Origin of the sequence: Halorubrum trueperi, assembly GCF_042662525.1 — an archaeon.
GTDB classification, from domain to species: domain Archaea; phylum Halobacteriota; class Halobacteria; order Halobacteriales; family Haloferacaceae; genus Halorubrum; species Halorubrum trueperi.
Map to the genome: position 1 here is coordinate 461,513 of NZ_JBHSXI010000012.1, position 55,228 is coordinate 516,740.

Annotated in this window: 52 protein-coding genes, 1 tRNA gene and 1 pseudogene; 23 read left to right on the forward strand and 31 right to left on the reverse strand. The window is 67.2% G+C overall.

Features of this window, described 5'->3' with window-relative positions:
• Positions 1 to 135: 135 nt before the first annotated feature.
• The 3 genes from ACFQEY_RS12775 to ACFQEY_RS12785 all read right to left on the reverse strand — a co-directional run bounded on the left by ACFQEY_RS12775 (position 136) and on the right by ACFQEY_RS12785 (position 3,505).
• Entirely contained in the window at positions 136 to 285 is a 150-nt protein-coding gene (locus ACFQEY_RS12775; RefSeq protein ID WP_379769123.1) for a hypothetical protein, read from the reverse strand.
• A gap of 115 nt (positions 286 to 400) precedes the next feature.
• A complete protein-coding gene (locus tag ACFQEY_RS12780) occupies positions 401 to 2,758 on the reverse strand; it encodes an ATP-dependent DNA helicase (RefSeq protein ID WP_379769125.1) in 2,358 nt (785 codons plus the stop codon).
• Between the two features lie 90 nt (positions 2,759 to 2,848).
• Positions 2,849 to 3,505 (reverse strand): HAD family hydrolase, encoded by a 657-nt coding sequence (locus tag ACFQEY_RS12785; protein ID WP_379769127.1) that lies wholly within the window; start codon positions 3,503 to 3,505, stop codon positions 2,849 to 2,851.
• Between the two features lie 136 nt (positions 3,506 to 3,641).
• On the opposite strand from ACFQEY_RS12785, the gene ACFQEY_RS12790 reads away from it, so the two are divergent.
• Positions 3,642 to 4,094, forward strand: coding sequence for a TIGR00725 family protein (locus ACFQEY_RS12790; RefSeq protein ID WP_379769130.1), 453 nt, complete (start codon positions 3,642 to 3,644; stop codon positions 4,092 to 4,094).
• A 137-nt stretch (positions 4,095 to 4,231) separates the two neighbouring features.
• Here ACFQEY_RS12790 and ACFQEY_RS12795 read toward each other — a convergent pair whose 3' ends face one another.
• From ACFQEY_RS12795 to ACFQEY_RS12805, 3 genes are all read right to left on the reverse strand, one after another.
• The gene (locus ACFQEY_RS12795) at positions 4,232 to 5,086 is read right to left on the reverse strand and encodes a DUF8173 domain-containing protein (RefSeq protein WP_379769132.1); all 855 of its coding nucleotides are present in this window, start codon (positions 5,084 to 5,086) and stop codon (positions 4,232 to 4,234) included.
• Between the two features lie 357 nt (positions 5,087 to 5,443).
• Entirely contained in the window at positions 5,444 to 6,484 is a 1,041-nt protein-coding gene (locus tag ACFQEY_RS12800) for a sensor histidine kinase (RefSeq protein WP_379769134.1), read from the reverse strand.
• Positions 6,485 to 6,877: 393 nt separating this feature from the next.
• A tRNA-Gly gene (locus tag ACFQEY_RS12805) sits at positions 6,878 to 6,948 on the reverse strand.
• 211 nt (positions 6,949 to 7,159) lie between these two features.
• Between ACFQEY_RS12805 and ACFQEY_RS12810 the strand changes: the two genes are divergently transcribed.
• Positions 7,160 to 7,684, forward strand: a complete 525-nt coding sequence (locus ACFQEY_RS12810; RefSeq protein ID WP_379769136.1) for a DoxX family protein — start codon at positions 7,160 to 7,162, stop codon at positions 7,682 to 7,684.
• A gap of 13 nt (positions 7,685 to 7,697) precedes the next feature.
• Complete coding sequence (locus ACFQEY_RS12815; RefSeq protein WP_379769138.1) at positions 7,698 to 7,982, forward strand: hypothetical protein; 285 nt, start codon at positions 7,698 to 7,700, stop codon at positions 7,980 to 7,982.
• Positions 7,983 to 8,146: 164 nt separating this feature from the next.
• Here the strand turns inward: ACFQEY_RS12815 and ACFQEY_RS12820 are convergent, their stop codons facing one another.
• The 3 genes from ACFQEY_RS12820 to ACFQEY_RS12830 are packed head-to-tail and all read right to left on the reverse strand — an operon-like array spanning position 8,147 to position 12,827.
• Entirely contained in the window at positions 8,147 to 8,851 is a 705-nt protein-coding gene (locus tag ACFQEY_RS12820) for a class I SAM-dependent methyltransferase (protein ID WP_379769140.1), read from the reverse strand.
• Positions 8,852 to 8,880: 29 nt separating this feature from the next.
• Positions 8,881 to 11,037 carry a type II secretion system F family protein gene (locus ACFQEY_RS12825; protein WP_379769143.1) on the reverse strand — a complete coding sequence of 719 codons (2,157 nt, stop codon included), beginning with the start codon at positions 11,035 to 11,037 and terminating at the stop codon, positions 8,881 to 8,883.
• Positions 11,034 to 12,827 (reverse strand): type II/IV secretion system ATPase subunit, encoded by a 1,794-nt coding sequence (locus ACFQEY_RS12830; protein ID WP_379769146.1) that lies wholly within the window; start codon positions 12,825 to 12,827, stop codon positions 11,034 to 11,036. The genes ACFQEY_RS12825 and ACFQEY_RS12830 overlap by 4 nt, the downstream gene beginning before the upstream one ends.
• Positions 12,828 to 13,037: 210 nt before the next feature.
• Here ACFQEY_RS12830 and ACFQEY_RS12835 point away from each other — a divergent pair, with 210 nt between their 5' ends.
• Together ACFQEY_RS12835 and ACFQEY_RS12840 are read left to right on the forward strand one after the other, a co-directional pair.
• Entirely contained in the window at positions 13,038 to 13,499 is a 462-nt protein-coding gene (locus ACFQEY_RS12835; RefSeq protein ID WP_379769148.1) for a DUF5793 family protein, read from the forward strand.
• A gap of 176 nt (positions 13,500 to 13,675) precedes the next feature.
• Complete coding sequence (locus tag ACFQEY_RS12840) at positions 13,676 to 14,047, forward strand: HalOD1 output domain-containing protein (RefSeq protein WP_379769150.1); 372 nt, start codon at positions 13,676 to 13,678, stop codon at positions 14,045 to 14,047.
• 108 nt (positions 14,048 to 14,155) lie between these two features.
• Here ACFQEY_RS12840 and ACFQEY_RS12845 read toward each other — a convergent pair whose 3' ends face one another.
• Positions 14,156 to 14,881 (reverse strand): helix-turn-helix domain-containing protein, encoded by a 726-nt coding sequence (locus tag ACFQEY_RS12845; RefSeq protein ID WP_379769152.1) that lies wholly within the window; start codon positions 14,879 to 14,881, stop codon positions 14,156 to 14,158.
• A gap of 516 nt (positions 14,882 to 15,397) precedes the next feature.
• Here ACFQEY_RS12845 and ACFQEY_RS12850 point away from each other — a divergent pair.
• Positions 15,398 to 16,339 (forward strand): transcriptional regulator TbsP domain-containing protein, encoded by a 942-nt coding sequence (locus ACFQEY_RS12850; protein WP_379769155.1) that lies wholly within the window; start codon positions 15,398 to 15,400, stop codon positions 16,337 to 16,339.
• A gap of 120 nt (positions 16,340 to 16,459) precedes the next feature.
• On the opposite strand, the gene ACFQEY_RS12855 is transcribed toward ACFQEY_RS12850, so the two are convergent.
• Positions 16,460 to 17,980: an aldehyde dehydrogenase family protein gene (locus ACFQEY_RS12855; RefSeq protein ID WP_379769158.1), complete on the reverse strand. Its 1,521-nt coding sequence runs from the start codon at positions 17,978 to 17,980 to the stop codon at positions 16,460 to 16,462.
• A gap of 68 nt (positions 17,981 to 18,048) precedes the next feature.
• Positions 18,049 to 18,873 carry an RIO1 family regulatory kinase/ATPase domain-containing protein gene (locus tag ACFQEY_RS12860; protein ID WP_379769160.1) on the reverse strand — a complete coding sequence of 275 codons (825 nt, stop codon included), beginning with the start codon at positions 18,871 to 18,873 and terminating at the stop codon, positions 18,049 to 18,051.
• Between the two features lie 183 nt (positions 18,874 to 19,056).
• On the opposite strand from ACFQEY_RS12860, the gene ACFQEY_RS12865 reads away from it, so the two are divergent.
• Positions 19,057 to 20,205 carry an acyl-CoA dehydrogenase family protein gene (locus tag ACFQEY_RS12865; RefSeq protein WP_379769162.1) on the forward strand — a complete coding sequence of 383 codons (1,149 nt, stop codon included), beginning with the start codon at positions 19,057 to 19,059 and terminating at the stop codon, positions 20,203 to 20,205.
• Between the two features lie 15 nt (positions 20,206 to 20,220).
• Here ACFQEY_RS12865 and ACFQEY_RS12870 read toward each other — a convergent pair whose 3' ends face one another.
• From ACFQEY_RS12870 to ACFQEY_RS12890, 5 genes are all read right to left on the reverse strand, one after another.
• Complete coding sequence (locus tag ACFQEY_RS12870) at positions 20,221 to 20,916, reverse strand: NfeD family protein (RefSeq protein ID WP_379769164.1); 696 nt, start codon at positions 20,914 to 20,916, stop codon at positions 20,221 to 20,223.
• Between the two features lie 101 nt (positions 20,917 to 21,017).
• The gene (locus ACFQEY_RS12875; protein ID WP_379769166.1) at positions 21,018 to 21,263 is read right to left on the reverse strand and encodes a DUF7312 domain-containing protein; all 246 of its coding nucleotides are present in this window, start codon (positions 21,261 to 21,263) and stop codon (positions 21,018 to 21,020) included.
• A 515-nt stretch (positions 21,264 to 21,778) separates the two neighbouring features.
• Positions 21,779 to 23,536: a pyruvate kinase gene (gene pyk, locus ACFQEY_RS12880; protein WP_379769168.1), complete on the reverse strand. Its 1,758-nt coding sequence runs from the start codon at positions 23,534 to 23,536 to the stop codon at positions 21,779 to 21,781.
• Positions 23,537 to 23,676: 140 nt separating this feature from the next.
• Entirely contained in the window at positions 23,677 to 24,147 is a 471-nt protein-coding gene (locus ACFQEY_RS12885; RefSeq protein ID WP_379769170.1) for a metal-dependent hydrolase, read from the reverse strand.
• A gap of 118 nt (positions 24,148 to 24,265) precedes the next feature.
• Positions 24,266 to 25,201, reverse strand: a complete 936-nt coding sequence (locus ACFQEY_RS12890; RefSeq protein ID WP_379769172.1) for a sulfide-dependent adenosine diphosphate thiazole synthase — start codon at positions 25,199 to 25,201, stop codon at positions 24,266 to 24,268.
• A gap of 495 nt (positions 25,202 to 25,696) precedes the next feature.
• On the opposite strand from ACFQEY_RS12890, the gene ACFQEY_RS12895 reads away from it, so the two are divergent.
• The 7 genes and pseudogenes from ACFQEY_RS12895 to ACFQEY_RS12925 all read left to right on the forward strand — a co-directional run bounded on the left by ACFQEY_RS12895 (position 25,697) and on the right by ACFQEY_RS12925 (position 28,448).
• The gene (locus ACFQEY_RS12895) at positions 25,697 to 25,963 is read left to right on the forward strand and encodes an eL43 family ribosomal protein (protein WP_008004716.1); all 267 of its coding nucleotides are present in this window, start codon (positions 25,697 to 25,699) and stop codon (positions 25,961 to 25,963) included.
• A 4-nt stretch (positions 25,964 to 25,967) separates the two neighbouring features.
• A complete protein-coding gene (locus ACFQEY_RS12900; RefSeq protein WP_007998131.1) occupies positions 25,968 to 26,102 on the forward strand; it encodes a DNA-directed RNA polymerase subunit P in 135 nt (44 codons plus the stop codon).
• 22 nt (positions 26,103 to 26,124) lie between these two features.
• A pseudogene (locus tag ACFQEY_RS12905) lies at positions 26,125 to 26,367 on the forward strand (KEOPS complex subunit Pcc1); the annotation flags it as partial.
• A gap of 276 nt (positions 26,368 to 26,643) precedes the next feature.
• Positions 26,644 to 27,027 (forward strand): prefoldin subunit beta, encoded by a 384-nt coding sequence (locus ACFQEY_RS12910; protein ID WP_379769277.1) that lies wholly within the window; start codon positions 26,644 to 26,646, stop codon positions 27,025 to 27,027.
• A 7-nt stretch (positions 27,028 to 27,034) separates the two neighbouring features.
• Positions 27,035 to 27,322, forward strand: coding sequence for a DUF3194 domain-containing protein (locus ACFQEY_RS12915; RefSeq protein ID WP_379769175.1), 288 nt, complete (start codon positions 27,035 to 27,037; stop codon positions 27,320 to 27,322).
• A 175-nt stretch (positions 27,323 to 27,497) separates the two neighbouring features.
• A complete protein-coding gene (locus tag ACFQEY_RS12920) occupies positions 27,498 to 27,695 on the forward strand; it encodes an HVO_0649 family zinc finger protein (RefSeq protein WP_379769177.1) in 198 nt (65 codons plus the stop codon).
• Positions 27,696 to 28,022: 327 nt separating this feature from the next.
• On the forward strand, positions 28,023 to 28,448 hold the full coding sequence (locus tag ACFQEY_RS12925; RefSeq protein WP_379769179.1) for a universal stress protein: 426 nt from the start codon (positions 28,023 to 28,025) through the stop codon (positions 28,446 to 28,448).
• 54 nt (positions 28,449 to 28,502) lie between these two features.
• Here the strand turns inward: ACFQEY_RS12925 and ACFQEY_RS12930 are convergent, their stop codons facing one another.
• From ACFQEY_RS12930 to ACFQEY_RS12945, 4 genes are all read right to left on the reverse strand, one after another.
• A complete protein-coding gene (locus ACFQEY_RS12930) occupies positions 28,503 to 29,057 on the reverse strand; it encodes a GMP synthase subunit A (RefSeq protein ID WP_379769181.1) in 555 nt (184 codons plus the stop codon).
• A gap of 105 nt (positions 29,058 to 29,162) precedes the next feature.
• Entirely contained in the window at positions 29,163 to 30,683 is a 1,521-nt protein-coding gene (gene truD, locus ACFQEY_RS12935; protein ID WP_379769183.1) for a tRNA pseudouridine(13) synthase TruD, read from the reverse strand.
• Positions 30,684 to 31,022: a peptidyl-tRNA hydrolase Pth2 gene (gene pth2, locus ACFQEY_RS12940; protein ID WP_379769185.1), complete on the reverse strand. Its 339-nt coding sequence runs from the start codon at positions 31,020 to 31,022 to the stop codon at positions 30,684 to 30,686.
• A gap of 86 nt (positions 31,023 to 31,108) precedes the next feature.
• Positions 31,109 to 32,977 (reverse strand): cation:proton antiporter domain-containing protein, encoded by a 1,869-nt coding sequence (locus ACFQEY_RS12945; RefSeq protein WP_379769188.1) that lies wholly within the window; start codon positions 32,975 to 32,977, stop codon positions 31,109 to 31,111.
• Between the two features lie 183 nt (positions 32,978 to 33,160).
• On the opposite strand from ACFQEY_RS12945, the gene ACFQEY_RS12950 reads away from it, so the two are divergent.
• The 4 genes from ACFQEY_RS12950 (at position 33,161) to ACFQEY_RS12965 (ending at position 38,231) form a co-directional block, all read left to right on the forward strand.
• The gene (locus ACFQEY_RS12950; RefSeq protein WP_379769191.1) at positions 33,161 to 33,583 is read left to right on the forward strand and encodes a cupredoxin domain-containing protein; all 423 of its coding nucleotides are present in this window, start codon (positions 33,161 to 33,163) and stop codon (positions 33,581 to 33,583) included.
• A gap of 119 nt (positions 33,584 to 33,702) precedes the next feature.
• Positions 33,703 to 34,593: a sulfite exporter TauE/SafE family protein gene (locus ACFQEY_RS12955; RefSeq protein WP_379769193.1), complete on the forward strand. Its 891-nt coding sequence runs from the start codon at positions 33,703 to 33,705 to the stop codon at positions 34,591 to 34,593.
• Between the two features lie 2 nt (positions 34,594 to 34,595).
• Positions 34,596 to 37,304, forward strand: coding sequence for a heavy metal translocating P-type ATPase (locus ACFQEY_RS12960; protein WP_379769280.1), 2,709 nt, complete (start codon positions 34,596 to 34,598; stop codon positions 37,302 to 37,304).
• 141 nt (positions 37,305 to 37,445) lie between these two features.
• A complete protein-coding gene (locus ACFQEY_RS12965) occupies positions 37,446 to 38,231 on the forward strand; it encodes an aldo/keto reductase (protein ID WP_379769282.1) in 786 nt (261 codons plus the stop codon).
• Positions 38,232 to 38,716: 485 nt separating this feature from the next.
• Here the strand turns inward: ACFQEY_RS12965 and ACFQEY_RS12970 are convergent, their stop codons facing one another.
• Entirely contained in the window at positions 38,717 to 40,522 is a 1,806-nt protein-coding gene (locus tag ACFQEY_RS12970) for a S9 family peptidase (protein ID WP_379769195.1), read from the reverse strand.
• Positions 40,523 to 40,648: 126 nt separating this feature from the next.
• Between ACFQEY_RS12970 and ACFQEY_RS12975 the strand changes: the two genes are divergently transcribed.
• Complete coding sequence (locus tag ACFQEY_RS12975; RefSeq protein WP_379769197.1) at positions 40,649 to 41,698, forward strand: glycosyltransferase; 1,050 nt, start codon at positions 40,649 to 40,651, stop codon at positions 41,696 to 41,698.
• Positions 41,699 to 41,805: 107 nt separating this feature from the next.
• Here ACFQEY_RS12975 and ACFQEY_RS12980 read toward each other — a convergent pair whose 3' ends face one another.
• Both ACFQEY_RS12980 and purN read right to left on the reverse strand, forming a co-directional pair.
• Positions 41,806 to 42,435: a halocyanin domain-containing protein gene (locus ACFQEY_RS12980; RefSeq protein WP_379769200.1), complete on the reverse strand. Its 630-nt coding sequence runs from the start codon at positions 42,433 to 42,435 to the stop codon at positions 41,806 to 41,808.
• A gap of 767 nt (positions 42,436 to 43,202) precedes the next feature.
• On the reverse strand, positions 43,203 to 44,840 hold the full coding sequence (gene purN / locus ACFQEY_RS12985) for a phosphoribosylglycinamide formyltransferase (RefSeq protein WP_379769202.1): 1,638 nt from the start codon (positions 44,838 to 44,840) through the stop codon (positions 43,203 to 43,205).
• 168 nt (positions 44,841 to 45,008) lie between these two features.
• Between purN and purB the strand changes: the two genes are divergently transcribed.
• The 3 genes from purB (at position 45,009) to ACFQEY_RS13000 (ending at position 47,947) form a co-directional block, all read left to right on the forward strand.
• Complete coding sequence (gene purB, locus ACFQEY_RS12990) at positions 45,009 to 46,556, forward strand: adenylosuccinate lyase (protein WP_379769204.1); 1,548 nt, start codon at positions 45,009 to 45,011, stop codon at positions 46,554 to 46,556.
• A gap of 171 nt (positions 46,557 to 46,727) precedes the next feature.
• Complete coding sequence (locus ACFQEY_RS12995) at positions 46,728 to 47,045, forward strand: zinc ribbon domain-containing protein (RefSeq protein WP_379769206.1); 318 nt, start codon at positions 46,728 to 46,730, stop codon at positions 47,043 to 47,045.
• A 116-nt stretch (positions 47,046 to 47,161) separates the two neighbouring features.
• Positions 47,162 to 47,947, forward strand: a complete 786-nt coding sequence (locus ACFQEY_RS13000) for a sensor domain-containing protein (RefSeq protein WP_379769208.1) — start codon at positions 47,162 to 47,164, stop codon at positions 47,945 to 47,947.
• Between the two features lie 53 nt (positions 47,948 to 48,000).
• Here the strand turns inward: ACFQEY_RS13000 and ACFQEY_RS13005 are convergent, their stop codons facing one another.
• From ACFQEY_RS13005 to gatC, 4 genes are all read right to left on the reverse strand, one after another.
• Positions 48,001 to 48,507 (reverse strand): DUF5797 family protein, encoded by a 507-nt coding sequence (locus tag ACFQEY_RS13005; RefSeq protein ID WP_379769209.1) that lies wholly within the window; start codon positions 48,505 to 48,507, stop codon positions 48,001 to 48,003.
• A 76-nt stretch (positions 48,508 to 48,583) separates the two neighbouring features.
• Positions 48,584 to 49,210 (reverse strand): hypothetical protein, encoded by a 627-nt coding sequence (locus tag ACFQEY_RS13010; RefSeq protein ID WP_379769211.1) that lies wholly within the window; start codon positions 49,208 to 49,210, stop codon positions 48,584 to 48,586.
• A gap of 90 nt (positions 49,211 to 49,300) precedes the next feature.
• Entirely contained in the window at positions 49,301 to 50,608 is a 1,308-nt protein-coding gene (gene gatA / locus ACFQEY_RS13015) for an Asp-tRNA(Asn)/Glu-tRNA(Gln) amidotransferase subunit GatA (protein ID WP_379769212.1), read from the reverse strand.
• Positions 50,608 to 50,958, reverse strand: a complete 351-nt coding sequence (gatC, locus tag ACFQEY_RS13020) for an Asp-tRNA(Asn)/Glu-tRNA(Gln) amidotransferase subunit GatC (RefSeq protein WP_379769213.1) — start codon at positions 50,956 to 50,958, stop codon at positions 50,608 to 50,610. Before gatC ends, gatA begins: the two co-directional genes overlap by 1 nt.
• Before the next feature lie 232 nt (positions 50,959 to 51,190).
• On the opposite strand from gatC, the gene ACFQEY_RS13025 reads away from it, so the two are divergent.
• Positions 51,191 to 52,363 (forward strand): MFS transporter, encoded by a 1,173-nt coding sequence (locus ACFQEY_RS13025; RefSeq protein WP_379769215.1) that lies wholly within the window; start codon positions 51,191 to 51,193, stop codon positions 52,361 to 52,363.
• 152 nt (positions 52,364 to 52,515) lie between these two features.
• Here ACFQEY_RS13025 and ACFQEY_RS13030 read toward each other — a convergent pair whose 3' ends face one another.
• From ACFQEY_RS13030 to ribH, 3 genes are all read right to left on the reverse strand, one after another.
• Positions 52,516 to 53,187, reverse strand: coding sequence for a DUF2306 domain-containing protein (locus ACFQEY_RS13030; protein ID WP_379769217.1), 672 nt, complete (start codon positions 53,185 to 53,187; stop codon positions 52,516 to 52,518).
• A 211-nt stretch (positions 53,188 to 53,398) separates the two neighbouring features.
• Positions 53,399 to 54,553, reverse strand: a complete 1,155-nt coding sequence (locus ACFQEY_RS13035; protein WP_379769220.1) for a pyridoxal phosphate-dependent aminotransferase — start codon at positions 54,551 to 54,553, stop codon at positions 53,399 to 53,401.
• Positions 54,554 to 54,755: 202 nt separating this feature from the next.
• Positions 54,756 to 55,160, reverse strand: a complete 405-nt coding sequence (gene ribH / locus ACFQEY_RS13040; protein ID WP_379769223.1) for a 6,7-dimethyl-8-ribityllumazine synthase — start codon at positions 55,158 to 55,160, stop codon at positions 54,756 to 54,758.
• Positions 55,161 to 55,228: the final 68 nt, after the last annotated feature.

Genomic DNA, 55,228 nt, shown 5'->3' on the forward strand with positions numbered 1-55,228 from the left:
GATCCGCCTCCTGCATCGATCCGTCTTCAGTACCACTTGGCTGTCCGCGCCCCGTTTTCGCCCGTTGCGGACGTCGCTTGTCGCGGGGTGATCGAGAGCGTATCGGGAAGGGATCAGCGGAACGCTCGCCGGCGATCAGACGCGCTCTGCGACGACTCGGTGGCCCGTCTCTTTGGCGTGCTCGCGCTCGGCGGCGACGGCGGCGTCGCGGCCGTCGACCAGCCGCTCCACGCGACACTCCCGGCAGACGACGTGGTACCGCGGCCGCAACGGCTGAGAGTCCATGAGGGACGGTCGTCGACAGACCGGCATAGTTAGCCGGCGGCTACCGGGGACGGTTGGCGCGAGCGTTGCGCGCCCGAATCCCGGATCACGATAGCGCTCGCAGCGCCCGCGTCGATCAGTCAGCCTGTCGATCGAACCGGTCGAGCGCGAGGCCGAGCATGTCCGGGCTGACCGGTCGATACTCCTCGCGTTCGTGGTCCGGCAGGTAGCCGCGGACGCTGTTCCACGATTCGCGCGCGTACCGGGCGTCGAGCAGCACGCGGACTCCTCGCTCGTCGGGTCCGCGGATGACCCGCCCGACGGCCTGTCTGGCCTTGCGGACCGCGGGGACGGTCAGGGCCGTCTCGAAGCCGGATTCGAAGCGTCGATCGTAGGCGGTGATCACCGCCCGCGTCCGGGGGCGCGCGGTGTTGATGATCGGGACGCCGCAGACGACGGCGGCGGACAGGCGGTCGCCGCGGTAGTCGACGCCCTCGGTGAGCGTCCCGCGGAGGCTCGTGACGAGCACCTTTCCGTCGCCCGCGAAGAAGTCGTCTTTCAGCGACTCCGTGGCGCGGTCGCCGGAGGACTCGTCGAGTAGCACGGTCTTGTCCAGCCGCTCCGAGAGCGACTCGGCCATCCACGTCGCCTCCGCGTAGCTGGGCGTTCCCACGAGGACGTTCCCGTCTCGATCCGCCACGGCCGCCGCCGCGTCGAGGTGCGCGAGCCGCGTGTCGTTCTCCTCGCCGGGCGGACCGCGGTTCTGATGAGTGAACTTCGGAGCGTCGACGGCGACGCTCGCGCGGTTCTCGGCTGGGAACGAGAGCCCGTACGTCCGTTCGACGACCGGCCGCCCCCGCCGTTCGAGATGGTCGAGCCCGGTCACCTCGCGGAACACGTCCATTGGTTCCAGCGTCGCGCTCATCAGCACGCCGCCGCCGAACTCGGCGAGCCGGTCGCCGATGGGCTCGCTCGGCAGGCAGTTGTACAGCGCGAGGCTCGCGTTGTACGCGCGCCGCCAGGAGTCGGGCGGAGCGGTCTCGTCCCACGTCCGTTCGAGGTCGATCGCGCGGAAGAAGTCCTCGTGTCCCTCGCGATACCACGCGTTGAGCGTCCGCCCGACTCCCGGCGCGGCCCGCCGTTTGTCCTCGTCTTCGAGCGTGTCGAGGATGCGCTTGACCACCGCGCCGACCTGCTTCGCGCGCGCCCAGACCCGGTCCCCGTACCCCTCCCGCTTCGCCCACGACGTGATCTCGTCTTCGGCCGGCGTCTCCGGATCTCGGAGGGCGATCTCGTCGTCGTCGAGTCTGCGCATCGACGCCCGCCAATCGGGGCGCTCGCGGTCGAGGCGCTCCGTGACCCGCCTGTCGAGCTCGCCGCGGAGGTCCGCGTAGAACTCCCGCACCGACTCGATCTCCTCGACGGTCACGTCCGCGTCCTCCAGTTCGCCGCGGACGAGCGCGGCGTCGTCGGACTCAGCGCCTGCGGTCTCGAACGAGAGGGGTTGGACGACGCGGGTGAGCTCGTTTTCGGCGTCGCGGAGGCTCGCGTCTGCGACGGCGTCGCTCACGAGGTCGCGGACTCGGGGTTCGAGCATGTGCGCCTCGTCGCAGACGACGAACGTGCTGTCGTCGAGCAGGGCACCGGTGAACGTACCGGTCGTGACGGGATCGAACGCGTGGTAGTAGTTTCCTATCACCACCTCGACCTCGGGGACGAGCGCGCCCATGATCGAGTGCGGACAGGAACCGTGGCCGGCCGCGAGCCGGACGAGCTCCGTCGGGCCGACGTGGCCGAGGTCCGTCACGTCGAACGGGACCGCCTCGGCCGGATCGCCGTCCTCCGGGAGATCGTCGAGGAAGCCGGCGTAAAACGGACAGAACTCGGTCCCCTCGAACTCCTCGGTGTCCGGCCGGTACGGGGTCGGCTCCCCGTCGACGCTGAGGTAGTCGGCGGTGCCCGGATCGCTGCTGGCCGAGCCGGCCCCCTTCCCCGAATCCAGCAGCCCGACCTGCTGGCTCTGCGCCTCGCTCACGAGGTTCGAGGTCGTCGTCGCACCGCCGTCGCCGACGAGGTTCCGGGTGCGCTCGCGGAGCCCCTCGCAACGCTCGTACACGTTCTCGCGGTCGATCCCGCCGCGGTTCTCGCGGGCGTACGGACACACGTCCGCCTTGCCGACGAGGGTGAGCCCGGAGATCGGGTCGTAGCCGCCGGGAAGGTTCTCGTTGATCGTGTCGAGATCCGTCTCGAACTGGCGGAGCTGTTGTTTGACGCTCGTGAGGACGAACACGCGCTCGAAGTCGGAGTCCGGATCGCGAACGCGGTCGAGCCCGGCGGTGAGCGCCAGCATCGTCTTTCCGGTCCCGCACGCGCCCTCCAAGGCGAGGAAGCCGTCCTCCTCGGCGGCGTCGATCGCGGCGTCGATGCCGTCGGCTTGCTCGGGATACGGATCTTCGTGGCCGAAAACGTCGGTCCACGGCGGGGCGTCTGTCACTGTAGCGGCGTTGCTTCCGATCGGTGTTAAACCTTGAGAGCGAGGCGCGAGTGACGCCACGTCCGGGGAGCGCGCTCGACCGGAGCGACGTTATTCGACGATCTCGTGGAGGTCGGAGAGGCGTTCGATCTCCCAGGTCGGCCAGACGTTCAGCTCCCAGTCCCGACGGTGGGGCCGACGGATGAACGCAGAGTCGATACCGGCGTTCTCGGCGGCGCGCACGTCGGATTCGTTGTCGCCGACGAACAGCGCGTTCCCTGCGTCGAGATCGCCGAGCGCCTGTTCGATGTAGTGTGGATTCGGCTTCCGGAGCTGAAGCGAGTGGATCGTGGGCTCGCGACCGTACGCGGCACCGAACCGCTCGAAGCCATCGAAGTGATTCACGAGGAAGTCGACCGTCGCCTGCTGGTTCGAGGAGACGATCCCCATCTCCACGTTGAGATTCTCCAGCTCGTCGAGGTCGTCGTACGGCGTCTTGCGGCCCTCCCGGGCCTCCTGCTGTTGGGCCTTCGACACCACGTCGTCGCGGGTCCGCCAGAACGACCCCGGATCGAGGTCGTACGTCTGACAGACGGTCCCCACGCTTCCGGGGGTCGCGCCGATGGTCATGCGCTCTACGTCGTCCGGATCGGGCTCCTCGACGCCGCACTCCTCGAACGCGTTCCGGGTCGCATCCCGGAGCACGTCGAAGCGCGTGCGGCCCACGAGGACACCGTCGTTGTCGAACACGACGGTATCGTACGTCATACGTGTAGTCGACGCTCAGTACTTAAAAGCGTTTCACCAGAACGACGGATCGGACCGCATCCGGCCCTGTTCCGTGCTCTCACGGGGCGACTCGTCCGGCGGCTGGTTTATAGGCGTTCGGCGTCCGTTCGGGAACGTGCACGTCAGCGTCATCGGCGGGAGTTCGATTCCGCCCGCGACGGCGGCTATCGCCGAGGAGCTCGGAGAACGGCTCGCGAAGCGCGGCCACACCGTCGTCTGCGGCGGGTTGGGCGGCGTGATGGAAGCGGTCTGCCGCGGTGCAAGCGCCGCCGACGGCGAGACGATCGGGATCCTCCCGACGGACCGCAGAGCTGACGCAAACCCGTACGTCACGACGCCGATCGCGACGGGACTCGGTCACGCGCGCAACGCGCTCGTCGTGTTAAACGGCGACGCCGCGATCGCCGTCGACGGTTCACACGGCACGCTCTCGGAGATCGGATTGGCCTTGGCACACGGGCGAGCGGTGGCCGGGATCGACACGCACGACGTCGACGGCGTGGAGGCGGTCGAGACGCCCGGTGCGGCCGTCGACTACGTGGAGAACGCCGCCGGAACAGAGCCGTGAATCCGGGTCGACGGCTTTGGGCGTGACACCGCCCCGAGTGACACCGCCTCCGAACGACACCACCCCCGAACGGCTCCGCCCTCGAACGACACCGCATTCGGTGGCGAACGGACGCCCGTTCCGTCTCTCGTCTCCCGCTACCGAGACGATTCGTCGTGATCAGTCGCGTTCTCTCCCATTTCGTTCGGATCGTTCGGCTCGTTTGCCTCGTTCGGATCGTTCGTCTCGGTCGCTTCCCGCTCCTCGCGTTCCGCGTCCACCGCCGCGATGTTTCGGAACCGGTCCGGATCGTCCCAGTCGTCGACGCCTTCGGTCGCGGAATCGGAGTTTCCGTCCGTCCGGTCTCGTGTCGATCGATTCCGATCGCGGGGCGCGTCCGTCGTTCCGGTTCCGCCGTCATCGAACGATCCGTAATCGCGGCCGAGCCAGTGGCTGGTCACCCACAACATGAGATAGCCGAATCCCATCGTGCCGACGACGAACGTCACGAGTCCGCCGAGTATCGGGACGACCTCCGCCACGGCCCAGACTATCGCTCCGATGACGAGCGAGAATCCGTATCCGGTCGTCGCTCCGCCGTCGAACACCGATCGGAGCCACGACCCAAGCGCGATGATGGAGACGGTCGTCGCGCCGATTCCGAGGATGGCGAAGACGATCATCAGCGGGATGACAATCACGAGACCGACGACCGTGACCGCCAGCAGAAGCATCGCCACGGCGGTGACCACGAACGCGACGAGCCCGGACAGGAACGCCTCCGCCGGCTCCTCGTGGAGGTACCGAACGCCGTCCGCGGTGAAGTCCGGTGCGACCGCCAGCACGATCGCACCGAGGAGCGAGAGGATCACGGCCGTCGAGACGAATTCAAATCCGATCGAAACGGCGAGTTCGAACGCGTTCCGACGCGGTGGCTGGACGAGTTCTGGGCCGAATTGACCGAGAAGAGGACCGAACTGACCGAGGAGAGCCGCAGCGTGTGGAGGGACCATACGCCGATGTCACTCTCGAAAGTGAAACGTGTTCTCAATTCGAGTGGAAATGGAAGGGTCCTTCATCGAGCGATTCCGTTGAGGACATTTCCACTTCATCCTCACTGAACCATCTCCGAGAACCGTGGCTCCCCTTATCGATTCCTGAAGTGGGTATTGCAGACCGCCGCTGGCGACGTGGTATGTAAACCAGGCGAGCGACGACCACTTATAAATAAATCGCCGTCAGCAACACCACTTGTTCAGGTAAAAACAACCACACACGAAACCGGTACACCAACCCCCGCACACGCTTCCTAGTGGACCGAAATCACTCGCGATCCGTTCCGGTCCTGACTGTAGGTGTATCGGGGCCCGTCACTGAGTGAACTCAGACGTGGACACCTCGAATCGTGCACCACCGTGAGTACCGTCCGTGAGATGGATTACCCAGCCGTGGGCTTCAGCGATCTGCTTGACGATACTTAGTCCCAGTCCCGTTCCGTCGTGGGCTGTTGAATACCCTGTTTCGAACACGTCGTCGCGTTCTTCTATCGAAACGCCGGGACCGTCGTCTTCAACGTAGAATCCCGTCTCAGTCGCTCCGACAGTAACGGTTACGTCGGCTCCGGCGTGGTCAATGGCGTTGCGAATGAGATTCTCCAGCAATTGTCGCAGCCGAGATCGGTCAGCTTGCAAGTGCTGCTCCGTCTCGGTGACCAGGGTTGCATCGGCTGTTGCGACCGTTTGCCAGCAGACTTCGGCGAGGCCTGCGAGCCCAACTGACTCCGTCTCGGAGACCTGTTTACCGACCCGTGACAGCGTCAGTAGATTCTCTATGAGCGTCTCCATGCGCTCATGTGCGTTTGCCACGTCCGCGAGGTGGTCACACTCGCAGTCTTCGTTCGCCAATTGCAATCGACCCTGTGCGACGTTCAACGGGTTGCGAAGGTCGTGTGATACGATACTGGCGAACTCTTCGAGACGTTCGTTCGTGTTTTTAAGTTGCCGTTCGCGCTCTTTCCGCGCCGATATATCGCGTGTGTTGACCACATAGTTTCCGTCCGGCGTTGGGTCGGTTGACGCGACGGATTCGACCCACGTGTACGTGCCGTCAGCCTGTTTATGCCGATATTCGACTGCTTCAACGACGTACTCTTCGCTGGTAACGATCGACTGAAAAGCGGTGCTGACTTCGTCGCGGTCATCCGGATGAAAGTACTTAGCTACCTGTTCGCCCACGAGTGCTTCCTGTTGATAGCCGTATATTCGTTCGATGGAGGGGCTCTCGTACTGAATGACGCCGTTTTCATTGAGCACAGTGAGGAGATTTGTTGAATGCAACGGCAGTACATCGAGCGGCACCCTCGCTTTAGGATCGGGGGAAGACGTTGATCCACCTCGATCCTTACCGTCCATACGTTCCCCATTAGGCGATGGTGTATGAGTGTTTCTCTGGATTCACCGTCTGCGACGAGGTATCCACAACGGTATCAAACGGTGACCTCAGCGCTTCTGCAGAGGTGTGCTGTATTCAGCGAGAAGCCGCCGTCGTCCCCGTGAAATTCACAGAGTTACCTCCCTCTCGGTGCATTTCTCTCACTTCGTTCGAGACAATAATGCGCCGGCCGGGACTCCCGCGAGCGAGCGAAGTGAGCGGGAGTACGGCCGGCGCACTCACTTCGTTCGTGTGCCGCCCGGGATTTCGAACCAGAGGAAGACGGTCCTGCTCACTCACTTCGTTCGCTGCGCGGGCTGCGACTTCCAGGATTCAAATCCCTCTCGGCGATTTCTCTCACTTCGTTCGAGAAATGCGCCGGCCGGGATTTGAACCCGGGCCATGAGCTTGGAAGGCTCAGGTCCTACCACTAGACCACCGGCGCGCGTCTACACGTAGGCCGAACAGTTTTGATAAACGTTCCGTGTTTCCGACGCTGCGCCGCTCGCTCGACGCCGCCGCCTCCCCGATAGGCTTATAAAACCCCGTACTATTGAGAGCAATTTTCACGGCTGTAAAACGGTTTTCAGGCGCTTAGAACTGTTCTAGGGACATATGTGTGTGGACGTACAACGTTCACTCGTGAGGTGACGACGATGTCATACCAATCGAGCAATCCCCTGGTCGACGAGGTCGAGTTCGCATTGGACGGCTCGTGGACGACGTACTGGATCGCGTTCCTGCGGGTCGTCACCGGCTGGTGGTTCTTCCACGCGGGGATCACCAAGCTCATCGAAGATGGACTCTCGTACACCTACGGCTCGGCGTACATGCAGGACATGACGGGCACGGCGCTCGGCGGGATCCCCGTCTGGATGGGGAACAACCTCGCGTGGCTCATCGAGCCGGGCGTGCCCCTGTTCGAGACGCTGATCGGACTCGCGCTGATGATCGGCGCGTTCACCCGGTTCGCGGCGTTCGGCGGGATCATCTTCATGATCCTGTTCTGGGTGGGCAACGCCGGGTTCGGCAACGGCCTCGTCAACAGCGACTTCATGGGACTGCTGTTGTTCATGACCGTGATCGTGTTCGCGGCCGGGCGGCACTACGGCCTCGACGCGGTCATCGAGTCGCTCGACGTCGTCGAACGACATCCGAAGCTCCGCTACCTGCTCGGCTGAGAGGTGACCAAAAATGACTGACATCATCGACAAGGCGGCGATAGCGCTGAGCGCGGGACTGATGCTCCTCGGAATCGTCGGCATGGGGATCCTGGAGATCCTCGTCGGCGCTCCGTACAGCCCGGCCACAATAACCAACGACGCAGGCGAGGTGGTAGCAACCCCGCTCATCTCGCCGCAGATCCGTACGGGCGTCGTGCTGGCCGGCATCGCGGTGCTCGGCCTGTACGCGGCCTACAAGATCGCGACGCCCCTCGCGGAGGACGCGCGAACCGGCCACGAGACCGCGGCCGACTGAACAGCACCGCGGGGCGATCGAACCGCCGCGAGACTCGTTCGGCGCACGGCCTGCGCCGGCCCGTCCGGCTTCTCGGTCGAGGACACATCTCTGGTCCCGGTCGGCGATATCTCGTTCCGGGACGGCGGTAAAGCGGTGGCAATCAACGACCCGGCGCGATTCGGTCAGGCGTCGAGCGGTGCCACCACGGCGTAGCAGTTCCCGCTGGAGACCGACGATTCGACGGTCGTGAGGTCGCTCGCAGCGAGATCCGCGTCGAACTCCGCCGGCGAGTAGATGTGATAGTACCGCGGGACGGTCTCGCCGCCCGGCAGCGTCCAGTCGACCGTGGTGTCGAATCCATCGTCGCGGTCGAAGCGGTCGTGTGCCGTGCTCCACGCGCTCACCAGCGCGGAGCCGCCCGGTTCGAGGACGCGTGCGAGCTCGTCGAGGCTCCGCACCCGCGCGTCGCGCGCCGGGAGGTGGTGGAGGGTCGCGACGTAGATCCCGATCCCGACCGCGTCGTCGGCGACCGGCAGCGAGGCGGCGTCGCCGTGGAGGAAATCCGCGGCGTCGTCGAAACCGCGCTCGCGAGCCCGGGAGACGGCCTCTCGGAGGAGCTCCCGGCTGAGGTCGATCCCGACGACCGACCGCGCGCACTCGGCGAGCAGCTCCGTGTGACGACCGTTGCCGCAGCCGACGTCGAGCGCGCGGTCCGCGGACCGCCCGTCGAGGAACGACTCGACCTCCGGCCACGCGTACTCCCGGGTCTTCGAGAAGTGCGCGGCGATGCGGTCGTACGTCGCCCGGGGGTCGCCCGCCGTCTGGGAATCTTCCCTCCCCGAGTGGTCATCCGCCTCCCGGGAGTCGTCCGTCGGCTGCGGGTTCATACCGGTCGGTCGGTCTCCGTCGATATAGGTCACACGAGCTCGATCGCGAGGAAAGCGACGAGGGTCAACGCGAGGAGGACGACGACGTGTTTCACGCCGTCGCGGACCGATCCCTCGCCGAGCTGTCCGGCGACCAGCCCCGAGCAGACGGCCTGGACCGCCGCGGCGTGGAAGAACAGCTGTTCGTAGGCGAATGCGTCGATGTCGCCGAGGCCGTCGGTGATCCCGGAGGGGCCGCTCGGCGAATCGGGGAGGCCGCCGGCCCCGCCGCCCGCGCTCGGGATCGTGGCCTCCTCGATGGCGGGGATGAACGACATCGACAGCGAAGCGATGATCCCGAGGAAGACGAAAAAGGAGATGTAGATCACGATGAGGTACGTGAGCATGACCTGCCGGCGCTCGCGGCGGAGCGTCCACGTCGCGCGTGCCTCGTCGGCCGCGATCCGGAGTACCGGGGCGACGTCCCCGCTCGCGTGCATCGCGTTCGTGACGAGCGCGATCGCCCGCGAGATCATCGGCGAGCGGACGCGCCGCTCCAGCCGCCGCAGGGCGGTGCCGACGTCCGCGCCCCAGTCGATGTCCCGCCGGGTCCGACGGAGATCCGTGGTTAGGGCCTCCAGGTTCGAATCGGCGACCCGCCGGACGCTTCCGACGACGGACGTGCCGGCCTCGTTGACGCTGGCGAGTCGGTCGAGGAAGTCGGGCACCGCTGACTCGATGCGACGAGTCCGGTGCTTTCGGACCTCGTAGACGATCGCGTACGCGGCGAGCACCAGTCCCGTCGCGACGACGATCGGCGTGTCGATCTGATCGACCACCTGCGTCGGCGGTCCGGGAGAGACGGGGAAGACCGCGACGAGGACACCGAGAACCGCGATCGGGACCGCGACGAGGAATACGATTCCCGGCGCGTCGAGGACGCTCTCGACCGGCGACGCCGCCCACCCGCGGATCCGATGGACTCGGTCGTACGCGCGGAGGCGCTCGCGGCTCGCGTCCCACCGATCGACGGCTTCGATGTCGGTCTGGGCATCTTCGGCTCCGCCGTCCGATCGGATCCCGGTCGCGGCCGCGCCGGCAACTCCCGAGGGGCCCGCGCCGTCTCCGGCCCCGTCGACCGGCTCCGAGAGTTCGACGGTCTCGGTGCCGCCGACGCCCTGCGTCACGCTGTCGACGTAGACGGCGAACCCGAACGTCGCGAGCGGGAGCGCGACGTAGACGACGACGCGGAGTAACGGGAGCGTGTCCTCCAACACGAGCCCGATGACGACGAGGATCGTGATGAAAAACAGCGGACCGGCGACGAGTGCAGTGACGTACGCCTCCGCGAACGTCGAGAGCAGTTCGAGGTACTGCTCCTGTTTCGCCTCGGCCTCCTCCTGGTACAGGTCGTACTGGTCGCTGAGGAACGTCGAGATCGGCTGTCCCGTGCCGAGCACGGACGCGAGGTTCTCGGCGAAGTCGCTCAGGTCTTCGCTCGGGGTCCGACGGGCGGTTCGCTGGAGGGCGGTGAGCGCGTCGGTCCCGAAGGCGTTCATGTCGCGGACCGCGACCGACAGCTCAGTCGCGGCCTCGCCGTACACGCCCTCGTTCTCGGCGAGCGTGTCCATCACGCGCGGGAACGGCATCCCCGACCGCGAGAGCGCGTACATGAACGCGACGGTCCGCGGGAGGGTGGCGTCTATCTCCGCCGCCCGGGCGTTCGCCCGTTGGCGCAACAGCTCCCAGCGACCGTAGTACGTCGCGCCAGCGAGGGCGGAGCCGAGCGTCGCCGACGCGAACGCCAACACGACGAACAGTTCGAGGAGTCCGGTCTCCGTGAGCCGCGCGACGCCGGCGAGGAACGTGAACGGTGCGGGCAGCACCTCTCGGACGGCCGCCTCGCCGACCTCCAGCGCCGAGAGGAGCGCGGCGGCCGCGTACACTCCGGCGACGCTCCCGGCCACGCCGAGGCCGGCGGCGTACAGGAGCGTTTTCGAGGCGTACGCGCGGTGGGTCCCCGCGACGTGTGCGGCGCGCAGCAGATCGCGCTGTCGCCGACGACGCGCTCCGTCCTTGCCGACGTGGTCGCCGAACAACGACAGCGCGAGCCGCGTCGCGAACAGGTCGCTCCCGCGATGGATCGACGGCAGAACGAGCGCCAGACACAGGGCGACCGCGGCGAGGAGTGGGACGGAGGCGATCATCGGGATTCGGTGCCGAAACCGGCGGTGCCGCCGGTGCCGGCGGAGTCGGTGCTATCGACGGTGCCACCGGAGTCGCCCGCCCGCTCGGAGTCAGCCTCGGGGTCGGCCTCGGAGTCAGCCTCGGGGTCGGCCTCGGAGTCGGCCTCGGGGCCACCGTCGTCGTCCTCCGAGCCTCCCACGTCGGCGCGGGTTTCGAGTCGCTTCATGACGCGCTCGGGGTCGGCGTAGTACTCGTTGACGAGGGCGGTGAACGTCCGGTAGTCGGTGACGCCGAGCTCGCGAAGCAGGTCGAGGAAGCGCTCGCGGCGCTGGATCTCCCGGAGCAGCTCCGATCGGGACCACCCGCGTTCGTCGGCGATCTCTTCCATGAGCGACGAGTCGTTGCGGCGGAATCCGTCCTCCTCGGCGCGCCACTCGAACGCCGAGGAGTAGTCGAGCTCGCCGGTCCGCTGGTCGATCCCGCCGATCTCCCCGATGGTCTTCGCGCGGCGCACGCGCTGGTCGCCCGACCGCGTCAGCGTCTGAATCGAAAGCATGTCGAGGGACTGTACCATCGCACGGGGGACGTTGATCGGCTCGTTCTCCAGCCGGTTTATCACCGTCTCGATCGAGTCGGCGTGCATCGTGGAGAACGTCGTGTGTCCCGTGTTCATCGCCTGAAACAGGGTGATCGCCTCGTCGCCTCTGACCTCGCCCACGATGATGTACTCAGGGCGGTGTCGCAGCGCGGAGCGGAGCAGGTCGTACATGTCGATGTCGGCCCCTTCGTAGCGGCGCTCTCGGGTGACCGAGGAGAGCCAGTTGTCGTGGTACAAGGAGAGCTCACGGGTGTCCTCGATGGTGAGCACCTTCGCGCGCGGCGGGATGAACATCGACACCGCGTTCATCGAGGTGGTCTTCCCGGACGCGGTCCCGCCCGCGAAGATGAGGCTCTTGTTGTGCTCGATACAGAGCCAGAAGTACGCCATCTGCTCGATCGAGAACGTGCCGTACTCGACGAGGTCGATCGGCGTGAACGGGTCCTCGGCGTACTGGCGAAGCGTGAACGCGGAGCCGCGCGGCGTCACCTCCTCGCCGAGCGCGAGCTCGGCGCGCGAGCCGTCGGGCAGCGTCGTCTCCACGATCGGGTCGCCGACGGAGACGTGGCGACCGGACTGTTGAGCCAGCCGGATCACGTAGTTGTCGAGCTCCCCCTTCGCGAACGAAACGTTCGTCTCGATGTCGGTGTAGTCGTCGTGGTAGACGAATATCGGGAGGTCGTACCCGTCACAGGAGACGTCCTCGATGTGGCGGTCGTTGAGGAGGGGATCGATCTTCCCGTAGCCGCGGAAGTCGCGATAGAGGTAGTACGCGATCGCGTGGAAGGTGTCCATCCCGGCGTCGACGCCGTAGCTTTCGAGCAGCGACTCCAGTTCCTCGCGAATCGTCTCCTCGTCCGTTTTCCCGGTTCCCTCGCGGTAGAGGAGTGGGTCCCGGATATCGTCGACGACGCGATCGAGGAGTTCGCGCTCGAACCGGTCGAGGTCCGGCTCGACCGCGTAATACCGGTTTTCGCTCGCGGCGTCGTCGTAGGTGATCACGACGTACGCGTACGGGGCGTTCACCCAATAGCGGTCGATCTCTCGCTCGCCGTCGGGGACGGTAAAAGAGGCGAGCGGGCCGTCCTGCCCCGGCCTGAAGGGACGGACCTCGATCTCGGAGCCCCGCAACATCTCCCACGTCCGCGAGAGGCGTCGCCGGAGCGTCTCGATCCGCCCTCCGTCGTCGCTTTCTCGCGCGTCACTCGCCATCGTCGTTATCGAGCCGTATGCACCGGGGCGGTTTAAATTCCCCTCGGCGATTATCGCCGGTGAGGTCGGAGCGCAGCGCCCCCGGACCCGGTCGCGTGCGTCCGCTCGGCCGACTTCGGGACCCGGTCTCGTGCGCCCGCTTGACCGGGAGCGGTCGACTCGATCGCCCGTCAAGTTGATACGGGGCGACCGCAAAGATCCAAGCAGGCAATGCGGCGTGACTACTTCGAGTTGACCGTCGAGGGCGTCGGCGACGACGCTGGCGACCGGGCGACGCCCTTGGTCCGCATCGACTTCCACGGGCCGGAGGGACTCCTGAGCGACCGGCTCTCCGGAACCGACGGCGATCTCCTCCCCGCCGCCGACGTCGACGTGGCGTTTCGGCTTCGCGAACCGCTCACGACGGCCGACGACCCCGAGGGCGTCGTCGCCGTGACGAACCGGTACACGGGGGATTTCATCCTCGAACTCAACGAGACGGCCACCGACGTGCTCCCGTTCATCCACGCCGCGCGCGACTCGGCGGGCGACGAGGACGCTCGCTACCGCGTCGAGATTGACGTCGAAGGGGATCGACTCGTCTCCTACGACAAGGACACCTTTCTCGTGTACGACCACGAGGGGAACCTCCTCCGGAACGAGAGCCTGATCCCGTCGGGTGTCGAACTCTGACCGGGAATAGAACGCTGATCGGGCGTCGGACTCTGTCCGAGCGTCTGCCGTCCATGTATCGCAGTTTGTAGCGGATTTCCGGATCCCGGAGAGGAGTCACGAATTGAGCCGGGGAGCGGAGATACCGATCACCACCCTTCAGAGATAGGGACGGAGAATAAGCCGCTCGCCCGTTCATGTCCACCGAGAAGCGGACAAATCACAGTGATCCGATGCCCAAACCTAACTCCCCCCGACGAGAAGGAGAAGATCTGAGTGCCGATCCCGCGTCAAACGCGTACACGTCGAAGTTTGGCGATGAAATTGACAAATCCCCCTCCCTCTGTGTGGTTGAGGCAGTCGCGGAGGCGACCGAAACGGATCCGAAGGAGTTGCAGCCACTCTATGAAGCAATTGATCCCGATGCGCTCAATCAGTTCTTCGAATCGCCCCACCAATTTCGAAGCGGGCACATACTGTTTAGATTTGCGGGATGTAACGTCACTGTTGACGCAGATGGGTGGATAGCCGTTTCGTCCCGAATACCGAAGAGGAGTGACGAGAAGTGACGAGAAGTGACGAGGAGTGACGGAGAGTGACGAGAAGTGACGAGGAGTGACGGAGAGTGACGAGAAGTGACGAGGAGTGACGTTTGAATGACCACCTGATCGCCGTCACTACCCTCTGGCCGGGTGAGACCTGGTGGAGTTTTCAAACATGAACGTGAGAATTTTGCGCTCGGCTGCAAAGACGTGTTCGGAGAAGGTAGCCGAGGTGATCCCAAGTTCGTCGGCAACGTCTTGTCCCGTGCAGTCGCGCGGCCACTCGTAGTACCCCATCGTATATGCGGTCTGCAGGACTTCCTGCTGTCTATCGGTCAGATTGTTGAGGATCGATTGCTGGAGTGTAGACGGGGTTATCATCGACGTGTGCGTCTCTTTCGTCCGTTTCGCTATCAGGTCGAAATCGGAATATTCCGCTAGGAATTGTTCTGTAACTGCTGGCGGATCGTACCTCCGCGGGATTTCGGCGACGATGCGTCCCCGGCCGTCGACACCTTCGACGGTTTTGGGGAGCGCTCCAAGTTCAGCGAGCCGATACGCCGGACAATTTCCCGAAACAATGAATTCGAACAGCCCGCCGTCGTCATATTCGCTGAGGAGTGCCGTTTCGACGGTCTCGTACGAGTCCGTGAGGCGCGTAATTCGAGCGGGAGGCGCACCCAAAACGTTGAAAAATTCCGCGTATCGTGCTTCCGGACGCGGGGTGATATTCGCGAGCTCCACCCGGCACTGCTCTTCCCCGGACACGCCGACGAACGGATACACTTCATTCTGAACGGTGAGTTCAATCTCGACCACTGAATCAGCCTGATTGTCCCGCTGGTCTTCTATACTGCTCATTGCAAGCAATTGCCAATGCGAGTGCTAAGCTTTTATGCAACTAGTAATTCAAATATCAGTTTCAGAATATCGACTACTTAATCTGTACAGGAACAGCGGCGGTTGAGAGCCGGAGTGAGTGTTGTAAACCGTCGCCGCCGACGGGGTACGTAAAAGAGGCGAGCGCAAGAGCGACGACCACTGATCACTGAATGCGCAGTGCGGTGGCGGTTGCTTCGCCGACGGCTGCCAGAGGCGCGGAGCGCCTCGCTGTCGCCGGGCGTTCCGCGCCGGCTTCGAGCGAGCGCTTCGCTCTCGCCCTGTCGACGGCGACGGGGCGTTGGAGGAGTTCACCGCGGCGTCGCCAGCAACGCCACTCACTTATAAACAACTACACCACCCCATCGATATAGTCGCGCCTCCAATCGATCGAGAGACGCCGTTCAGCGGTCAGTCGTTTCGGGCGAGAATGTGTCTGAAGGTGAGGATTTCAACGGAGCCCCTATTCTTAATCCGATCGCGCCGTAGCATCTGAACATGCCACCCGACCCGACCCTGTCACTCGCGAAGGGGTCGGCGTCGCTCGCGGCGTTCTCGGACCCGATACTCGTCGATCCCCGGCCGGCTCTCCTGACGGAGGTCGTTGACGCGTACCGGGCCGCCGCCCCTGATCTCGTCGAGCCGAACCTTGCCGCGTTGCGAGCGGCGGCGCGCGGCGACGGCGACCCGCTCGCCGCCCCGAATCTCCCGTCGCTCACCGTGCTCGCGACCGACCGGGCCGTCGACGCCGCGACCGCGCGGTTCCGTCCCGCGTCCAGGCTCGCTGCGCTCGTGGAGGCCGGAGTCTGCGAGCTGCTGGCGCTCGAAACGACGCAACCGAACACCGCTCTCGGCGGGCGGGAAGACGGATGCGTGCTGGTCGAGGCCGAGACCGGAGGCAGAGCCGGCGATGAGAGCGAAGCCGGCAAACGGGAGCGGGACGGGACCGCCCGGCGGTGGTGTCGCGTCGGCGGCGATCCGACCCTTCGCGACCGGTACGCCTCGCTCGTCGACGAGGCGACCGCTCACCGTCTCAGGACCCCGAGTCGCCACCGCGCGTACGGCGCGTTTCGCGAACGGTGCGGCGAAGCGCTCGCCGCGGACGTCGTTCGAGTGCTCGACGCACGACCCGAGTCGAGCGAAGTCGCCGGAGCCGATCCCCTCGATCTCGGCGGCGCAAGGGTCCGCGCGTACGCCGTGGGGGCCCGTCGGAGCGCCCTCGACGGTGCCCTTCGGCGCGCCTGCGAAGACGCGGGTATCGGGAGTCGAGCCACCTTCACGCGGATAAAACGGGAGCTTCGGGAGGCCGAACTCGTTGATACCGAGGCAGTGCCACAGCGGATCGGTCGCCCGCGCGAACGGCTCGTCGCTCGCGGAGCGCTCGCTGACGCCGACGGACCGGAGGCGATCGTGGCCGCAGTTCGAGGGGCGATCGAGTGATCCCGTCGGGGAGGCCGCCGCAGTCGGATAATTCGGGCCGCGAAGGAGTACCGTCCGCCGCGGTCGAACGCCCCCGGCGCAACCGGGGGATGTCGGCCCAGTCGAGCGACGTGGACTCGGTCAGTCGTCGGTCGTCTTGATGTCCGCGGAGAGCCCTTGAGCCATCTCGATCTCTCTCGAGTTGTTCAGGGTCCACGCGGTGCGGTCGGTGACCGCTTCGATAGCCTCCCGGGCTGAGGGGTAGCCGTTGCCGGACTTCTTGACGCCGCCGAAGGGGAGTTGGACCTCCGCACCGATACACGGGAGGTTGCCGTACGCCAGCCCGAGCTCGGCGCGATCCCGGTAGTAGTTGATCTGGCGGTAGTCCTCGGTGATTATCGCCCCGGCGAGCCCGTACTCGGTGTCGTTCTGGATCTCGACCGCGCGCTCGACGTCGCCGTCGTACTCCAAGAGGGCGACGTGCGGGCCGAACACCTCCTCGTGGGTACACTGGAGGTCCGCGTCGGGATCGGCCTCGTAGACGAACGGGCCGGTCCAGTGGCCGTCCTCGTGACCGTCCGGGATCTCCTCGGCGTTCAGCTCGGTCCGATCGACGAGCACGTTCACGCCCTCTTCGCGGGCGAGCCGATTGGACTCCGAGACCTTCTCGTAGTGCTCCGCCTCGATGAGCGGTCCCATGAACGTGTCCTCGTCGAGGGGGTCGCCGACGGCGACCGACTCCGCGATTTCGACGAACCGCGCTCTGAACTCGTCGTATACGTCCGTGTGGACGATCAGGCGTTCGGCGGAGACGCACCGCTGCCCGGTCGTCTTGAACGACGACATCACGGCCGAGTGAACCGCGATGTCGAGGTCCGCCTCCTCGGTGACCACGATCGCGTTCTTCCCGCCCATCTCGCAGGCGGCGCGCCTGCCGGGGACGCCGCCGAGCGCGTCTTGGATCTGGTGGCCGACCTCGGCGGAGCCGGTGAAGAGGACGGTCGAGACGTCCTCGTGCTCGACGATTGCGTTGCCGGCGTCGCCGAACCCCTGGACCACGTTGAACACGCCGTCGGGGATCCCGGCGTCGTCGAACATCTCCGCGACGATCTGCGCGCACAGCGGGGTCTGCTCGGCCGGCTTGAACACGACCGTGTTCCCCTCGACCAGGGCGATCGCCATGTGCCAGTAAGGTATCGCGACCGGGAAGTTCCACGGCGTGATACAGCCGGTGACCCCGCGCGGCTTCCGCCGCATGTACGCGTCCTTCGCGGGGATCTCGGAGGGAACCACGTCGCCGTTCGGATGGCGGGCGTCGCCGGCGGCCCACTCGACCATGTGTGCGGCCTCGACGACGTCGGCTCTCCCCTCGCTTATCTCCTTGCCGCACTCCTTCGTCACGATCTCGCCGAGCTCGTCGGTGCGCTCGCGCAGTTCGTGGTACACGTCCCAGAGGAACTCCGCGCGCTGGATCCGAGAGCGCCCGCGCCACTCCTCAAACGCCTCGTCCGCGGCGGCGACCGCGCGGTCGACGTCGGAGGGGGTGCCCCGATCGAATTCACCGAGTACCGCTCCCGTCGCGGGGTTCTCGCTCTCGAACGTCTCCGATCCCGCACCCGAGATCCACTCGCCGTCGATGTAGTGTCCGTACGAGGTTGCCATAGGTACAATATTTGCAGGAATCCGCTTAAATTGACCTCCTCCTGCGAGGCGGAGCGTCGCGCTCGTCGCTACGCTGAAGGGGGGTCGTCGCGCTCGCCGCTCGCGCGTTTCTCCAGTTCGCCTTTGAGCGCCGCGCTCTCGAAGTCGTGGTCGGGCCGGATGGCGACGAAATCGAGAAACCGCCGGGCGGCGAGGAGTTCGTCGGCGGAGTAGCTCTCGAGCGCGGCGTCGACGGCGGCCGGCGCGCCGACGAGGGGTTCCAGTGCCGCCAGCGCGCTGGCGAGATCGTAGGACCGCGCGGACTCGCGGCCGTCGTCGCTCACGCTCGTCGCGTCGATGACGTACAGGTCGCCGTCGCGAACGAGGACGTTCTCGGCGCGGAGGTCGCCGTGGGCGAGCCCGGCGTCGTGCACCCGCCGGAGGGTGTCGAACAGCGTGGGCGCGAGCGCTTCGACGTCGGCGCGGTCCAGTTCGTCGAGGGTCCTGAATTCGGGGAGGTACTCCAACACGACCACGCCGAGGTCGCCGACCTCGAACGCCTCGATCGGCTCTGGGGCGTTGACGCCGATCTCGCGCACCTTCCGCGTCGCCTCCAACTCGTGACGGGCCATCTCGTAGGGGGTCTCGTAGCGTTCGAAGAACCCCTCGGTACCGGCCGAGAAGGCACCGAGGTTGCGTCCGGTGGTGAAAAGCATGTGAACGAGCGTGTTCTGGCGGGTGATCACCTTCACGAACAGGTCGTCGTCTACCACCATCGGCGTCGATAGCCAGTTGTCGGCGTCGAGAAAACGCACTCGCACGGTGTCACGGTCGTACCGGTCCGCCAGCTCGCGGACGACCCGCTCGATGTCGGGCCAGTCCACCCGGCCGCGGACGAGCTGTCGGAGCTCCATACCGAAACGAAACGCGACGACGACAGATAAGTGGCGTCGTCACGCGACGGAGCGGGAGCGGCGACCGTCGAGATCTCTCACCGACCGACGATAGCCCTCCGGACCGCCGAGATCTCTCACCGACAGAGGTTATCTCTCACGGTCGTTCGCATCGTTTATGCCGCCCGGTCGCAATTCTTGCCCATGAACTTCGAGGTACCCGCCGAACACCGGATGATACGCGACACGGTGCGCGAGTTCTGCGAGGCGGAGATCCGGCCGATCGCCCAGGAGATCGAGGACGAGCACCGGTTCCCCGAGGAGGTGTTCGCGGCGCTCTCCGACCTCGATATGATGGGCGTGCCGATCGGTGAGGAGTACGGCGGGCTCGGCGGCGACCAGCTCATGTACGCGCTCGTCACCGAGGAGATCGGTCGCGTCTCCGGCGGGATCGGCCTCTCGTACGCGGCCCACACATCGTTGGGCGCGAAGCCGATAGAGCTGTTCGGCACGGACGCACAGAAGGAGGCGTGGCTCCGCCCCCTCGTCGAGGGCGGGGGGATCGGCGCGTGGGCGCTCACCGAGCCCGGCAGCGGCTCTGACGCGTCGAACATGGACACGACCGCCGAGTTCGACGCCGACGCCGGCGAGTACGTGCTGAACGGCACCAAGCAGTTCATCACGAACGCGAACGTCGCCGACAGCGTGCTGGTGAAGGCCGTCACCGACCCCGACGCGGGATACGACGGGATCTCGACGTTCATCGTCGATCCCGAGTCCGACGACGGGTTCGAGATTGCGACCGTCTGGGACAAGATGGGGCTCAACTGCTCGCCGACCTGCGAGATTCTGCTCGACGACGTGCGGATCCCCGAGGACCGACTGCTCGGCGAGGAGGGTGAGGGATGGACGCAGACGATGAAGACGCTCGACGGCGGTCGGATCTCAATCGCCGCGCTCTCCGTCGGGCTCGCACAGGGTGCCTACGAGGCCGCCAAGGACTACGCCGGCGAGCGCGAGCAGTTCGGCAGGCCGATCGCGAAGTTCGACGCGATCCGCGATAAGATCGTTCACATGCACCGGCAGACGGAGCGGGCCCGGCTGCTCACGCACAGGGCGGCCGCGACGTACGACGCCGGCGAGCCCGTCACCCGCGAGTCGGCGCTGGCGAAGCTCGACGCGAGCGAGGCGGCCCGAGAGGTTGCCGAGGAGGCGGTCCAGACGCTCGGCGGGTACGGCTACACGACAGACTTCGCGCCGCAGCGCTTCTACCGCGACGCGAAGTTGATGGAGATCGGCGAAGGAACCAGCGAGATCCAACACGTCGTGCTCGGGCGCGAACTGGGTCTGTGAGGCGGGTTCCCGAGGTCACTCACGCTCTGTCTCGACGTCGGACTCGGCACTGGCGTCGGCGTCGCTCTCGTCGGCGGATTCGGCACTGGCGTCGGCGTCGCTCTCGTCGGCGGATTCGGCACTGGCGTCGGATTCGGATTCAGTCTCGTCGCTCCGCCGGGCCTCCTTCCGGGCGCGGTCAGCGGCGAGTTCCGCGTCGATGTCGTCCTCGACGTAGCCCATCGACTCCACGGTGACGACGTTGCCGCCGCCGGGGTCGACCACCATCACCTCTTCGCCCTCCTCGATCGTCCCCTCGATCGAGCGCGCGGAGTAGTACGGATTGAACCCCCCTTCGGAGAGTTTGACCTCGCCGCCGGCGGTCGTGACCGCCTCGGTGACGGTGCCGGTCTTCCCTTTCAGCGAGTCGCTGTCGCTCGTCTGCTGTTGGCCCTTGCCGCCGTAGAGGTCGAACTCGTGATACCCGTAGAAGGCGGCCGCGCCGAAGACGAGCGTCAACAGCGCCATGATCACCGTGAGGCCCGCTCCGGCAACCCCGAACGAGGCCAGCAGCAGGCCGCCGAGGCCCGCCCCGATCAGCGCGATCCCGACGACGATGAAGTTCGCTCCCGGTGCGAGCGCCTCCGCCATCGAGAGCAACAGCCCGGCCGTCAGCAACAGGAGGGGAAGCGTCTCCGGAGCCAGCAATCCGGACTGCGCGAGCACATCCATGTCCGGACGTACGGGCCCGTCGGTATAAGTGATGGTGCGGTCGGGTCAGAACCCGCGTGACGGTGTGGCCGGTTCAGAACCCGCGTGACGGTGTGGTCGGGTCAAAATCCGAACAGAAACACGCCGACCGTGAGCGCGACACCGAGCGCGACGAAGACCGCGTGTTCGACCTCGATCGACTCGGGTTCGATCGGCTCGCTCTCGGGCGTGTGCGTGTCCTCGACGATCCCGTCTGGACCGACGTCGTCGACGGCGAACCGCCACTGGCGTTCCTCCTCGTCGGCGGCGGCGCTCCGGGTCTGGTTCGCCCGACTGCGCGTGTCGCCGTCGCCGCGGTCCTCGCTCATACCCGTGAGTAGACGGGTCGGCGATAAATGGCTGGCGGGTGAGTGGATAGACAGGCGCTGTTGCAATCTTCTTTTTTTAGTTATCATCTTACCCGAAGCAGTTGGTCACTGAACGGTGCCTCTTGAAGGATTTCGGCAGTGGGTATGTCGATCTTGTGGCATGATTGGTTATAAGTGAGCGAGCGGTGTTGCTGGCGGCTGTTTATATGTCGTTGCTGGCGCGGTGAACTGCTGTGTCTCTGGCGGTAATTGTTTATACGTGATCGTTGCTGTCGGCGACGCAGTGAACACTTCCAAAACCCCAATTGCCCGCGGTTTCGCCGCCGGCGACCTCGCGGGCTGTCGCCGGCGGCTCCGCCGCCGGCTGTCAGAGGGACCTTCGGTCCCTCCCTACTTGCGGCCTGCCGGCCGCTCGGAGGCGCGCCACCGCACCGCATCCTTCATTTAAAAGCAGTCGCCGCCAGAGCACTCGCCATTTTAAATTCCAGGTCGCCAACGAGTGGCCGTCCGTCGGTCTATCGCTTCCGCGCCGCCGCGATCACGTCGCCGTCGTAGACGATCCCGCGCTCGCCGTCGAGAGTCACAACGGTCCCGTCGGTCACGCGCTCCGGCAGCGTCGCGCCCGAGACCATCGGCACGCCGAGCTCGCGGGCGACCACGGCCGGATAGCCGGTCATCCCCGCGCGGGCGTCCACGATCCCCGCCAGCGCGTCGAGGTCGCCCGAGAACTCCCCCTCGAACCCCGGTCCGAGCGCGACGATGGACCCCTCCGGGACCTCGCTCAGATCCCCGTCATCGGTCCGGTACACGGGTGCCGCGACGTGACCCGCGACCACGGCCTTCCCCGTCACCAGCGTCTCGGCGGCGACGTGAACCTTGAGGGTGTTCGTCGTGTTCGTCCCCTCGAACTCGGTCAGCATGCCGGAGAGGACGACGAGCGTGTCGCCGGAGGCGGCCCCACCGATGTCGAGCGCGGCGTCGACCGCGTTGTCGAGGATCGTCTCCATGTCGTGCGCGTACTCCGTCAACACGGGACGAACGCCCCACGAGAGCGCGAGCTGTCGGCGGACCCGGTCGTTCGGCGTCGTCGCGACGACGGGAACGCCCGGCCGGAACATCGCCGTCTTGCGGGCGGTAAAGCCCGACTCGGAGACGGCGACCACGGTCGACGCGCCGATGTCGCGCGCGAGGTAGCGCGCGGAGCGCGCCAGCGCCTCGGTTCGGGACCCCTCCGCCGCGGTCGGGACGCGCTGTTCGCGCGTCTCCGCGTACTCCTCGCTGGACTCGATCTGCCTGACGATCCGATCCATCGTCTCGACGACGTTGACGGGGTTGTCACCGATGGCGGTCTCGCCCGAGAGCATCACCGCGTCGGTCCCGTCCAGGACCGCGTTCGCGACGTCGGACGCCTCAGCCCGGGTCGGCCGGCGGGAGGAGACCATCGAGTCGAGCATCTCCGTCGCCGTGATGACGGGCACGCCGGCGTTGACGCACTGTCGGATGATCCGCTTTTGGATCACCGGTACGTCCTCCAGCGGGCACTCGACGCCGAGGTCGCCGCGCGCGACCATCACGCCGTCGGCGGCGTCGACGATCCCGTCGAGGTTGTCGACCGCGCCGGCCCGCTCGATCTTCGCCACGATCGGGATGTGGTCGCCGCCGCGGGCCTCCAGTTCGTCCGCGATCCGATAGACGTCGTCGGCGTCGCGCACGAACGACGCCGCGACGAAGTCGGCGTTCGCTCGCGCCGCGAGGTCGAGTTCGGCCTCGTCCTCCGGCGTGATGAGGTCGACGTCGATGGCGACGCCCGGGAGGTTCACTCCCTTCCGCGAGCCGAGCGTCCCGCCGGAGACGACGGTCGCGACGACCGATTCGCCCTCGACGCGCTCGACGCGGCACTCGATCCGGCCGTCGTCGAGGAGGACGGTGTCGCCCGGCCCCGCGGCCGCGATCGAGTGGGTGAGGCCCACGCGGTCGGGGGTGGCGTCGTCGCCCTCGGCGAAGGTGACCTCGGAGTCATCGGCGATCGAGATCGGGTCGTCGATCTCGGCGGTCCTGACCTCGGGTCCCTTCAGGTCCACCATCACCGCGAGGGGGTCGTCGACGGCCGCGTCGACCTCGCGAGCGCGCTCGATGACCGTCTCCCGGTGCGCCGTCGTCCCGTGGCTGGCGTTCAGTCGGACGACGGACATCCCCGCGTCGGCGAGGTCGCGGATCGTGTCCCGGTCGTCCGACGCCGGGCCGATCGTACAGACGATCTTGGCGTTTCGCATATCGCCCGGTTCGGCGCAAGGGCGGAAAAAAGCACACGGTTGAGTCGGGGGCGAGTGAACGTTCATGATAGATCGGGGCAATCTCGAGCACGTCGCCGTCGTCCGGAGATCGGGTCAGAGCGTGAGCGCGCAGAATTGGATCAGAGCGTGAGCGCGATCACCGCCGCGGCGGTCCCGGTTCCGAGAAACAGCCGGTTCGCGCGCGGGTTCTTCGCCGGGATTAGATCGAAGGTGACGTGAGCGTTCCGGAACGGGCGGAACGGACGGATTCCCATCGGCGTGATCGCGTCGCCGGCGAGGTGCGAGCAGAGCGCTACCGTCGCGACGGTGCCGAGGAACGCGGGCGACCACGGCGGGAGGCCCGCGGAGGCCCCGGCGACCAGGGCCATCGCGATCGCTGTCGACGCCCCAACGCCCAACGCGAACGCGACCGTGTGCGTCGGGCCGCGGTGCGAGACCGGGAGCCGCTGGTCGACGTCGGGGAGCGTCGAGAGCGCGATCGCGACGGCCCCGCCGAGGGCCGCCAGTTCGGGCTCGCCGACGGCGCGGGCCGCCGCCGCGAACGGGGCGTACGCGATCAGGGCGATACCCACGTGTCCCCGCCAGTACATGGGTAATATTCCGAGAACGAGAATAATAAGCGCGTCGTCGGGGGAGCCGAAAAAGCGCGTCATCGGGGAGCGGAACGAGCGCGTCGTCGGCTCGCTCGTCGTCGCCCCAGTCGTCGCCTCAGTCGTCGGCGGGGGCGGGCTCGCTACCCGCGGAGAGGCGGACCGCGGGCTCGTCGACGCCGAGCTCGTCGAGGGCGGCCTGCGCGGCGCGCTTCCCGGAGACGAGCATCGCGCCGAAGGTCGGACCCATCCGCGGGAGTCCGTGGGCGGTCGCGACCGCCATCCCCGAGGCGATCAGGCCGTCGTGGACGACGCCGGTGTGCTCGACGACGGCGTCCTCGCTCTCGCCGACCCACATCGAATCGTGGCCGGGCGAGTCGTGACCGGGCGCACCGTACTGATCGTCGCCCGTCTGATCCATTCCGGTGTTGTGCTCCTTCGCGTGTTCGATCCCGGGCGCGGAGAGGACGCCCCGCTCGTCGAGCTTGCTGATCGCGACCGCGTCGTGGCCGGTCGCGTCGATAACGAGGTCGGACTCGACCGCGATGGGGTCGACGCAGGTTATCTCTCGCGGGAGCGCGTGAACCGGCGTCCAGTTCATCACGATCCCCCCGACGCGGTGGTCCTCGCGGACGACGAGGTCGGTGAACTCCGTCATGTTCTGGACTCGCGCGCCGGCGTCGCAGGCCGCCTTGATCAGCCCTGAACAGGCCTCGGGGCCGGCCGCCGTGTAGAGCCCGTCGACGTCCTCGACTGGCTCGGAGTCGACGTCGAGGTCGTCGAGGATCTCCTGGGCCGGGTCACGGACCGTCACCGTGTTCATCAGGAACCCGCCGAGCCAGAATCCGCCACCGAGGTAGTTGTTCTTCTCGACGATCATCACCTTCACGCCGCGCTCCGCCAGTTCTTTGGCAGCCATCAATCCCGACGGCCCGCCGCCGAGAATGATGACGTCCGACTCGGTGAAATCGAGGAAGCCGTCGGTCCACTCGTTCCCGATCGCCTTCGTCACGTCGGTCTCGCTCACGTCGCTGAATCCGTCGAATCCGTGCATACAACTTAGTGATATTACTTGGTTGTGAAAGGTGTTGCGGTCTAGGCCGGAAGTCGTGGGGACAATGATAGTCAGATGACAGATTTGGGCGGCGAGTACGCGGTCTCAGATCGCAATCGGTCAGTCGGTTGGGTATATATCGGTGCTGGAGTGGTGACCGCCTTCAAAGCCCCAGCCGCGCGGGCTCCTCGCTCCCTCCGGCCGCTCGGAGGCGCAGAGCGAGAGCGAAGCGTTCGCTGTCGCCGGACTACGTCCGACTGCAAGCGAGCGCTTCACGCCTCTGGCAGCCGGCGGCGGAGCCGCCGGCGACGCCACCGCCACGTTCAGTTATAAGCAGTCGCCGCCAGCGATCTCGCGGTCGTTTGGGTAAATACCACGTTGCCGGCGGCGATCCGTGACACCCCGTCTCACACGGTCGATCGTCTCGTGATACGGCGGCGTCGACGCCTTCGACTCGTAGCCTTTTTACCCGCGCTGGCGGTAGACGAACTCACTATGGCTGAGGACAAGGCACGAAGCACCGGGAGTGCGGGCCGATTCGGCGCTCGCTACGGCCGGGTCTCCCGCAAACGAGTCCAGGACATCGAAGAGGAGATGCAGAACGCCACCGTCGACGGCGACGACGTCACGCGCAAGGGCACCGGCATCTGGGTCAACGAGGAGACGGGCGAAACCTTCACCGGCGGGGCCTACCGCCCCGAGACGCCCGGCGGTCGAACCGTCCGGCGCTCCATCCGCGCCGCGCTCGCCGACGAGGAGTAGGCAGATGAGCTACAAGTGCTCCCGCTGTAAGCGCGACGTAACCCTCGACGAGTACGGCGGCGTGCGCTGTCCGTACTGCGGCCACCGCGTCCTCCTGAAAGAGCGCGGCGGCGGCATGAAGGAAGTCAACGTCGAGTAGGCGTTCGGGCCCCACAGCGACCGTGACGGCGACGCGCATACACGACACGGTGCTTTCGTTTCGGTATCCCTCCGAGCGGCGCGCTCGCCTCGTCGGCGACGCGCTGGCTCCCGAAGTCGGCGAAATCGACGATGCCCGTTCCGTCGCGACCGTCTCCAGCGACGGCGACGCCGTCCACGTCCGGATCGCCGCCGACGATCTCGTGGCGCTCCGAGCCGGGATCAACAGCTGGACGCGGCTCGTCGAAGTCGCCGAACGGGTCGGGGATCGAGCCGGCAACCGAGCCGGCAAACGGATCGACGACCGAGGCGGCGACGAGACCGATAGCCGAGGCGGCGACGCGACCGGCGACCGTGACGGTGAACGGACTGGGACCCACCGCGATCGCGAGTAACCGCAAGGTAGCCGCGAGCAGTCTCGAAAGAATCGCAGATCTGCCATTTTCTTGCCGTATACTCGCTCTACTCGCTGTTTCTCTCATCGAGATAGAAGTCGGGGGTTTTTCCGTCCGGGTCGCCTCGTTCCGACCATGCAAGGGAACATGCCGCCCGAGGCACAGGAGAAGATAGAGGAGCTGCAGGAGCTGCAGGAGACCGCACAACAGGTCGCAGAGCAGAAAGAGCAGGCGCAGACGGCGCTCAACGAGTCGAAGACGGCTCTCACCGCTCTCGAAGACGTCGACGAGGACGCCGGAATGTACCGCGAGATCGGCGAGGTTCTCGTCGAGACGGATTACGAGTCCGCCTACGCCGACCTCGAGAACAAGGTCGACTCCCTCGAGGTCCGCGCCGAACAGCTCGAAAAGCAGGAGGAGCGCGTCGAAGAGCAGTTCGACGACCTCCAGGGCGAGCTCCAGCAGATGCTCCAGGGCGGCGCTGGCGGCGGTCCGATGGGACCGGGCGGTCCGGGCGCGGGCGGCGCGTAACGCGGCGATGAGCGACGAACAAATGAACGACGAATCGGCGGGCGACGAATTGACGGGCGACGAACCGAGCGACGACGAGGTCGTTCACACCGCCGCGGAGGCGGCGGAGGGCGTCGTCTTCGCTCACTACGACCAGTCGGCGGTGAAAGACCTCGACGTCACGGTGACGTTCGAGGACGGCGTGCTCGACGTTGACGTGTACCTGAACGCGCCCGACGACCCCGACCCCGACGCGGTCGCCCACGAAGCGGCCGAGACAGCCGGCGAGGCGGTCGACAAGCTGTTCGACGAGTGAGCGCGGGCGACTCGTCGTCTTTTAAACGACGCTCTGCGGACCGATAGCGGCCGATCCGCGACGAACCACCGATCGCGACGGCGGATCACTCACAGCGTGAGCGACGGAGCTCGGGTCTGCGTTCCCCCTCCGAACACCGATAATTATTAATCGTGTTATTGTGTACTGGTACCATATGTCATCCAGTTACGGCGGCACGTCGGCGTTCGATCGCCTTCGCGCGCGGCTCGACGGGCGGTCCCGCGCCTGCGAGGAGTGCGGGTTCGTCGACGAGGAGGGCGGGTGGAAGGCGGTTACTTCTGGCGCGACCGTCGAGTACCGGCGTGAGTGTCCGAGCTGCGGCACCGATCACGTCCGACGATACCGGCTCTGACTGGCGCGGCTGCGTTAACGAGAGACGGCGCGTGGGCGAGTGAGACGGGACATCTGCGGGCTGTCGGCGGCCAAAGTGAGACAGAGATTCTGCGACCGACATTCCGTGATCGCCACTCTGCGACCGACGTTCCGCGACCGACGTTCTGCGACCGACGTTCCGCGACCGACGTTCTGCGACAGATGTTCTGCGACAGATGTTCTGCGACCGACGTTCCGCGACCGACGTTCTGCGACAGATGTTCTGCGACAGATGTTCTGCGACAGATGTTCTGCGACAGATGTTCTGCGAACTGTTAACACCGAACGGTGCGTGCGTCGCACCGTCATGTACGACGCAATACTCTGCCCGACGGACGGGAGCGCCGGGAGCGACGCCGCCGTCGACCACGCTCTGTACCTCGCCGACCTGGCGGACGCGAGTATCCACGTCCTCTTCGTCGTGGATCAGGGCGTCGCAGGCGCGAGCGAGTGGGACATGGTCGTCGAGCGCGAGGAGGAGCGGGGCGAGCGCGCGCTCGACGCCGTCGCCGAGGGTGGCGCGGCGCGGGAGATAGAGGTCGAACGGCACCTCCGACGCGGTCGGCCGCACGAGGAGATCCTCGACGCCGCGGGCGATTACGGCGTCGACCTGATCGTGATGGGGACCCACGGTCGGACGGGGCTCGGCCGGTTCCTCGCGGCCGGATCGGTCGCCGAGCGCGTCGTGAGACACAGCCAGGCACCGGTGTTGACGGCCCGGCTTCGAGAGTGAATCGAAGGATGGGGGCGTGAAACGGTCGCTAGAGGAGGAGTGAAGCGGGATCAGTCAGGTCGACTCGCAGATCGCCACGAAGTTCTCGAATACCTCCTCGCCGCGCTCGGTGTGAGCGACCTCCGGGTGCCACTGGACGCCGTACAGGTCCTCGCCGACGTTCGACATCGCTTCGATGCCACAGACGTCCGAAGTCGCGGTTCGCGTGAATCCGTCCGGGAGCGACTTCACCTCGTCGGCGTGAGAGGCCCACACGCGGGTTTCGGGCGCGAGCGACCCCACAAGCGGGTCCTCATCGTCGACGATCGCCACGTCGACGTCGGCGTAGCCGCCGTAGTCGCCGCCGCCGACCTCGCCGCCGCGTTCGAGCGCGATGAGCTGCATCCCGAGACAGATCCCGAAGACGGGCACGTCCAGATCAAGGTAGTCCGACGCGTTGCCGACGCGGTCCATGTCGGGACCGCCCGAGAGGACGATTCCGTCGGCGTCGACCTCGGCGGCGGGCGCGTCGGCCGAAATGATCTCGGTGTCGACGCCGACGTCGCGGAGCGCGCGTCGTTCGAGGTGCGTGAACTGGCCGTGGAGGTCGATGACGACGATCCTGGTCATACCGTCAATTTACGGCTCCGGCACAAAAACGGCTCGGAACGGGTCGCAGTATCGTGGTGGTTTCTGATCGGTTCATTCACCGTATTACCCACGAACGCGGATCGTTCAGAGGTCGAGCGGTCCGCTCTTCGAGAACTCCCGGAGTAACACGGTCGCGTACGAGCCGCTCGGGAGTGCGAACGCGAACCGCGGATCGCCGTACTCGAAGGTCACGTCGAGATCGGTTCGCAACAGGATCGCCCGCCGGGTCCCGGACGAGTCGAAGTCGCCCGGGAGGTCGAAGTCACCGGGCTCGATTCCGGCCTCGTCGAGGACCTCACGCTCGATCTCACCGGGCTCGCCGTCGCCGAGCTCGGTATCGATGCCGACGAGCGGCGCGGTGACGAACGCTCGACCGCGCTTGCAGTGGCGCGAGACGATCGACACTCGATCGGCATCGACGCGCTGGAGCCGGTCCATATCGGGCGCGTACAGCTCGTCCGGGGCGTCGCTGTCAGCGAAACACACCGTGTCGCCGGCGACCGGGCGGTCAAACGGGATCCCGCGCCGGAGCCGCTCGCTCAGTATCCGATTGAAGAGGAACGACTGCGCCGCGTTGACGAACAGCCGCTGGAGGTTCGAGGGCACCGCTTCCAGCGCGTGCCACCAGTCGTCGTGATCGGGCGGCGCACCCGGGTCGACGTCGCGCTCGGCAAGCCGGTGAACCATGGAGCGCTCGAACCGGAGTTTTCCGGGGATCGCGTCGAGGCAGGCGTCCCAGTCGCCGTCGCCGTCGCCCGCCGTTTTGGTACTGTCGCGCTCCGTTTCGTCGCTGGCGGCCGAGCCCGCTGGGGTCTCCCCTACTCCGAACGCGGCGTCCACTCGGTCGCGCGCTGCCTGAGTGTCGTCCGGCTCGGTCTCGGCGGAGTTTCCGGCGTACAATCGGACCGCTTCGCGAGGGTCGCCGCGAGCGATCGCGAGGCCGACGACGTGCGTCACTGGACGACGGCTCCCGAAGCGCTGCTGGCCGAAGTAGTTCGGGATGCCCGCGGTCGCGTCCGTCACGTCTCCCGAGGAAGCCGCCGGATCGTCGTCTTGCGTGTTCTCGTCGGCTTCCGCGTCTCCGTCGCCCGCGAACGCCCGGAGGTCGCTGACGACGTCCGCGACGCGCTTCGGGGCCTCGGGGACCGCGTCAGCGACCCGGATCTCGAAGGCGTTGCCCGCGAGGTCGCCGAATGAGAGCCGCCGACCGGCGCGGCCGAGAGGTTCAATTTCGACGCCGCTGATTTTGGGGAGATCGTCGGGGTCGACCTCGCGGAGCGTGAACAGCTGCGTGGTGACCGCTCGCTTGTCCTTCGTACCGGCCCAGGAGACGCGCTCGCGGCTGATCCCGAGCGCGTCTGAGATCCGACGCGCGAAGTCGTTGGTGTCCCAGTCCCGGAGGGTAACGCGGACGACGAGCTCGGGGTAGCCCCCCCAGTCGGCGCCGAGCGGCTCCGGGTCGAACGCCTCCAGTTCGCGAACGCGGAAGTCCTCGGGAGAGTCGCGCAGGCGACCGCCGATCCCGTCGGCGTCGCTGACGTAGTACGCCATGCCGACCGTCCGCTCGGTCGGGTGCGCCTCGCGGAGCGCGTACAGTCCCGGCATTTAATACAGCGAGAGGTCGCCGGTCACGCGATCGATGCTGTCGTCGCGGGCGGGCCCAACCGCTAGGGCGGTGACCGTCCCGGGCTCCAGTTGGGTGTGTCCCGCGTCGCGAACGATCGCGTACGGGAGGCCTTCCTTGTCAGCCTTGTCGGCCAGTTCGAACAGTTGGCTCTCGGAGTCCCCCTTGAGGACGACCTTCTTCTGTCCTTCACCCTGCCACTTCTTGCGGGCGCGTCGCCCCGCGTCTTGGTACGCCGACAGCGACGCGTGCGCGACCTGCGCGGCGAGTTTCCCCTCGCCCATGCCGATGTCCGTCCGGGCGACGATGGCCTGTTTCATGTCCGATATCACCGCCGCCGCGGGTTTAGCTCTGTTCTCTCGGCGGGGGGCGGCGTCCTCACTCCGCTCGACAGGCGGCGAAAGCTTCACTCGTGCGGGTGGACCCGCCGTATCGCCGTCTCCACGTCCTCGGTGTCGCCGAGGAACGTCACGCGGTCGCCGGCCCGTAGCGTCGTGTCGCCGTGGGGGACGAACGTGTCGTCATCCCGGTCGATCACCGCGATCAGCACGCTGTTGGGAATCTCGGCCGCGAGGTCCGTGATCGTCTCGCCGGCGAACGTCTCGGCGGTGATCGTCACCTCCTGAGCGTCGTGACCATCGCCGATCTGGTTCATCCAGTGGCTCAGCGTGGGGCGTTCGATCTCGTTGTCGAGCGACCACGCCATCGCCGAGGAGACGTCGATCGCGCGGACGTCGAGCGTCTCGAAGGCCTCGACGTTGTCGGGGTCGTTGACGCGCGCGACGACCGTTTCGACGTCGAACGTGGAACGGGCGAGCTGCGAGACGAGCAGGTTCGCGTCGTCGTCCGGCGTCGCCGCGACGAGCAGTTTCGCGTTCTCGGCACCGTGCGCTTCGAGCGCGTCGGCGCTGGTTCCGTCGCCGACGGCCGCGCGGAGATCGGCGCGCTGCAGCTCCTCGACCGCCTCCGGATCGCGGTCGAGGATCACGACGTTTTCGCCCCGGTTCTCCAGCCGTTTGGCGAGGGTCCGGCCGACCCGGCCCCCGCCGACGATGATGGTTTTCATTGGTTGCACGTCGAGTGTGTCCGCGATCTGCCTCGCGAGGCCCGCCTGTAACACGACCGTGATGAAGATGACGAGGAAGACGGTCCCGGCGAGCGTCTGTGCCGCGTCGAACTGCCCCGCCTCCTGCAGTTCGATAGCGAACAGGGTCGCCACCGAGGCAGGGATGATCCCGCGCGGTCCGACGAGGCTCAAGAAGAATCGCTCGCTCCGCGTGAACGCCGATTCGCGGGCGGATAGGAACATGACGGCCGGACGGATCACGAGCGTCACCGCGACGACGACGCCGATTCCGCCCGGACCGAGGCCGATCACCGTGTCGAAGTCGATCAGCGCGGCCAGCGAGATGAAGATGAACGCGAGCGCGATGAGCGTGAGATCGCGGCCGAAGCTGGACACCTCCTCGCGGTGAGGGAGGTCGTCGACGTTCCCGAGCAGAATTCCGGCGGCGGCCGCGGCGGCGACGCCCGTCTCCGGGGAGATCGCCTCCGCGAGCCCGTACGAAACGAACGCCCCGCCGAGCGTGACGAGCCGAACGGTGCGTTTCGCGTCGACCCCGGGCGAGTCGAGTTTCACGACGATGACGTAGACGGCCGCCGCGACCACAGCGCCGACGCCCACTCCGGAGACGATCCGCGTCAGGAAGCCTCCCGGGAGCATCGCCGCCTCGCTCGCGAGCACCACCGTCTCGAACACAACGATCCCGAGCACGGCCGCGGTCACGTCGTTGAAGATGCCCTCGGCCTCCAGCGTGGAGGCGACGTGCTCGCGAACGTCGACCACTTCGAGGATCGGCGTGATGACGGTCGGCCCCGTCGCGATGAGCAGCGCGCCGATGAGCAGCGCGATCCCCCAGTCGTCCGCGACGAACAGCCGGACCGCGGCCGCCGTTCCGAGGAACATGACGAGCGCGCCGAGCGTGACCACCGTCGTGATAGTCCGCGGCGCGTCGGAGAGCCGGTCGCGGTGGAGGTGGAACGCGCCGTCGAAGACGATGACCGCGACCGAGAGGCCGACGACCGTCGCCAGCCCGTCACCGAACGTCGCCGACGTGACGAATCCGAGCCCCTCGGGCCCCATGAGGACGCCGACTACGATGAGAAAGAGCACGCTCGGCACCTGCAACCGCGAGGAGATCACCTGGAGTGCGATGCCGATGCCCAGAATGGCGGTGATCACCGGCAGTATTTCGCTCACGGAACACAACCACATCCCCGAGGTACAAAAACGCTCGTACTTTCGAGTCGCGAGCGGCGTGCGATGCGGTATCGCTAGCGGCGTGCGATGTGATATCGCTGGCGGCGTACGGAATAGTGTCGCTGGCGGTGCTCGGACCGATTCTCACTCGATGGGTCGAACCGCGAGATTAAACCGACCGAGCCCCTCACGTGGGGTATGCACCGCAGACGGTTCCTCCGACGGGCGGGAGCCGCCGGAACCGGCGTCGGAGTGACGGCCGCGCTCGCCGGTTGCTCGGGCGTTGGCGGCGATCCGGGATACGACATCGGGATGGTCGCCGACGGCTTCCGCCCGGCGTCGTTGACGATCTCCGTCGGCGACACCGTCGTCTGGGAGAACACGAGTTCGCGGACGCACACCGTCACCGCTCGCAGGCTCCCCGACGGCGCTGCGTACTTCGCGTCCGGCGGATACGACGACTACGACGCGGCCCGCGTTGCGTGGCAGAGCGACTTCGGAGGCGCGCTCGAAAACGGTGATCGGTTCTCCCAGACGTTCACCGTCCCCGGAGAGCACTACTACGTCTGTATCCCCCACCTCGACGGCGGGATGGTGGGGACCGTGACCGTGGAGGAGTGACGTGAGACGAAATCGAAGGACGGTGGCCCCACGGCGAAGGGACTCCCGCGAGCGGCGATGCCCGTCGAGAGCGACGAAACGCATTACTCCGCGCGACTCGAACCGTCGATAATCTCCCCATGGTCGCATCGACACTCCTCGGGACCGACGTCCTGCTGTTTCTCGCGATCGGGCTGCTCGGCGGCGCGCACTGCATCGGGATGTGCGGCCCGCTCGTCACCGTGTACGCCGGACGAATGCGAGGCGAGAGCGAGCGCACCGACGGCGGGACCGGTGCGACCGCCGCCGACGCGACCGCCGACGCGACTGTCGCCGACGCGACCGCCGATGCGACAACGGCCCGCACGAACGGCCGCCGCGGTCACCTGACCACCTACGAGGTCCGTCAGCACGCCCTGTTCAACCTCGGGCGCGCGGCGAGCTACACCGTGATCGGGGCCGCGCTCGGGGCGCTCGGCGGGTTCGTCCTCGTCACGACCGCGACGCTGACCGGCGCGGCCGAGGCGGTCCGCGGCGTCGTCGGTCTCGGCGTCGGCGCGGCCGTGATCGTCGTCGGGATCAGATACCTCCTCGGCGGCGCGACGGGCGGGGTGCATCTCCCGGGACTCCAGCGCGTCACCGGCTGGCTCACCGGACACGTCGACCGGCTCGCGAACGGCCCGGGAATCGTCGGGCTCGGCGCGGTCCACGGGCTGTTGCCGTGCCCGATCCTCTACCCGGCGTACCTGTACGCGTTCGCCAGCGGCTCGGCCGTCAGCGGGGGGCTCGCGCTCGCGGCCCTCGGCGTCGGGACGATGCCCGCGGTGTTCCTCTACGGCACCGTCATCGAGAGCGTCGACGCGGTCCACCGCCGCCGAGTCCACCGACTGCTCGGCGTCGCGTTCGTCGCGCTCGGGTACGTACTGTTCGCGCACGGGCTGATGTCAGTGGGTATCCACGTGCCGCACCCGAGCCTCCCGTTCTGGAACCCGCTGGACGTCGCCGGGGCGGGCGGTCACGGAGGGATGTGACCGTGCGGGCCGCCGTCGGCGACGACGCCATCGGCGGTGACGACGCCTGCACCCTCTGTGAGCTCCCGACCGACGGCGTCGACGTTGTCGACGACGACGGCAATCGCTTCTGTTGTACCGGCTGCCGGGACGTGTACGCGGCCCTCGGTGACGCCGACGTCGACGCCGATGCGGTGCGCGAGCGTCGGAACGCGGCCGCCCGAGGGGGTGACGCAGTCGGCGGCGACGGCGACAAGTGCGCTGACGGCGACGACACCGAGATCCCCGCCGATCACGAGGCAACGTTCCTCGAGGTGGACGGGATGCACTGTGCGACCTGCGAGGCGTTCATCGAGACCGTCGCGACCCAGACGGAGGGTGTCAGCGCCGCGAGCGCCAGCTACGTCACGGACACGGTGCGGATCGACCACGATCCCGAGAACGTGTCCACCGGCGACCTCTCGGCGGCGGTGAGCGGGCTCGGCTACAGCGCGTACCCCCGCGACGACGCCTTCTCGCGCCGGCAGGCGGACAACATGGCCACGGCGCGGCTCGCGGTCGGCGTGCTCGTCGGGATGGCGATCATGCTCCAGTACATCGTCATCATCTACCCGACGTACTTCGCGTTCCCCTTTTATAACGAACGGACGTTGGAATACCTCGACGCGGCGATGTCGTCGGCCTCGGGGACGTACTTTTTCATGGTCATCGCAGTCCTGACGACGGTCGTCCTGTTCGTCACGGGCAAGCCGATACTGCGGGGGGCGTACGTCAGCGCGAAGACGCGGTCGCCGAACATGGACCTGCTCGTCGCCATCGCGGCGGTCAGCGCCTACCTCTACAGCACGCTGGCGGTGATCCTCGTCGAGTCGCCGTCGATCTACTACGACGTGACCGTCGCGATCATCGTGATCGTCACCGTCGGCAACCACTACGAGGACGCGATCAAGACGCGCGCGACCGAACTGCTCTCGGACCTCACCGCGGTCCAGGTCGACGAGGCGCGGCGGATCGTCGGCGGCGGGGAGGACGTCGCAACCGGCGTCGCGGACGGCGACGAAGGTGGCGATGAGGGCGATGTCGCAGACGGCGACGAGGGCGGTGTCGCGGTCGGCGTCGAGAGTGAGGGCACCCAAATCGGCGACACGGAGACGGTCGCCATCGAGGACCTCGATCCGGGCGACCGGCTGCTCGTGCGCGCCGGCGAGCGCGTCCCGGTCGACGGCGAGACGGTCGCGGGCGACGCCGCGGTCGACGAGTCGGTCGTCACCGGCGAATCGATGCCGGTCCGGAAGGAACCCGGCGACGCCGTAGTCGGCGGGTCCGTGGTCGCCGACGGGTCGCTGACGGTCGCGGTCGGCCCGGACGCGACCTCCAGTCTCGACCGCGTCGCCGAACTGGTCTGGGACCTCCAGAGCGGAAACCACGGCGTCCAGAAGCTCGCTGACCGGCTCGCGACGGTGTTCGTGCCGGTCGTTCTCGGAATCGCCGTCGTCGCGGCCGCCGCCAACCTCGCGCTCGGCAACGGGGTGACCGAGGCGATGCTCGTCGGGCTCACGGTGCTCATCGTCTCGTGTCCGTGCGCGCTCGGGCTCGCGACCCCGCTCGCGGTCGCTGCGGGGATCCGCGACGCGCTCGAACGCTCGATCGTGATCTTCGACGACACCGTCTTCGAGCGAGTGCGCGACGCCGAAACCGTCGTCTTCGACAAGACGGGCACGCTCACGACCGGCGAGATGCGGGTCGTGGCGGCCGACCTCGACGACGATCTCCTCCGACTCGCGTCCGCGCTGGAGGGGCGCTCGGCGCATCCCGTCGGCCGGGCCATCGCCGCGGCGCGGTCGGAAGCGAGCGGAGGAGACGCCGCTCACTCGGCCCTCACCGACGGAGGGGTCTCGACGACCGACGACGGGGGAGCGGACGGGACGGGCGGAGCGGACGCGACCGACGGGACCGACGAGGCGAACGCAGACGCCGATGCCGGAGACGCCATCGCAGTCGAGAGCTTCGAGAGCCACGCCCGCGGCGTCACCGGGGTCGTCGACGGGGTCGAGGTCGTGGTCGGGCACCCGGACCTCTTCGATGCACGCGGCTGGACGGTGCCGGACGCGATCCGCGAGGCGGTCGCAGCGGCGCGCGACGTCGGTCGGGTCCCCGTCGCCGCGGGTCGCGACGGCGCGGCCGAGGGGATGGTCGTCGTCGGTGACGAACTGCGCGAAGGGTGGGAGGAAACGGTGACCGCGCTCGACGACTCGGGCGTCGACGTGGTCGTCCTGACGGGCGATGACGAGCGCGCGGCCGCGGTCTTCCGCGAGCACGACGCGGTCTCGTCGGTGTTCGCCGGCGTCCCGCCGGCGGGGAAAGCGGAGACGATCGAGCGGCTCAAGGCGAGCGGGCTCACGGTGATGGTCGGCGACGGGACCAACGACGCGCCCGCGCTCGCCGCGGCCGACCTCGGAGTCGCCCTCGGCGGCGGGACCGCGATGGCGGCCGACGCGGCCGACGTGGCGATCGTCGACGACGACCTCGGCTCCGTGGCGACCGTCTTCGAGCTGTCACGGGCCGCCGGCCGGCGCGTGAAGGGGAACGTCGGCTGGGCGTTCCTCTACAACGCGGTGGCCATCCCGCTCGCGGTGGCCGGGCTGCTCAACCCCCTCTTCGCCGCGCTCGCGATGGGGGCCTCCAGCCTGCTCGTCGTGACGAACTCCTCGCGGGCACTGCTGGACGACTGATTCCGCGGTCCGTCTGACGTCGCTGCTCGCCCCGAGAACGGGAACGGTTGCGCCGCGAACGCAAGGGATTTTCCGCTCACGCGACTACGTTCGTATATGTCACCACGAGAGCGGTCCGTCGACGTACCGACCCGCGGCGGGATGCCGGTGCTCGGCCTCGGGACGTGGGAGAATGACGACCTCGCGCAGTGTGCGGAGTCGGTGACGACCGCGCTGGAGACGGGGTATCGCCACGTCGACACCGCGCAGATCTACGGCAACGAGGCGGCCGTTGGCGAGGGGATCGCCGCGGCCGACGTCGACCGCGAGGACGTGTTCCTCGCCACGAAGGTGTGGATCGACCAGCTTTCCCCGGCGGACGTGGCGAGGTCCACCCGCGAGAGCCTCCAGAAGCTCGACACGAAGTACGTCGATCTGCTGTACGTCCACTGGCCGGCCGGCGAGTACGACCCGGCGGAGACGCTGCCGGCGTTCGCCGAGCTTCGCGACGACGGGCTGATCGACCGGATCGGCGTCTCGAATTTCGAGCCCGAGCACCTCGACGCCGCAACCGACGCGCTCGGTGAAACGCCCTTCGCGAACCAAGTCGAGATGCACCCGCTGCTCCGGCAGGAGGAGCTGCGCGAGTACGCCGACGCCAACGACATCGAGCTCGTCGGGTACTCGCCGCTCGCCCGCGGGAAGATCCTCGACGATCCGACGATCGCCGACATCGCCGCAAAGCACGACGTCAGCGCCGCGCAGGTGTCTCTCGCGTGGCTCCGCGAGTCCGGAGTCACCGCCATCCCGAAGGGAACCAGCGCGGACCACATCGCCGACAACTGGGCGAGTCTCGGGCTCGATCTCGACGCCGAGGATATGGAAACGATCGACGCGCTCGACCGGACCGACCGACAGTTGAACCCGAATTTCGGCCCGAACTGGTAGACGAACGAGAATTTACTTTTAAACGAACTGCAGTGGCGCGTGCCCGTGAGCGGCCGGTAGGCCGCGAACAGCGAGGGACCTTCGGTCCCTCTGGCAGCCGGCGGCGAAGCCGCCGGCGACGGCACCGCGCGAGGGATGTGGTGAGCGCTCGGAGAGCGCGAACCGCGAGGCTGGGGAGGTGTGAGGTGCTGTGCGGAGCGGTGCGGAGCGGTGCGGGGTGGGACTCAAAGGGGCAGTCGCGAGGACGACGGCGGCCGAAGTAAGCACCGCAGCGAGTGAGCGGAGCGCAACGAGCGAGGAGCGCAACGAGGCCTCCGAGTCGTCGCGGCTGGGGCTTTGTGGGTGTTCACCGCGCCAGCAACGATCATTTATAAATGAGCGACTGGAGCCTCGGAGGTGTTCGTCGCATATCTGCGGTCAACTGCTTATAAATAACCGACCGCGACCGCTAGCACCGATTCAAGCCCTCGATCCGAGTATCCGCCTTACACGTGCTCTGCGAGGAACTCGACGATCTCGCGGTACGCCTCGATGCGATTCTCCAGCTTGGCGAAGCCGTGGCCCTCGTCGTCGAAGATCAGCTTACGCACGGGCACGTCCTGCTCGCGTGCCTCCTCGACGATCTGCTCGGCCTCGCCGACGGGCACCCGCGGGTCGTTCGCGCCGTGGAGGACGAACAGCGGCGACTCGATCGCCTCGATGTTGTTGATCGGGGAGATCGATTCGAGGAACTCGCGGTCGTCCGCCAGCGAGCCGTACTCGGCCTCGCGCAGCTCGCGACGCCAGTCGCCGGTGTTCTCCAAGAACGTGACGAAGTTCGCGATACCGACGACGTCGACGCCGGCGGCCCACAACTCTGGGTACTCCGTGAGCGCCGCGAGCACCATGAAGCCCCCGTAGGAGCCGCCCATCGCGACGACGCGGTCGGGGTCGACCTCGGGGTGGTCGTGGAGCCACTCGACGCCGGCCCGAACGTCTTTCACCGAGTCCATCCGCCGTTCGACGTCGTCGAGCCCAGAGTACGCCTTTCCGTACCCCGACGACCCCCGAACGTTCGGCTCGAACACCGCGTACCCGTTGTTCAGCAGGTACTGCGTGACCGATCCGAAGGAGGGCCGGCGCTGCGACTCCGGACCGCCGTGGATGTCGACGACGACGGGGTAGCCGTCCGCGGGCGGTTCGGTCTCCGGGACGGAGAAGAACGCCGGGATCTCTCGCCGGTCGAAGGTCGGATAGTGGACCAACTCGCGCTCTACGAACGTGTCCGGCGGGATCCCCGCGGTCGAGGCCGCGGTCCAGCGCTCCGTCTCGCCGGTCGTCGCGTCGACGACGTAGACGTTCGCGTTGTGAGTGCTCCCGGTGGCGGTGAGCGCGAATCGGTCGCCGTCCGGCCCGAAGCTGACGCCGCCAGCGACACCGTCGGGAAGGTCTGGGGTTGGGAGGGGGTCGATCCGGTCGGGCTCGACCAGCTCGCCGACCGCGAGCTCGGTGTACCCGTCGACGTTGCGCGAGTACACCAGGCGGCGGGACTCCTCGTGGATCGCGACGCCGTCGACGTTCCACTCGTCTCCGTCAGCGACGACCGCGAACTCGCCGGTCGCGAGGTCGAGCCGCTCCAATTGGAGCGTGTCGCTGTCGCGGTCGGTGACGACGTAGAGCGCCTCGCCGTCCGGTCCCCACTCCGGGCTGCCGTACCGCACGTCGCCCTCGTGCGGCGTGTGGTGGTACAGGTCACCGGAGGCTAGCTCGAGAGTGTACAGGTCGTGGTCGAACGAGGAGTGCGCCTCGTGGACGATCAGGCGGTCGTCGCTCGGCGACCACCCGGCGACGGAGAGCCAGCCGTCGCCCTCGAACATCAGCTCCGCATCGTCGCCCGTCGCGTCCCGATCCTGCACGTACACGTCGAAGACGGCCTCGTCGCGGCGGTTCGACGCGAACGCGAAGCGATCGCCCTCGCCGTCCCAGCCGCCCCACCGGTGTTTCGCCGCCGGGTGGGCGGTGAGGTCGGTGATCTCGCCGGACTCGTAGTTCAGGAGGTAGAGCTGGGCGCGCTCGTTACCACCCTCGTCCATGCCGAAGACGGCCTCGGCGCGCTCGGGAGAGGAGTCGACGTAGGAGACCGACTCCTCGAAGAACGTGTGCTGTTCGGGCCACCCGAGCGGCTCGCCGAGCGACCACACCTGTCCGGTGCCGGTGGTGTTCAACACGAAGGAGAGCCGCCCGTCGGGACCGAGATCCGCCCCGCCGGCGCTCCGCACGTTGAGGTACCGCTCGATGTCGTATCGGTGCATGTAGAGCAGTTCCGTCCGCGGTGGCATACCGTTTCGGGTGGTGGAGAGGTCACCGTCGCCGATCGAGCGGTCCCGTCGCGCGGCGATGCCGTGTCTTTTTATTCGGTCCCGCCGTCCGGTGGGCGTATGCGCGTCGCGTTCGTCTCGCTTTTCGCCCCCGGCCACGGCGACACGCCGGCTCGGACTCGAACGCGACGGACCGCAACGGGGCTCGCCGACCGCGGCCACGACGTCACGTGGCTCTGCGCCCGCTGGTGGGGCGGCGACCACGATACCTTCGAGGAGGACGGGATCTCGTACCGGTCGGTGACCGCCGAGCCGTCGCCGGCGGCGTTCGCGGCGCGGCTCCCGCTCGCGCTCCGTCGCCTGTCTCCCAACGTCGTCCACGCGGTCAACAGCCCGCCGACGCCGGGGGTCGGCGCGACGGTCGCCGGGACGCTCGCGCGGACCCCGGTCGTCGTCGATTGGTGGCGCGACCACCCCGCGGACGCCGTGCGTCGGTACCGGCTCCTCGCCCGGCGGGCCGACGCCGTCACGACGCCCTCGCGGACCACCAAGACGCGCGTCCGCGAGCACGGCGCGGCCGGTGACGACGTCCGGGTCGTCCCCGAGAGCATCGACTTCGACCTCGTCGAGGAGGCCGGCGTCGACGACCGATTCGACGCGGTGTACTCCCGGCGGCTCGACCGACACGCGAACGTCGAGACGTTCCTGCTGGGACTCGCCGAGCTGCGCGGGCGCGACTGGACCGCTGCCGTCGTCGGCGACGGCCCCGAACGCGCCCGGATCGAGTCGATGGCGAGCGACCTCCGTATCGACGACCGCGTGTCGTTCCTCGGGGAGCTCCCGCTCCGCGATCGCGTCGAGCTGTTCAAGGGGACTCACGTCGTCGCGGCGACGGCGACGTGGGAGACGTTCGCGACGGAGCTGCTGTGGGCGCTCGCGTGCGGCTGCGTCGCCCTCGTCGAGTATCAGGCGGACTCCAGCGCGCACGAGCTCGTGGAGGGTCGCGAGCGGGGGCGGCTCGTCACGAGCCCGGCCGAGCTCGCGGACGAGTTCGTCGCGGCCGGCGACCTCGACCGCCGCTCGATCGAGCGCGATTTCTCGAACTACGACCACGGCGCGGTGCTGGACCGCCACGTGGACGCGTACCGGTCGGTGATCGGCGAGGAGTGAAAACTAGTCGGACAGCGTCGCGGTCGGCCGCGGTCAGTTGTGGTCAGTTGCGGTCAGTTGCGGTGCGAGTGCCGATTACTCCTGCTGAGCGATCGTCTTACCGTCCGTCACGCGTCGTCGGAGGTGATTGTACCTCCGTATTTCATGAAGACGAACGCGAGCCCGAGCGTGCTCACCATCGCGATGAACGTCGCGATGCCGAGCGCGCGAGCGCCCTGGGGGACGAACACGGCGTTCGAGTCGCCGCCGCCGGTTTCGACGGTGGGAACGTCCTCGCCGACGGCGATGCCGGCGTGCATGCCGACCGCGTCGTGGGGGACGCAGTGGTAGTGGGTGATGCCGGCGTCCTCTTCGGTCACCTCGTACTCGTAGGTGTACCCCTCCTCGTCGACGGAGTCGCCGCTGTCGAGGTCGGCCTCGCCCTCGACGGTGACGACGTTGTGGCTCCCGCCGCTGCCGGTCCACTCCCACGTGATCGTCGTGCCCGTGTTGACCCACAGCTGCGTCGGATTGAACGCGAGTCCGTCGTCGCCCGCGCCAACTTCCACGGTCACCTCGCTCTCCCCGCGAGCGTCCAAATACTCGCCGAGATTCCCACTGGTGACTCCGCTCGGCCAGTCCGGCTGCTCCTCCTGTGCCGCCGCCGTCCCCGATGTCGCCGTCGCCGCGCCAGCGGCAGCGGCCGCCCCGCCGGCGGTCCGGATGAACGTGCGCCGAGAGACGTCGTCCGTGCTCATACACCCCGGTTTGTGATGGGTTATAGTGAATATGTTGATCCGGACGCGGACTCGCGGAAACGCAGACTCGCGGACACGACGGACACGACGGACGCGCAGACTCGCGGACTCGCAGACGCGGCCGCCGGCCAACAGCAAGCGTGACTCGACTTCCGGTCGGAAACAACGAGATTCGGCTCCGTTGAGATCGTGTTTTCAGGAATGTTATCCGAAACAGTTGGCCGCTGAACGGTGCCCCTTGATCGATGGCAGGAGTGGGGATCTCATTGGATTGGAGTGGTCGTTTATAAGTGATCGAGTGGTGTTGCTGGCGGCTGTTTATGTATCGTTGCTGGCGCGGTGAACTGCTGCGTTTCTGGCGGTGAATGCGTATACATGATTAACGGCGCGGTGAACACATCCAAAGCCCCAGCCGCGAGGCGCGGAGCGCCTCTGGCAGCCGGCGCACAGCGCCGGCGACTGCCCCTTTGAACCCCACCACGCCTCGCACCGCAACCGCACCTCACGCCTCCCCAGCCTCGCCGCTCGCTTCGCTCGCGGCGTCCCTCGCGGGCTCCTCGCGCCCTACCGGGCACTCGGAGGCGCGCCACCGCACAGCCTCCTTCATTTAAAAGCAGTTGTCGTTCGTGCGCTTGCTCCTTTAAATATCACGTCGATGGCGGCGGTCTGCAATACCTACTCCCGTAATCGCTCATCGATGTTTCTGAATGGGTACGGACCGGGACAAATATTTCAGCTACCGGATAGTCGACAGCGCCCGAGGTCCGTCAGTCGTGTCGGAAGCAGCGGGACCCGGTAAACGCCATCGCCATGTCGTGTTCGTCGGCGGCAGCGATCACGTCCTCGTCGTTGACGGAACCACCGGGCTGGATCACGGCTTCGATTCCGGCCTCGGCCGCCTCCTCGATCGCGTCCGGGAACGGGAAGAAGGCGTCGGAGGCCATCACCCCGCCCTCGGCGGACTTTCCGTCTGCGTCCTTCTCGGCTTTCATCGCCGCGAGCGTGACGGCGTCGACGCGAGACACTTGTCCCATGCCGACGCCAACGGTCTCGGTGCCGGTCGCGAAGAGGATGCCGTTCGATTTGACGTGTTTGAGCGTCTTCCACGCGAACAGCATCGTCTCCAGCTGCTCGTCGGTCGGCTCGCGCGCTGTGACAACCTCCAGATCCCCGACGGACGGCGACTGGAAGTCGCGCTCCTGGATGAGCCGCCCGCCCACGATCGGTTTCTCGGTGAACCGCTCGGCGAAGCGCTCGTCGCCCTCGCCGAGCGGGCCGACGTCGAGCACGCGGAGGTTCTTCTTCTCCCGCAGCACGTCGAGTGCGCTGTCGGTGTAGCCGGGCGCGACGACGACCTCCTTGAAGGAATCGGCGACCGCGGTCGCGGTGTCCGCGTCGCACTCGCGGTTCAAGGCGACGATGCCGCCGAAGGCGGACTTGGCGTCGGTCCGGAGCGCGCGGTCGTACGCGTCCGCGAGCGCGTCGGCCGTCGCACAGCCGGCGGGGTTGGTGTGTTTGATCACGGCCGCCGCGGGCTCGTCGAACTCCTTGACGAGGTCCAACGCGGCGTCGGCGTCGTTGTAGTTGTTGTACCCCATCCCCTTCGCGCCGGGGTTCAACTGGGGCGCTCCGACGACACTCGCCTCCTCGCAGCCGTCGTCGGCGTACAGCGCGGCGTCCTGATGGGGATTCTCACCGTACCGCAGGGTGTCGGCGCGCTCCTCGGAGACGAACCGTCGCTCGGGGAAGTCACCGCCCGAATCGCCGTCGACGGTCACCGCGGTCGGCTCGCCCCTCACGCCGTGCTTCCCTCCGGTGCCGTTCTCGTCCCCGTCGCGTTCGATCGTCACCCGCCCCTCGGCGAACCACCGGACTGCCCGCGGGTACGCGGTGAACTCCGCCTCGTGGAGCACCCGATCCTTCAGCGAGTCGACGTCGTCGTCGGCGTAGACGGGGACTGGCTCCTGGGTCACGATCGGGCCGGCGTCGACGGCCTCGGTGACGACGTGGACGGTACAGCCGGTGGTGCGGACGCCGGCGTCGAGCACCTGCTCGTGGGCGTCCATGCCTGGGAACGACGGCAGCAGCGACGGGTGGATGTTCAGCGTCGTCGGAGCCGAATCGAGGAACTCGTCGGTGAGCACGCGCATGTACCCGTCCAGACAGACGATATCGAAGTCGTAGTCCGAGAGCCGGTCGAGGATCCGACGCTCGTGCGCCTCGCGCGACTCGCCCTCTTCGCGCTCGACGACCTCGGTGGGGATCCGGCGCTCCGTCGCGGCCTCCAACACGGGCGCGTGCTCGCGGTTCGTCAGGACGACCGACAGCTCCGCGCCGCCCGGTGCGACGTCGGCGATGTGTCTGAGGTTCCGTCCCCGGTTGCTCGCGAGTCCGGCGATCTTCATACGCGAGTGGTCCGACCGATCGGGTATATCGATTGCGGTCCGTCGCGAGCGTGGATCCACGTTCGCGGATAGGTTGTGCCATTCGAGCCGAATTCCGCGTCGAACCTATCCATGTCCGTGCGATTCACCATCGACACGCTTTTGCTGGCTCCGCGGGCAGTCGCGGACATGACGAACGACTCCGAACCGACGGGCGACGACGCCACCGAACCGGCGGGCGACGCCACCGAACCGGCGGGCGACGCCACCGAACCGGCGGGCGACGCCACCGAACCGGCGGGCGACGACGCCATCGCTGGGCTATCGCGGTCGGACCCGCTCGCGGCCGTCTCGCCGCTCGACGGCCGATACGCCTCCAGAACCGCGCCGCTGTCGCCGTACGCGAGCGAAGCCGCGCTCATGCGCGCCCGGACCCGCGTCGAGGTCGAGTACCTCGTCGCGCTCGCCGATCTCGACGCGACCCCGATCTCGCTCGATGCAGACGCGACGGCGGCCCTTCGGACGATCGACGAGGAGTTCTCCGCGGAAGACGCGCGCCTGATCAAGGCGCTCGAAGTGGAGGGCGCGGCTGGATACGCCGCGACCAACCACGACGTGAAGGCGGTCGAGTACTTCCTGCGGGTCCGGCTGGACGGGTTGGAAGACGACGGACAGATCGCGGACGCCGAGTCGCTGTACCCGTGGATCCACTTCGGGCTCACGAGCGAGGACGTGAACAACCTCGCGCACCGGCTCCTCCTGAAGCCGGCCGTGAGCGAGGTTCTCGTGCCCGCGATACGCGAGGTGCGGGACGCGCTCGTCGACCTCGCACAGGAGCACCGTGCGACGCCGATGCTCGCGCGGACCCACGGGCAGCCCGCGACGCCGACCACCTTCGGCAAGGAGATGGCCGTGTACGCCTCACGGCTCGGCCGCGCGCTCGGCCGGGTGGTCGTCGCGAACGGCGATCTCTCCGGAAAGCTCGCGGGCGCGTCGGGCACGTACGCGGCCCACGACGCCGCGTATCCCGACGTCGACTGGCGGGCGTTCTCCGAGTCGTTCGTTCGCGGGCTCGATCTGGAACACACGCCACTCGCGACGCAGGTGAATCCCTGCGACGACCTCGCGGCGCTGTTCGACGCGCTCCGCGGCGTCAACAACGTTCTCCTCGATCTGGACCTGGACGCGTGGCTGTACGTCTCGGACCGCTACCTCGGCCAGCAAGCGGTCGAGGGGGAGACCGGTTCCTCGACGATGCCGCACAAGGTGAACCCGATCGACTTCGAGAACAGCGAGGGGAACCTCTCGAAGGCGAACTCGGATCTCGGCTTCCTCGCAGACTACGTCACCGCGTCGCGGCTCCAGCGCGACCTCTCCGACTCGACGGTCAAGCGCAACGTCGGTGCCGCGCTCGCGCACTGCCTCATCGGCTACTCGAAGGCCGAAAACGGGCTCGCGAAGGTGGTGCCGAACGAGGCCGTCATGCGCGAAGAACTTGACGCGACCCCCGAGGTGATCGGCGAGGCCGTCCAGACCATCCTCCGACGCGAGGGCGACACGGACGCCTACGAGCGCGTGAAGGAGCTCACCCGCGGACGGTCGGTCACCCTCGACGACTTCCGCGACCTGTTCGACGAGCTCGACGTCGACGAGGGCGTCCGCGACGAGCTGAAGGCGTTGACGCCCGCCGGCTACACCGGCGTCGCCGACGACCTGGTCGACGAGATCGACGAATAGGGAGCGTCGAGGGGAGATCGACGAATGAGGGAGAGCAATGAGAGGAGCCGTCGGATGGAAACGTCGAGATCGGCGCAAAAGCGGCGATATCGGGACAATAACGGCGAGACAGGCACGAAAACGCCGAGGGAGGCACAAAAGGTTTATCGCTCGCGGCCGGACGTGAGCCCGATGCCCTCCGACGAGGATGACGACGAGGCGACGTACTCCGTGTTCGGCAACGACGCCGCAAACGAATTGGACCGACCGACTGACGACGCGCGGGCGGACTCCGAGGAGGTCGAACTCGGCGACGGATCGATGGGCTGCCCGAAGTGCGGAGACACGAAGACGGAGACCGACGAGATCGCGACGAGCGGAACCGGCTTCACGAAGCTGTTCGACGTTCAGAACCGCAAGTTCGTGGTGGTTTCGTGTTCGAACTGCGGCTACTCGGAGCTGTACAAGGGACAGTCGACGGGGAACGCGATCGACTTCTTCATCGGGTGACCGGCCGTCGGGAGCGAGCGACGTATGCCATCGGCGCGTGGCGGGTACTGATGGACGCGATCGGCGCGCCGTGAGCGACCGATTTATGCGCTCGGCATGAGGCGAACCATCCGCGTATGGTCTCCCGCGTTTCACCCTCCGACCTCCCGGTCGTCGGCGTCGTCGCCGACGGTCGAACGTATCGCAATCTGGTGTACCTCCTCCTTGCGATCCCGCTGGGGTTCGCGTACTCGGCGTTTTTCACGTTCGGGATCGCGTTCGGGCTCGTCCTCTCGGTCGTGCTCGTCGGGCTCGTGATCCTGTTCGCGACTCTGATCGGATCCCGACTGCTCGCAGGCGTCGAGCGGTGGCTCGCGAACGCGCTGTTGGGAACCGACCTGCGGCGTCCGGACGACCTCGACGACGGCGGCAGCGGAGCGCTCGCCGGCGTCAGGAAGTACGTCGACGCCCCGTCGACGTGGCAGGGACTCGGGTTCCTCACGCTGAAGTTCTGGGTCACGCTGTTCGCGTTCGTCCCGATCTTCGCCCTCGTGAACGCCCTCCCGCTCATCGCCGCACCGCTCCGGTACCCCTACGTGGCCACCTTCGGCGAGTCCAACGGCGAGCCCGTGACGTGGGCGATCGACACCCTTCCCGAGGCGGCCCTGGCGGTCCCGGTCGGGATCGTCGGCGTCCTCATCGCGCTCCACGTCACCAACGCCGTCGCCTACGCCGCCCGACAGATGGCGATCGCGTTGCTGGGCGAGCAGCCCCCGACGGGTGACGCGTCGAGCGAACCGCGACAGGAGAAGGCACAGGATGCGTCGAGTCCGACCGACGAATCGAGCGTGCGCGATACGTCGAGTTCGACTGGCGAATCGGCCGGACCGGACGAGGACAGCGACCCCGAGTCCCGGAGCTGATCGGCATCCATTGGGTGGAAATCACCCGACAATCCGTATGCGCAGCCACCCGGTCACTCGGCGATTTCGACCGTGATCGCGTCGCGCTCGACGGCGAGTTTGAACGTCGGCACGGTCCGGTAGACGACTTCGACCACGTTCTTGCGTTCGAGACTCCTGAGCGCGCGCCGAACCTCGTCGACTCCCGGATCGACGTCGAACGCGTCGCGGACGGCTTTGAGCACGGCCACGACCGACTGCGAGCGCTCGTCCGGCCCGGCCACGACCTCGAATACCTGCGCCTCCAGTTCGGGGACGCGGATCGTCTCCGGAGCGCCGCCCTTCGCGACCGCGTCCGCCTCGATCCCGGGCTCGACGTCGACGAGGTCGTTCGCCTCGGCGGTCGAGCGGATCAGGCTGTCGTCGTCGCGGTAGTAGTACTCCTTGAGATGGTTCTGGAGGTACTGATGGACCTCGCTGCCGCTCTCGAGTCCCCACGCGTCCTGCAGTTCGCCGTTCTTCGTCGGCTGGAGGCGGACGATGTCGGCGAGCCGGCTCAGCTCCTCGTCGGTCAGCGCCATACGTGCCCGTTCACGGGGGCAGGTATGGACGTTCCGGATTGCGCTCCCGCGGCGAGCGCCGAGATCGACCCGGCGCTCAGGGCTCGACGGAATTGTCATCCGCGTCGCCACCGGCGGAGCCGCTTTCGGCGGCCGCGTCGCCACCGGCGGAGTCGCTCTCGGCGGTCGCGTCGGTCGAAGGCTCCTCACCGGCGACGCGGTCGGCGACGAACGCCGACAGCGGGTCGACAGTCACCGTCAGTCGGGCCACCACGAACACGAGCGGCACGAGCGAGACGAGCAGGAACGCGGCGTCGTACGTCCACGCGAAGCCGTCGAGCAGCGGGGTTATCGCGGCCGCGAACCCGCGGTGGGCGACGAGCACCGCCGAGAGAACCACGAGCCAGTACACCATGCCGCTCGCGTTCTCGGCGACGGTCTCGACGTACTGTTCGGCGTCAGACCGGTGGAGGCTCATCCGCGCCAGCGACGCGAACTTCGGCGCTGCAAACAGCAGCAGCGCGACGACGCCAGCGGTCACAACCGCGCTCGCGACCGCGGCGAACGTCACCGGCGTGAGCGGGACCAGCCGATCCATCCCCGGCAGCAGCGTGAACAGGTACAAGACGCCCACCAGCGCGATCGCCGCGATGGCGATCCGGCTGGCGGGGCGAACGGTGTCGCGATCGAACGCATCCGGTACAGTCGATCCGTTTTCGGTCATGATGCGCCCGGGACGAGGGGTTGGAGGCACCTAAACGGACGAGACGCTCAACGCGATTTTACCCGGATTAACACTCGTCGAAGTCGGCGCTCAGCTGGCGTCCTCGACCGCGCTCGCCGCGCGAATTACGGTCTTCTCGTCGAACGCCGGTCCGACGACCTGGAGCCCGACCGGGAGCCCGTCGGCCTGCCCCGCGGGCACGGAGATCGCGGGGAGGTTCGCGAGGTTGGCGGGCGTCGTGTTCGCGTCCGCGAGGTACATCCGGAGCGGATCGTCAAGGCTCTCGCCCAGTTCAAACGGGAGCACCGGCATCGTCGGCGAGGCGATCACGTCGACGTCCTCGAAGGCCTCCTCGAAGTCGCTTCTGACCCACGCGCGGGCGTCTTGCGCCTTCTCGTAGTACTTGTTGTGGTAGCCGGCCGAGAGCGCGTACGTGCCGAGCAGTATCCGGCGTTTGACCTCCGCGCCGAACCCCTCCTCGCGCGTCTCCGCGAACGACTCGTTCCAGTTGCCGTCCGAGTCGGCGCGGTGGCCGTACCGCACCCCGTCGAACCGCGCGAGGTTCGAGGACGCCTCCGCCATCGCGATCACGTAGTACGCCTGCACCGCGTGCTCGACCGAGGGGAGCGAGATCTCCGTCGTCTCCGCCCCTTGCCCCTCCAGCTCCGCGATCGTGGTCTCGACCGTCTCGACGACGCGCTCGTCCGCGCCCTCGAACAGCTCCGTCGGGATCCCGATCGTCAGCCCGTCGACGTCGCCGTCGGCGGCCGCGGCGTAGCTCGCGTCGGGAGCTGCGCCTTCCACGTCGGCGAGGTCACGCGTGGTCCCGTCGTTCGGGTCCGGGCCGGCGATGACGTCGAGCGCGGCCGCCGCCTCCTCGACGGTGCTCGCGATCGGCCCGATCTGTTCGAGCGAGTTCGCGTACGCGATCAGCCCGTAGCGCGAGACGAGCCCGTACGTGGGCTTGATCCCGACGACGCCGCAGAACGCGGCCGGACAGCGCACGGAGCCGCCCGTGTCGGAGCCGAGCGCGAGGTCGGCCTCCCCGGCGGCGACCGCCGCCGCCGACCCGCCGGACGATCCGCCGGGGACGCGCTCGGGATCCGCGGGGTTCCGCACGGGGCCGAACGCGGAGGTCTCCGTCGTCGTGCCCATCCCGAACTCGTCCATGTTCGCCTTGCCGACGACGGTCGCGCCCGCGTCGGTCAGCCGCTCGACGACCGTCGCGGAGTACGGCGGGACGTAGTCGGCGAGCATCTCCGAGCCGCAGGTCGTCCGGATCCCCGCCGTGGAGATGTTGTCCTTGACGGCGACCGTCGCGCCCGCGAGGGGGCCGTCGGCGTCCGGATCGCCGTCGATCGTCTCCTCCGTGATGAAGGCGTTGTGGTCGACCGCCATCACGACACCTTCGGCCCGACGAAGAAGCCGTCCTCCGTCTCCGCGGCGTTCGACAGCGCTTCCTCCTGTGTGAGTCCCGTCGCAACCTCGTCGGGTCGCATCACGTTGACGAGTTCTTCCTCGCGGTCGGTCTCGGGGACCTCGTCGAGCGCCTCGAAGGAGTCGAGGATGTCGCCGAACTGGTCGACGAACTCCGCGACCTCGTCGTCGTCGAGGCGCACGCGAGCCAGCTCCGCGACGTGGCGGACCTCTTCGGCGTCGACGGCGGACGCGGTGGCGTCGGCGGTCTCGGCCCCGTCGGCCGACCCGTCGTCTCCCGCGCCGTCCGTCGACTCGGACGTATCGCTCATACGTCGAGGTGTCCCGGACCGGGAGTAAGGGTTTCGGAACGCCGCACCGCCGCCGACGTGAGCGACACAGACAAGCCGGTATCGGTGGGTACATTTCACCGCGAGGTCAACGCCGATCCATGTGTCGGAATCGTAGGCGAGTCGCCGGTCCGACGAGGCGGGCAGCCGAGCCGACAGGGCAGGTAGCCGAGCCTGCAGGGTGGGCAGCCGAACGGCTGGGGTACGCGAGCGAATGAACTGGCAGTACCGCCACACCGTGCTGGCGCTGTGCATGCTCGCCTTCTTCGTGACGTACTTCGCGCGGCTGGCGATCAGCCCGGTCGTCCCCTTCATCGTCGACGACTTCGCGGTGTCGAACACCGCGATCGGCGCGGCGCTGTCGGGCATGTGGTTCGCGTACGGCGTCTCGCAGTTCCCGAGCGGGATCCTCGCGGATCGATACGGCGAGCGCCGGGTGATCCTCCTCGCGGTGGGCGGGTCGACCGCGATGAGCGTCCTCCTCGCGTTCGCACCGGTGTTTCCCGCGTTCGTGCTCGTGGCGGTGTTGCTCGGGCTCGCCGCCGGCCTCCACTACGCGGTGGCGACGACGCTACTCTCGCGGACGTTCGACGAGCTCGGCACCGCGGTCGGGCTTCACTCGGTCGGCGGCCCGCTCGCCGGACTGACCGCGCCCGTCGCCGCCGCGTGGGTCGGCGTCAGGTACGGGTGGCGGCCGGCGGTGGCGCTCGCGGCCGTCGTCGGCGTGCCCGTCTTCGTGCTGTTCGTCCGGGGAGTCCGACCGACGGAACCCCGGCGGCCCGATCAACCGATGCGCGACCGGCTACAGCTCGGCCCGCTCGTGGCGCTGCTCTCGCGACCCGAGATCCTGCTGCCGCTTTTCGTCGCGATGATCGGCACGTACGTCGTCCAGGGAATTATGTCGTTTCTCCCGACGTTCCTCGTCGCGTTCCGTGACTACTCGCCCGGGACCGCCGCCGCCATCTTCTCCGTGTTCTTCGTCGTCCGGACCGTCGCACAGATCGGCACGGGTCGCATTGCGGACCGATTCGGTCGCGACACCGGGATCGGGATCGCGATCGGATCCGGAGCGATCGGAGCCGCCGGGTTCGTCGTCGTCCCCGATGTGGGCGGCGTCGCGCTCGGCGTCCTGGGTGCCGGGGTCGGGTCCAGTTTCTTCTCGGCGATCGACCCGCGGTTCATGGACGCGCTGAGCGACACCGAGCGCGGGGCGGGGTTCGGACTCGTTCGCACCGTCTACACCGTCGTCGGCTCGACCGGCTCCTTCGGCGTCGGGCTGGCCGCGGACCTGTTCGGCTGGGGCGTCTCCTTCGCGCTGCTCTCGGGGTTGTACGTGATCGCACTCGTCGCGCTCGTCGGGAACAAGCTGCTCGGGACGGGATACTAACCCGCGGTGAACGATCGGATTTCGGTTCGAACGAATCCGTTGAAATCCGCTTCTTCAGACGCGAAACAGGATGAAACAGTCGGTCGCTGTAGAGTGCGTATTAACTGATACCCACAATTTCGCATTTACTGTCTGTACTCGAATTCGATATTTCACTTCATCGGGTAGAGACGGGCAAATGGACCCATATTTCCGTATTTCCGGAACCAGTACCAAATGAGTGGAACTCCAATAACGGTTGGCCAAAGCCAGCTCACGACCGGCGAGATGTCACTGAAGTTGACGACTGACACCGCAGTTACCGTAGCGATGTACGCTCCCATCATTCGCCCGAGATGCTCAACCATCCATGGAGCTCGTTGGTCCGGATTCCGGAACTCCCGAAGGTCAGCGAAGCCGACACGAAGACCGATAGCACCGAAAACGACCATCACTGTCCCGAAGGAGTCTCCACCGAGAAGAAATCCAGCACCCCATCCCCCAAGGAACAGACACGCGACGACGACGAGAAGTGCTGCTATCCAATCGATTCGCCCAACAGTATCCGAGGACCGTTTTCGGGAGAGCACTCGATACCCGGAAAACGCGAAGTAGCCGCTAAAGATGGCGACTAACGTGAGAAATATGCGATTCGGGTTCGGGTCGAAAGCGAGTAATGGAAAGACGGTCCCGACGACCATACCCATTGCTCCGACGTAAATACGCCCGCTAAGTCGGTGACGATGGCCGCCTTTTGTGGTGACAAGTGCACCGACTCCTGCTAGCAGTGCGATGACCCCCGTAATAATGTGTATCCACAGTATAACTGATTCAGAAGTTAGCATGGCACACATCTGAGCAGTGAGATAATAACTGTTTTGGGCGTGTTACCCCGAATACGCCGGATATTCAGTAATTGAGTCGTATACGCAACTATAACATAGTGAGCCGTACTGACCGCACACGGGCCAACATATGTCACTCGTTGAGTATTTCAACAGAGCCGTTCGAACGTGAACCGCGTCGGGACGGTCGGATTAGCGAACGCCGTATCGACTAGAGGAGGTCGTTCGCGACGAGCCGGTCGACCGCCTCGCGGAGCCGCTCCGCGCTGGCAGCGTAGGAGATGCGGGCGTAGCCGGGCGCGTTGAACGCGCTGCCGGGAACGCACGCGACCGAGGCCTCTTCGATGGCGGCTTCACACCACGCCTGGTCGTCCGCGTCGACGGGAAGCATCATGTAAAACGCCCCGTCGCCGACGTCGACGTCGATCCCGTGCTCGTCGAACAGATCGACGAGGAGGTCGCGGCGGTCGGCGAACGCCTCGCGCATCTCCTCGACCGACTCGTCGGTGTTCTCCAGGGCCTCGACGCCCGCGTGCTGGACGAAGTTGACCGCACACGAGACGGAGTGCGAGTGGAGCTTGCCTGCCTGCCCGACGAAGTCGCCTTTCGCGTGGATGTAGCCGAGCCGCCACCCCGTCATCGAGTACGCCTTCGAGAAGCCGTTGACCGTGATCGTGCGGTCGGCCATCCCGTCGAGGCTCGCGAGCGAGACGTGGTCGGCGTCGTAGATGATGCGTTCGTAGATCTCATCGGAGATCACGGCAATGTCGTGTTCGACGGCGAGGTCGCGGACGCCCTCCAGGGCGGCCTCCGAGAAGACGGCCCCCGTCGGGTTCGACGGGGAGTTGACGACGAGCAGATCGGTGTCGTCGGAGACCGTCGCCGCGAGCTCGTCGAGCGCGGGTTCCAGTTGGAACCCGTGCGGGGCCAGATCGACGCGGGAGAGGTCGCCGCCGGCGAGTTTCGCCATCGCCTCGTAGGAGACCCACGCGGGGTCCAGGAGGACGACCTCGTCGCCCTCGTCGATCAGGGTCTGGAACGTCTCGTACAGCGCCTGCTTGCCGCCCGGAGTGACGATCACCTCGTCGGCGTCGGCGTCGATGTCGGTGCCGCGGAGCTTCTCCGCGATCGCCTCCGTGAGTTGCGGAATCCCGTTCGAGGAGGTGTAGCCCGTGTGGCCGGCGTCGAGCGCGTCCTTGCCGGCCTCCACGATGTTCGACGGGGTGTCGAAGTCGGGCTCGCCGACCGAGAGGTCGACGATGTCCGCCCCCTCCGCCTCCTTTTCGGCGGCGAGGTTCGATATCGCCAGCGTCGCGCTGGGCTCTACGCGTCCGATCCGGTCGGAGAAGTCGTATGCGTCGGTCATTGTCGTGTCGTGGGTTCGCTCGGTGTGCGGTGTGCGATCGATGCGTGATGTTCGATCGATGTGCGGTGTGCGATCGATGCGTGATGTTCGATCGATGTGCGGTGTGCGATCGATGCGTGATGTTCGAACGGTGTGCGGTATGCGATCGATGCGTGATGTTCGAACGGTGTGCGGTGTGCGATCGATGTGGTCACGGGGGCACTCAGTCGAGTTCCGCCGCGAGTTCGATCGCGGCGGTCGTCGCTTCGGCTCCCTTGTCGATCCGCTCGCGCGCCTCCGCGCCGGACATCCCCGGCCCGCTCACGCCGAACGTGACGGGGGTGTCGCGGTCGAGGCTCACCCGCGTGAGCTGTTCCGCGGTCGCGTTCGCGATGACGCGGTCGTGGTCGGTGTCGCCGGTGACGATGGCACCGACGACCGCGACCGCGTCGACGTCGTCGCGGCGCGCGAGCCGATCGGCGGCCAGCGGGCTGTCGTACGCCCCCGGCACGGACAGTTCGTCGACGACGACGGCGTCGCGATCGGCGGCCGCCGCACGGGCGGCTTCGGCCATCGGCTCCGTGACGGAGTCGTTGAACCGCGCCACCACCAGTCCCAGCGAGACCATACCGTCGGTCGAACCGGCGACGGCAAAGGTCTACCGTTCGACCGCGAGCCGCGACGTCTTCTAAGCCC

Excerpts from the sequence above, each read along its gene's own strand:
- ACFQEY_RS12775 (WP_379769123.1), bottom strand. The coding sequence starts at position 285 with ATGGACTCTCAGCCGTTGCGGCCGCGGTACCACGTCGTCTGCCGGGAG.
- ACFQEY_RS12785 (WP_379769127.1), bottom strand. The coding sequence starts at position 3,505 with ATGACGTACGATACCGTCGTGTTCGACAACGACGGTGTCCTCGTGGGC.
- ACFQEY_RS12795 (WP_379769132.1), bottom strand. The coding sequence starts at position 5,086 with ATGGTCCCTCCACACGCTGCGGCTCTCCTCGGTCAGTTCGGTCCTCTT.
- ACFQEY_RS12800 (WP_379769134.1), bottom strand. The coding sequence starts at position 6,484 with ATGGACGGTAAGGATCGAGGTGGATCAACGTCTTCCCCCGATCCTAAA.
- ACFQEY_RS12810 (WP_379769136.1), top strand. The coding sequence starts at position 7,160 with ATGTCATACCAATCGAGCAATCCCCTGGTCGACGAGGTCGAGTTCGCA.
- ACFQEY_RS12815 (WP_379769138.1), top strand. The coding sequence starts at position 7,698 with ATGACTGACATCATCGACAAGGCGGCGATAGCGCTGAGCGCGGGACTG.
- ACFQEY_RS12820 (WP_379769140.1), bottom strand. The coding sequence starts at position 8,851 with ATGAACCCGCAGCCGACGGACGACTCCCGGGAGGCGGATGACCACTCG.
- ACFQEY_RS12825 (WP_379769143.1), bottom strand. The coding sequence starts at position 11,037 with ATGATCGCCTCCGTCCCACTCCTCGCCGCGGTCGCCCTGTGTCTGGCG.
- ACFQEY_RS12830 (WP_379769146.1), bottom strand. The coding sequence starts at position 12,827 with ATGGCGAGTGACGCGCGAGAAAGCGACGACGGAGGGCGGATCGAGACG.
- ACFQEY_RS12835 (WP_379769148.1), top strand. The coding sequence starts at position 13,038 with ATGCGGCGTGACTACTTCGAGTTGACCGTCGAGGGCGTCGGCGACGAC.
- ACFQEY_RS12840 (WP_379769150.1), top strand. The coding sequence starts at position 13,676 with ATGTCCACCGAGAAGCGGACAAATCACAGTGATCCGATGCCCAAACCT.
- ACFQEY_RS12845 (WP_379769152.1), bottom strand. The coding sequence starts at position 14,881 with ATGAGCAGTATAGAAGACCAGCGGGACAATCAGGCTGATTCAGTGGTC.
- ACFQEY_RS12850 (WP_379769155.1), top strand. The coding sequence starts at position 15,398 with ATGCCACCCGACCCGACCCTGTCACTCGCGAAGGGGTCGGCGTCGCTC.
- ACFQEY_RS12855 (WP_379769158.1), bottom strand. The coding sequence starts at position 17,980 with ATGGCAACCTCGTACGGACACTACATCGACGGCGAGTGGATCTCGGGT.
- ACFQEY_RS12860 (WP_379769160.1), bottom strand. The coding sequence starts at position 18,873 with ATGGAGCTCCGACAGCTCGTCCGCGGCCGGGTGGACTGGCCCGACATC.
- ACFQEY_RS12865 (WP_379769162.1), top strand. The coding sequence starts at position 19,057 with ATGAACTTCGAGGTACCCGCCGAACACCGGATGATACGCGACACGGTG.
- ACFQEY_RS12870 (WP_379769164.1), bottom strand. The coding sequence starts at position 20,916 with ATGGATGTGCTCGCGCAGTCCGGATTGCTGGCTCCGGAGACGCTTCCC.
- ACFQEY_RS12875 (WP_379769166.1), bottom strand. The coding sequence starts at position 21,263 with ATGAGCGAGGACCGCGGCGACGGCGACACGCGCAGTCGGGCGAACCAG.
- pyk (WP_379769168.1), bottom strand. The coding sequence starts at position 23,536 with ATGCGAAACGCCAAGATCGTCTGTACGATCGGCCCGGCGTCGGACGAC.
- ACFQEY_RS12885 (WP_379769170.1), bottom strand. The coding sequence starts at position 24,147 with ATGTACTGGCGGGGACACGTGGGTATCGCCCTGATCGCGTACGCCCCG.
- ACFQEY_RS12890 (WP_379769172.1), bottom strand. The coding sequence starts at position 25,201 with ATGCACGGATTCGACGGATTCAGCGACGTGAGCGAGACCGACGTGACG.
- ACFQEY_RS12895 (WP_008004716.1), top strand. The coding sequence starts at position 25,697 with ATGGCTGAGGACAAGGCACGAAGCACCGGGAGTGCGGGCCGATTCGGC.
- ACFQEY_RS12900 (WP_007998131.1), top strand. The coding sequence starts at position 25,968 with ATGAGCTACAAGTGCTCCCGCTGTAAGCGCGACGTAACCCTCGACGAG.
- ACFQEY_RS12910 (WP_379769277.1), top strand. The coding sequence starts at position 26,644 with ATGCCGCCCGAGGCACAGGAGAAGATAGAGGAGCTGCAGGAGCTGCAG.
- ACFQEY_RS12915 (WP_379769175.1), top strand. The coding sequence starts at position 27,035 with ATGAGCGACGAACAAATGAACGACGAATCGGCGGGCGACGAATTGACG.
- ACFQEY_RS12920 (WP_379769177.1), top strand. The coding sequence starts at position 27,498 with ATGTCATCCAGTTACGGCGGCACGTCGGCGTTCGATCGCCTTCGCGCG.
- ACFQEY_RS12925 (WP_379769179.1), top strand. The coding sequence starts at position 28,023 with ATGTACGACGCAATACTCTGCCCGACGGACGGGAGCGCCGGGAGCGAC.
- ACFQEY_RS12930 (WP_379769181.1), bottom strand. The coding sequence starts at position 29,057 with ATGACCAGGATCGTCGTCATCGACCTCCACGGCCAGTTCACGCACCTC.
- truD (WP_379769183.1), bottom strand. The coding sequence starts at position 30,683 with ATGCCGGGACTGTACGCGCTCCGCGAGGCGCACCCGACCGAGCGGACG.
- pth2 (WP_379769185.1), bottom strand. The coding sequence starts at position 31,022 with ATGAAACAGGCCATCGTCGCCCGGACGGACATCGGCATGGGCGAGGGG.
- ACFQEY_RS12945 (WP_379769188.1), bottom strand. The coding sequence starts at position 32,977 with ATGTGGTTGTGTTCCGTGAGCGAAATACTGCCGGTGATCACCGCCATT.
- ACFQEY_RS12950 (WP_379769191.1), top strand. The coding sequence starts at position 33,161 with ATGCACCGCAGACGGTTCCTCCGACGGGCGGGAGCCGCCGGAACCGGC.
- ACFQEY_RS12955 (WP_379769193.1), top strand. The coding sequence starts at position 33,703 with ATGGTCGCATCGACACTCCTCGGGACCGACGTCCTGCTGTTTCTCGCG.
- ACFQEY_RS12965 (WP_379769282.1), top strand. The coding sequence starts at position 37,446 with ATGCCGGTGCTCGGCCTCGGGACGTGGGAGAATGACGACCTCGCGCAG.
- ACFQEY_RS12970 (WP_379769195.1), bottom strand. The coding sequence starts at position 40,522 with ATGCACCGATACGACATCGAGCGGTACCTCAACGTGCGGAGCGCCGGC.
- ACFQEY_RS12975 (WP_379769197.1), top strand. The coding sequence starts at position 40,649 with ATGCGCGTCGCGTTCGTCTCGCTTTTCGCCCCCGGCCACGGCGACACG.
- ACFQEY_RS12980 (WP_379769200.1), bottom strand. The coding sequence starts at position 42,435 with ATGAGCACGGACGACGTCTCTCGGCGCACGTTCATCCGGACCGCCGGC.
- purN (WP_379769202.1), bottom strand. The coding sequence starts at position 44,840 with ATGAAGATCGCCGGACTCGCGAGCAACCGGGGACGGAACCTCAGACAC.
- purB (WP_379769204.1), top strand. The coding sequence starts at position 45,009 with ATGACGAACGACTCCGAACCGACGGGCGACGACGCCACCGAACCGGCG.
- ACFQEY_RS12995 (WP_379769206.1), top strand. The coding sequence starts at position 46,728 with ATGCCCTCCGACGAGGATGACGACGAGGCGACGTACTCCGTGTTCGGC.
- ACFQEY_RS13000 (WP_379769208.1), top strand. The coding sequence starts at position 47,162 with ATGGTCTCCCGCGTTTCACCCTCCGACCTCCCGGTCGTCGGCGTCGTC.
- ACFQEY_RS13005 (WP_379769209.1), bottom strand. The coding sequence starts at position 48,507 with ATGGCGCTGACCGACGAGGAGCTGAGCCGGCTCGCCGACATCGTCCGC.
- ACFQEY_RS13010 (WP_379769211.1), bottom strand. The coding sequence starts at position 49,210 with ATGACCGAAAACGGATCGACTGTACCGGATGCGTTCGATCGCGACACC.
- gatA (WP_379769212.1), bottom strand. The coding sequence starts at position 50,608 with ATGGCGGTCGACCACAACGCCTTCATCACGGAGGAGACGATCGACGGC.
- gatC (WP_379769213.1), bottom strand. The coding sequence starts at position 50,958 with ATGAGCGATACGTCCGAGTCGACGGACGGCGCGGGAGACGACGGGTCG.
- ACFQEY_RS13025 (WP_379769215.1), top strand. The coding sequence starts at position 51,191 with ATGAACTGGCAGTACCGCCACACCGTGCTGGCGCTGTGCATGCTCGCC.
- ACFQEY_RS13030 (WP_379769217.1), bottom strand. The coding sequence starts at position 53,187 with ATGCTAACTTCTGAATCAGTTATACTGTGGATACACATTATTACGGGG.
- ACFQEY_RS13035 (WP_379769220.1), bottom strand. The coding sequence starts at position 54,553 with ATGACCGACGCATACGACTTCTCCGACCGGATCGGACGCGTAGAGCCC.
- ribH (WP_379769223.1), bottom strand. The coding sequence starts at position 55,160 with ATGGTCTCGCTGGGACTGGTGGTGGCGCGGTTCAACGACTCCGTCACG.